The following is a 57671-nucleotide window of genomic DNA, read 5'->3' as shown; positions in this document are numbered from 1 at the left end:
AGATCAAGACGAACGAGCGCGGCTTACTTAGCTTGTCCTTGCTCAATTACGCGTTCACCGGAGGCGCGCACGGCAACACGTTGCAACGGTCGCTGACGTTCGACGCCGACACCGGACGCCAATATACGCTTGGCGAGCTGTTCAAGCCGGCCAGCAAGTACGAAGCCACGCTGAACAAGCTGATCCAAGCGCAGATCAAAGCGCGGAAGCTGCCGCTGCTCGGCGACTACCCCGGTATTACGCCCGATCAAGACTTCTATATCGCCGACAAGTCGCTCGTTATTTATTTTCCGCTATATGCGATCGTGCCTTACGCATGGGGGTTCCCTTACTTTCCGATCTCGGTATTTACGATTCAAGACATTATCGACGAGAACGGCCCGCTTGGGGAGCTTATGTATTGACCGGCAAACGTACCGGAAGTCGCAACGAAACCAAAGGAGCTCACCGCATCGCGCGGTAGAGCTCCCTTGCGTTATTGTCGTATATTATTCGCCCGCGCACCAGACGACGGACCGCTCTAATAACTTGAGCACGTCCGCATGGAGCAACCCTTCCGGCCGATGAGCCGGCGTAAGGCAGAGAACCCGCCCGGCGCCGTGCGCATGCCGCCAACCCGCGATCGATGCTCCGTCTATAGAGGACGACCGCAAGAACACTTCCGTCTCTTCTGTACGGCATTCGACGAAATAATGTTCGTCCATAATCTCGAACGCGATGTTATCGCCGGAGTACTTAACCGGCTGGTGCTCGCTCGGATGGGATAGGAAGTACCCTTTCAGCATCGAGACATAGTCGCCTTGCGGGTCGTAAGAGGCGAGGCCGGAATGCCACGCTAACCACCCGCCGCCAGCCTCGACGTAGCGAACGATGCTCGCCGCGATTTCATCCGTCATCCACTTCGCGTCTTCGTCCTCCTGCGGAGTCAGCCGATCCTCGGCGAACAGCACGACGGCGTCCGGTTGCTCGGACAATACTCCGACCAGCTGATCTTTGCCGATAAACCGCACGTTTATGCTCCCCTCGCCGAGCTGCGACTGCAAGGCGGCGAGCAGGGATGCCCTGCTGTCCGCTTCGCGATGGTAATAGTCTCCGAGCATCGCCACGATCTGCTTCATTCTGCCTACCTGCCTTTACCTATGAATTAGAGGGGCATCGAGCGTCCCGTATGATCGACGAAGACGAGCTCGTCCGCGATCGTCGTCTTTCCTTCGGCAATATCCATAATGCCGCCGGCGCTTTCCGCGGCTTCCATCGGCGCGCTTTGACCGCCCATATCGGTTTTGATCCATCCCGGATGAATAGCGAGAACGCGAACGCCGCGTTTCCACAGCGTGTTCTTCAATTGCTTGGAGAACATGTTAAGCGTCGTCTTCGACATTGCATAAGGATAATCTCCGCCATAGGCATTCGCCATGCTTCCCGCTTCGGACGATATGTTAAGCACGACCGCGCCGGCATCGTCCGCCAATAGCGGCGAAAAATGCTTCGCGACGATAACCGGACCGAACACGTTGACGTCGAAGGTCAGCCGCATTAGATGAATCGGCAGCGTCTCGATCGTATGCTCTCTTCCTAACAGAATTCCCGCGTTATTAATAATGCCGTGCAGTTTCACGTTATCCTTCGCGAGCCTAGCCGCCAATTGCGCGGCTTCATCCTCGTGAGTAACGTTCAACCGTTCGATCCGAAGCTGGTCATCGTATTGGGCGGCGAGGTTGAGCAAGCCTTCCGTCGCATCGGCTATCTCTCGCATGCACGCGATGACCGTATGACCGCGCTCTAGCGCCAGCTTCGTTAATTGTAAGCCCAATCCTCTTCCCGCGCCGGTAATGAGCAAATTCATCGTTGTCGCCTCCACCCGTTAATCGTTTTCCAACAATTCTATTAGCACCTTGAGATCTTTGAACGAATCGAGATATGCGTAGCGACCGCCCGTATACTCGCCTTTCTGGAGCAACGGCATTCCGCCGGCTTCCATGACCGCGATCTTCTCTTTCATCCCTTTGATGCCAAAAGCGATATGATGGAAGCCTTCGCCATTCTGATCCAACGACTCGCGCCACGTGCTCGGTTCATGATCGGGCTCTATCAACTCCAACTGCAGGGAACCCATGTCGAAGAAGGCGAGCTTCGCTCGCGCTTCGGAGCGGCTACCGCGATACTCCGTCTGCGCGACGTCGACCGTATCGGTCCAAAACCAGTTCGGTTTCTCGACGCCGAAGAAATCCGCGTACGCTTGCGAGGTTTTCTCGATGTCGTGCACGAGCACGCCGATCTGGGTAATAACGTTGTTGCCTAGTACGTTCTTCTCCATGTTCTGTTCCCTCACCTTTTATATAGATTGGCATGAATCCCTTGTTATGAATTGCGTGGAAGCCGTAAACTTCTCTGCGCCGAACGCTTTCTGCTCGATATGCTGGATAAGCGACGTCGTCAATTGCTCCAGCACGCCCGCAAAATCGACTCTTAACGTCGTCAACGGAGGTTGAAATCTTGCACTTAGCGCATGGTCGTCAAACCCGATGATCGAGATATCCCGAGGAACCTCGATGCCATGCTCCTTCAGCGCCCGAATCGCCCCGAAGGCGACGCTGTCGTTCGCCATGACTATAGCCGTCGGCAAACGCTTGCCGCTCGCCAAGAACGTTCGAATGGCGTCGTAGCCGTTCGTCTCGTGGAAGCCGCCAGGCATAATCCAATCCTCGCGGACGGTTAATCCGCAATGCGCCATCGCTTTGCGAAAGCCTTCTAACTTGGCCGGTCCGGAGTAACGATTCAAGTCGCCGCTCACATGTCCGATCTCCCGATGGTTAAGCTCGGCCAAGTGGGACACGGCCAGCCTCATCCCCGTCTCGTTATTGAGATCCGCTACCATGCGGTTCGGTTCCTCGCGTCCTTCGAAAGACTGATCGACGGTCGCGACCCAGAAGCCCTCGGCGACGAGCTCTTCTATGAACGGCTCGTCGTTCGTCGCGCCGATGAACAATCCCCCATCGATGCGTCGCTGATAAAAAATATCTTTGACTCCACTAATGCTATCCGAGTCGCAATTCCCTCGGATAATGTGAGTCAGCACGTAGTACCCATGCATAGAAGCGCTTTCAATAACGCTCGCGAGCAACATATTCGAGATGATATCGGCGGATACGTGGCCTTTCTCGATCATGAACAGACCGATCGTCTTCGTCTTCTTGCCCGCGAGCACCTGCGCCGACATGTTCGGCACGTACCGATGCCGGCGGATAATCTCCATCACTTTGCGGCGCGTTTCCGGAGGGACATTGGCATAATTGTTGATGACCCTGCTGACGGTACTCCGCGACACGCCTGCGAGCCGCGCGATTTCCGTTGCATTGATACCGTTATTATTCATCGTCTCGCCTCTCTGTGAACACGCGTTTATTCTATTGAATATGGTAACCGAAATTAAAGCTTCGGTCAAACGAACAACGGCCATCCTCTTGGAGGACGGCCGTTAATAGGATGCTACTGGAACTTTTTCGGAAATTGTTTAATGATCCCGGCCGTCAGCATGTTGGCCAACTTGATCAGATGATCCTCGCCCAGGTCGAAGGCGACGATATCTTTGTCCCAATCTTTCGCGAGCCTAGCTGTTACTTGATCCGCCACGAACTTCAGATGCTCTTCCAGCATGAGCTTCATGTCGGGATAGGACCAATTCGGATTGGCCGCGGCGAGGAATTTGGCGATATCGTCCGCGTTCCTGTACCATTCTTTATTAATTTTGGCGGCGTCCGCGGCGTTACCTTTCATCAATGCGTCAATCAGCTTTCCGGCTAGCACAATGTGCTCCGTCAGCAGCTTCGCTAGCTTGTTGCCGGCTTCCTCGCCGTAATAAGGCTTGAACGCGTTGCCGATATCCTGCTGGTTCCGCAGCAATCTGGCAAGCACTTTATCCTTGTCTTCCAATCCGGCGATCGCGCTTACGATGTACTTGTGCGTCCAGTTACCGTGGTCGATCCACAGCCTTTGCAATCCGCACTTGAGCTTAACCATAGGAATCGTCAAGCCCGGTCTTGTTTTGGCCGGATGCCAGTAATCACTCTTGGCTTGCGCGAGAGGCGCTACGCAAAGCGCGATGCATAAGCTCAGTAGCATCGCTCTAAACAGCTTGCTCTTCATGTAGATCTACTCCTTCCGAATGCTTGATCGTAATGCCCTGTACTAGAATGGACATTTCCACGACTTTCATTCATCGGAAGCAAATGGAGCTTAGCCGAGTATTTCCCGCGTTATTTGGCTACGGGAAGCGTCACGACGGCAAGCGTCCCTTCATTCGGCTTGCTGGACAGCGTTAGCATACCGCCATGAGCTTGTATTATCTTAAAGCAAACCGTCAACCCGAGTCCCGTACCGCTTTGCTTGGTCGTATAGAATGGCTCGCCAAGACGAGCGATTACTTCCTCCGGAATGCCCACGCCTTGATCCTGTACTTCGATCACGACATGCCCCGAGTTATCTTCCCGCGCGCGGACGTCAAGCATGCCGCCTCCCGGCATCGCTTCTATCGCGTTTTTCATCAGATTAATGAGCACTTGTTTGATCTGATTAACGTCGCACATGACGTTAGGCAACTGCCCATCGTCCTCCACTTGGATCGTCACGTTCGTAATAATCGCTTGCGATTGCATGATCGGGACAATATCCCCGAGCATCCGCGACATGTCGCACGGAACGAGCCGCTGCCATTGATTGGGCTTGGAGAGGAGCACGAACTCCCCGACGATATAATTGATCCGCTCCAGCTCCGTCAGCATCATCTCGTAGTAATTGCGATTGCGATCCGCGCTCTTGTGCAGCAGCTGGGTGAATCCCTTAAGCGCCGTAAGCGGGTTGCGTATTTCGTGGGCTACGCCTGCCGCCAACTGGCCGATTACCGATAGCTTCTCCGAACGAATGAGCCGTTGCTCGGATAATTTGCTGTCCGTGACGTCAAGCAGCGTTCCGGATATCGCCGGTTCTCCGCGATGATAGGCCGAAGAAGCCTGAAGCTCCAAATAGATGTCCTCTCCCGCTCGATTTTTCGCGGTTACGCCGAAGCGCACGGAATGGTCATAGCTGCCGCAAGCGAAAAATTCCTTCCCTAATCGCTCGCGATCCGCGGTTACGATATAGTCCGCCAAAGGCTTGCCTAACATTTCCCCGATCTCGCAGCCGAATATTCTCTCGGCGTGACGATTGACGTACACCAGCCGGCCTTCTTGTTCGATGAATACCCCGATCAACGAATTTTCGACTAGATTACGATAATTCATCCCCGTTTGTTGCAGCGCTACGTCAGCGGATTCTAATTCCTTGATGCCGATCGATAGGCGCACGGTCAGCAGCACGATCGTCACGATAGCGCCTACGGTAACCGGCGAGAACTTCCCTAGCATGCTAATGATCGCGATTAGCGCAATGCTGACCAGAATGGTCGTCGCATACCGTTGAATGAACCGCGATGTTCCCGAAGCAGGTATTTTCCGACGAGGACGCGGCTTTCTTCTCGTTTCGGCCAATGCCGCAAACCCGATTAACATCGAGCCTATGAACCAACTCATATCGGATATCCATGACCACGCGCTTCCGGCCTCCGTGCTCGGCAACAAATACAGATAGGTCGTATTGCCGATTTGCCTTACTAGAAAGCCTGCGATCAGCAGGAGATCGGCAGGCAAAGACAACGCCCTTCGGCCGTTCAATCCTAGAAAAATGAGCAACAGCAAAATAACGACATTAAACGAAGAATTAAGCAGGCTGAACCAGACGATCCCGCCGTAGAAATTATGCTCCGACAATAGCGGTTCGATCTGCAGCTCCCAATACAAAGTAGCCGCCGCCGTCGAGTACAGAACAATATCCAACGGAAAGCCCAGGGAAAAGCGCTGCGTCCGTATCCGATGATTATACTGAACGTAAAGCGCCATGACGAAGAAAATATACTGCGTATCCCATAGCGTTTCGGGTATGCCGATGAAATCCGGCTCCGAGTTTCTAGCGATGATCCCGTACGTCCATCCGAGCTGAGCAGCTGTATGGACGAGCATTCCGTAGCCGTAATACTTCAAGAACAACTTTTCTTTATTGGATGTACGGTAAGCAAGCAGCAACGTAACGGTCGCGTACATCGCTCCCGCGGTTTGAAGGATATTGCTCGATACAAGTCCGCTGAATAACGTTTTGTGCCATGTACCCGGCCAGAGGAAATAAGCCGCAAGCAATACGAGTCCGATGAATAACAAAATAAGGGGGGCTCTGCTTTTTCTAGGCACGATCTCATTCTCTCCCGCCGTGACGAACATTCGCGAATAACTTCTTAAGTTATACACATTCCATTACAACTCTATAAATCCTTCATGTTATTAAATAAATTTCGGTATAATAGGTATAATAGGTATATACATGTAATATGAAATCCATAGCCACGCAGGAGGAGCAATCATGAACGATCAGAAGCCTTATGCAATCAACACTTTAGTCGACGGATACACCCTATACGAGTTGTCGGACGAGGCGACGCAATCCCGGGTGCTCGTATGCCCCGAGCGGGGAGCGATCGTCATTAGCTGTCAGTTGCACGGGCAAGAGCTGTTCTACCTAGACCGGGATACGTTCTTGAATCCACAAGCGAATATTCGGGGAGGCAATCCCGTGCTATTCCCGATCTGCGGGCAGCTGATCGACGGTCAATACGAATGGAACGGCAGCACCTATAAGATGAAAAATCACGGGGTCGCGCGCGTGAATGCCTGGGAAGTCGTCGAGACGGGTACGGATGACGGTGCCTATGTGACGCTGTCTTTGCGCAACAACGAGGTGACGCTTGCTTCGTATCCCTTCGCGTTCGAATTGCGATTTACCTATCGGCTCAAGGACGGCCAACTTAGCATCAAGCAGCATTACGCGAACTTGTCGAACGAGCCAATGCCGATGGTCGCCGGGTTCCACCCTTACTTCGCCACGCATAGCAAAAATCTCGCCTACGAGACGGACGCGACTCGGTTGCTCGACTACAACGATCATGCGGAAAAACCGTTCAACGGCACGTTCGATTTGAACGGGTTGGTAGAATCGGTGGCGCTCCTCGACGCAAAGCAACCGGAAATCGCTTTTCCGCTTAACGACGAAGGCGGACGCGTACGTCTGCGTTACAGCGAGGCGTTCCGCTATGCCGTGCTATGGTCCGTCGAGGGCAAGCCGTTCGTCTGCGTCGAACCGTGGACCGCGCTTAACGAAGCGCTCAACGATAAAGAAGGCTTGATACTGATCGAGCCGGGACAGACGCTCCCCCTGCAGATGACGATTGGTTATGAGCGGAATTAACCGATAAAGATGACAAACCCCACGAGACTCGCGTTATTAGCGCAATCCCGTGGGGTTTGTCATGTCATGCCGGTATTAGAAGCCCATGTCCTCGTCGATGTACCATTTGCCTTCGACTTTGACAAGATCGAAAGAATCTTCCTCGGTTTGCTTCTCGCCGTCTTCCGAGTATGTAACCTCGTAATCGACGGTCGCGGTATCGTCGTCGATGTCCGTGTCCAATATTTTATAGCTTTTCAAAGAACCGCTACCGAAGTTATCTTCCATCTCGTCGATAATATCGTTAAGTTCGTCTTTGTCGGGATTACCCAGCGAATCATCGGATATGAGCTTCACCAACGCTTTGCCGTCTTTCGCTTTCACGGCTTCCATGAAGCTCTCGACGGTGCTCTTCGGCGAGGATTGGCTTCCGCCGCTACCGCTAAAATAGAAAATCAGCCCGCCCACGATGATGACCAGACCGGCCGCGATCAGGCCCATCGTCTGCTTGGACATTTGGCGCGGTTGATTCGGCTGATAGAAAGGTTGACCTTGTTGCTGCCCGTACGGTTGTTGCTGCACGAGAGGTTGTTGTCCATAAGGTTGTGCCGGTTGCTGATATTGCGCAGGTGTCGCCGCTTGCGGTTGTTGCGCTATGCTCGCTCCACATTTCGTGCAAAATTTAGCGTTAGCTTCATGCTGATTGCCGCAATGGTTACAGAACATCGTCGAATTCCCTCCGAAATTAGGGTATTATTTCCTATAACTATACACATTTTTCGGAGTTTCAGATAGCTTTTATAATAATTTAATGTCGTATCCATCTCAGTAAACCCCCGTTCTTTTCTCGTTGCTGCTGTAGGATGACGCCGAATAACGAAGTAAAGCTAATCCGGCTACGATATAGATAAACGCTCTAACATAGGCCTCAAGACCGAGCGATTTGAACGGAAATAACGTCATGAAAGCATAAGCCCACATCGCGAACGGCAGCAGTCTGACGTCCCTTGACACCAAAGTAAGCCAGAAGCCTACGAAAAAGGAGTAATACGCGATCAAGTAGAGCGGAAAATCATAAAAGAAATCATGCAACGTATCGTAACTGGAAAGGGATACGCTCTCGTATAACAGCTTTTTCAAGAGCAGGACGCCTACCCCCATGTATAACAGGTGCAAATGAATAGGCATCAAAGCCCGAGCGAACGGCACCTGATATAACCACGCTCTCAATTCTCGGATCACGGCCGCAAATTGTCGCATGCAAACGCCTCCCTTTGTTTGTACATTTGGCTTGCTACATATATACAACGAATCTGCGTTCGACATGCACGATAATAATAAGCCCGCATGAGACAAATCTCGCAGGCTTGTACGCGAATAACGGCAATGGGTGATGGACTAGTCTGTCGGTAGGTTCCAATGCTTTCAAGGATTTAACATTCCATTGACAATCTGGGCTCGATGTTGTAATATAACTATTTGTAGAAGATGTAACCCCAGAATTTTTCCTCTTTGGGCAATATTCCTCCGTTTACCCAACACACACAATCCTTAAGATTACGGCTGCTGGAAGGAAACACGAATTCTCACTGGCGCGGCCTAGGAGCCGCAATGACGATGGAGAGGTAGGGCTATCGTTGTGTTCGTGAAGGTGAATTCAGGAAGAATCGCGCGGTTGCGCTTCAATATTAGACCCCCGACAGACTTAGTCTGCGGGGGTCGTCCAATTTATACGGATAAATGAAAAGATCCCCTTCGGTAACCCGAAGGGGATTGTTGTTGCGGATTCGTTTAGCCCACCATCATATGAAGATCGGCTTGGCCTTTTTCGGTACCCTCGGCTACTTTTGGTTTCTTGAGCATGAGACCAAGAACGCCTCCTAAGATAGCTACGAAAACCAAGATAAAGAACGTATATCCGAACGCATCCGTGTAGTTAGATAACGAAGGTTTCGTGCCTTGCGGCTGATCCGCCATGATGTTGCTGAACCTCGTGGAGTAAATGGTCATCAGCACCGCAACAGCGAACGCCATCATAACTTGTTGCGCGGCGTTAGTAAGCGAAGTAACGCGACCTACCAGGTTTTGCGGCGAGGATTGAATCAGATGATTATTAAGCGGCATCATGAACAGCCCCATACCTGCGCCGAGCATCGCCAGCGGAATCATAACCATAATGATCTCGTCTCCAGCTGAAAGGCGGGAGAGCATCAACGCGGACATCATGGTAATCGCCATACCTGCAACCACGAGAGGACGAGCCCCGAAGCGGTCGGACAATTTACCGCCGATCGGCATGAACACGCCGGATGCGATCGCCTGAGGCAGCATGATAAGACCTGTCTCCAGCGGCGAATATTGCAATGCGCGTTGCAAGTAAAGAGGGACTAGGAACATCGTGCCGAACATCGCGATCTGCGATACCCATTGCACAATAATGCCTTTGGTGAAGTTGCCGGAACCGAAGACGCGAAGCTCGAGTAGCGGATTCTTCGCCCTGAATTCCGTAATGACGAAGAGAATCAATGCGACAACGCCTAAGCCGATTCCAACGAGCGTATTCGTATTCATCCATTTGGATTCGCCGGTCACAATATCAACGCCACCAACGGATACGCCGTATACGAGAGCCGCGAAGGCAAGCGGTGCAAGAATCATGCCAAGCAGATCAAGCGCGGCAACCGATTGACGCTTAATGTTCGGCAACGTACGAATGCCAAGGACTACGCCGATGATCCCGATCGGAATATTCACGAGGAAAATCCATTGCCAGCTCGCATGCTCGACGAAAGCGCCGGCGATAACCGGACCCAATGCAGGTGCCAACAGGATCGGAATCCCCATCATACCCATGACGACGCCTACTTTACTAGGCGGCGATAACCGATAGATGAACGCCATTGCGATCGGTAATACGACGCCTCCTCCGAGGCCTTGGATAATGCGGAACGTAATTAACAACTCGATACTGTTCGATAGCGCGCACAAAAAGGAACCGACCGTGAACATCGCAACGGAGATCAGGAAAATTTGTTTCGCTCCGAACTTGTCGGAGAGCCATCCGGCCAACGGGATAACCGCTGCTTGCGCTAGCGCGTATCCTGTAACGGTCCATTGGACGACCGAGTAGTCGGTCAGCTTGAACTCGACCATAAGCTTTTCAAGAGCGACGTTAACAGCCGTACCATCCAGGATAACCATGAAAATACCGACAATGATTGCCACAAGAGGCGCTATGATGCTCTTAAACGAGAATTCAGCCTCTGTTGATGCGGGTGTTGATACAGACGACATATTAAACCTCCTATCCATAATGAGAACTTTCCGAAATGCTGCCTCTCTGGTCTACAGATTGACCGCTATAACCCTACGCGGTACAATAACGACATGCGGGCGCTATTTTCGGTAGTCCTTTAACTATACCGGACAATTGTCCGTTTAACCACGATGTTACCGTACAGTCGTTCGAGTGTCAATACGAACAGACCGATATATTTAAGCGAAAGAGGTGACGACATGTCCGTACGACGCGAACGCAAAGACGCGATCGAGCACCGCAGGCTCATCCTGCAAACCGCTCAATCTCTGTTCGACGAGCATGGCGTTCATAGCGTGAGCATGCACCAGATCGCCAAGACCGCTGGCATCGGCCAAGCGACCTTATACCGTCGCTATGCCCATAAAGGCGACTTGTGCGCGGAGCTTATGGAAGACTATTGCCAGCAGCTAATCGAGAACATTACGGCTTACTTGCAAATTAACGTTAAGCTTTCCCCTGCCGAAAGACTCGGCGGAATTATTAGTGCTTGGATCGACGCGCTCGAAGAGAAATCCGAGATGATCGTCACGATGGAAGCAAGAATGGATTGCGACGACCCCCGAGGAAATTTCTTTCATTCCGACATGTACTTGACCATCCGAAGTCAGATTGCGGAATTGTTGTCCGAGATGATCGGACCGAACCCTCCGACTCCGATCGATACGACGTTAACGGCCCACGCCCTCATCTGCTCGATGGCGCCTCCGGGCTACTTCCACCTCAAGCATGAGATGGCCTATACGCGGGAGCAGATCAAGCAAAGCTACCTTCATATGTGCCAACTAACCGCTCAGCGAAGCTGAGCATACAAACAACAGCCCGTCATACCGGAGTCTCGACTCCGGTATGACGGGCTGTTTGTTGTTGCGATCTTTATGCGCCGAAGGTGCTTCTTTGACGTTGACGCTCTCTCGTTGGCTTGAGCGAACGCTCGAGCAAAACGATAAGCGGAACGACAAGCTCGACGAGCAAAAATCCTGCGAGCGCGTCCATGATGACGTGTTGCTTAACGAACAAAGTGGACATAATAATCGTAGAGGACATCGCCGTAATTAGCGTCAAATTCCATTTGTTGCGGAACGAACTCGTCCATACCATCCGCATCACCATGTAGCTGGAGAAGCAGTGAATGCTAGGGAAGCAGTTGTACGGCTGATCCCGGTTATAAATAAACCGCACGAGCTCCGAGAAAGGATCTGTCCCGGTCACGACCGGACGCGGAACCGTCGTCTGGAATACCGAGTAGATCAGGTAGCAGATCAATGCGCATACGATATAAGTCAGCAGCGCACGGTAGTAGACGCTAGCTTCCTTAAAGAAGAAATAAATTAGGCAGACGTAAATATAGAAGATCCATACGGAATAAGGAAGCGCGAAAAATTTAACGAACGGAATCGCGACGTCGACGGAAGTTAACAGCTTAGACACTTGCTGGTTAGCGACAGGACCGTTAGTCCAAGCGTACATCATGCCCAAGAACGGGAACACGAGCATCGACAAGAGCGGTGCGTACTTTTTCCAATCGATCGATTGCAATTTCAAATTCAAATCCTTACCCCCTTGATTCTATCGCTCTATTAATCATGATTAGGCAGATGGCCGACGTAACTATCCGATAAATTCAATAACTCCAACGCACGATTATACTCATCTTCCGTCGAATCGGCGCCCGTCGGTTGCTTACCGTCGAACGGATAGACGGAACCGTCCTTGTAATCGTGTCCCGGCACGAAAATACCGTTATTGTTGACGAACGAGCCGGAAGGCAAGTAGTAACGCTCCGGAAGCAAGTTTGTCGTATTGTTCAGCAAATCTTGTCCGAAGTGAATGTGATCTTTAAGCGAGATGCCGAGCAAATTCGCGACCGTCGGGAAAATATCGACCTGTCCGCCCGTCTGTGGCATCACCTTCGGCTCCGTTACGCCTGGAGCGATGATGAACAGCGGAATATTGAGCATCTCGGAGAAATTATAAGGCCGGTTATAAATTTCTTCCATCAAATTTTTCTCGTGATGGTCTAGCGTATACAGCGGCAAACCGAGATGGTCGCCGTAAATCAAGAATACGGTGTTGTCCCACAAGCCGTTCTGCTTCAGCTTATCGATGAATTTGCCGAGCGCGTAGTCGGTGTAATTCTGCGCTTCGATATAATCGCCGACAAGCGTATTTTGGTAGCGCTCCGGAAGCTTAAACCGGATTTTGCGCTCGGGAATGTCGAACGGGTGATGGGACGACATCGTGATCAATTGCGCGTAGAATGGCTTGCCGTTCTGACTCATTTTAAGCAACTCATCGGCCGTCTTGTCGTACAGTACTTCGTCGGACGAGCCGAAGAAGACGAGATCGTCATCGCCGAAGAACGACTTATCGTAATATTTATCGAAGCCTAAAGCCTTGTATAACTCTTTGCGATTCCAAAATTGCACGTCGTTCGTATGGAATGTCGCCGTCTGATAACCGTTATCCTTGAGCACCTTCGGCATGCTCGGCAAAGCCACTCCGCCGTAATCTTGCGACGCCGCGCCGTGCTGCGGAATGTAGAACGACGTATTCACGACGAACTCCGCGTCAGACGTATTGCCTTGGCCGACTTGTTGGTAGAAATGAGGGAAATAGAAGTGATCCTTCATGAGCTGGTTCAAGTTCGGCGTAATTTCTTGCCCGTCGATCTTCGCGTTCAACAGGAAGTTCTGGAACGCTTCAAGTTGAATGATGACGACGTTCTTGCCTTTGGCCTGTCCCCAGTAAGCAGGAACAGCCGGGTCTTCGACCTTTTTAAGGTTAGCGATCGCTTCCGCCGTCACGTTGCTCGGATCTTCGAGCTCTTCGTTCGCGCTGGCGATAACCGCGTTGACTTCGTAATTCAAAAAGCCCATATTCTCGGCTTGGTTCAGCTCGTTAATGCTGTCGCGATGCGTCCACACGTTGGCGATGCTGACCGCGAGGGCCACTCCGAATATAGCGGAGAACACGACCTTCGATTCCCGAACCGCAAGCGATTTACCCCAACCGCGGAATTTCCGGTTGAACAGAAGCAATAAGGACACGACGATATCGGTAAAGATGAACAGGAAGTACGGATGTAGCAAGGACATGACGCTGCCTCTTACCTCTGTAACTTGGCCTGCTTGTTGAAGCGCATGGTACGTGACGATGACTCCGAAATATTTGAAATACATAATGACCGCGAAATAAATCGTCGTCACCAGCAGGTTAACCGTCAAATAGACGCCGAATTTCTTCTGCGGACCGTACCATTCGATCAACGCGAACAGCACCCAGACGGACGGAAGATCGGTGATAAGCGGCAACCATAACGGACTATGATCGAATATGACGAATTTGGCCAAATAGATTTTAAACAACATTAATATAGTGAAAAAAACGAACGGTTTGGATAACCAGTCTCCAACTCGCGTTTCCCGTAATCGTTGCATTCGATGCACCTCCGTAACCTCAATCATTATAGCTGAACGGCATGTCGTATTAAAGTAAATCTCGCAGGAAACTCCTCTAAAGGTTGGCTAAAGAAAACGCTGTCGCGTATAATGCAAGCAAGCATCCGTATATTTGGAAAGGAGTAACATCCATGGCTATCCGCTATTCTAGAGACTATGACCGAATACTGGACGATTTGTCCAACGCCCTGTCTACCGTTCCGCAATTTTACGAGGCGTTCGAAATGGAAGAAAGCGACTGGAACAGCCTGTCCAAAGACGAACGCGACGTGTGCATCCGCACGCTCGCCGATGATTTATTTTACGTCCTCGGCTCCGAGCCGTCCACAGACGTTGGTCTAGGCAAAGCCGAATACGACGCAAGCCACGGCGTTATCAAAGTAACCGCCGACGCTTCTCTCGTTCACGTCGTCCCCTTGCGCGAGTAGCCCGCGCGGATTTTCCCGACCTGCGTGCCCAGGTATAGCAAGAACAGCATCAGCACGCCGCCGATTCCGAGGATGGACCAATTAACCGACATGTCCATCTCGGTCAGGATCAGGTAAATACCTAGTCCGACGACGGAAATAGCGTTCTCCACGAAATTCTGAACCGCGATCGTCCTTCCGGAGCCGATGGCGGTTTTTCCTTCTTCTTGAAGCATTGTATTAAGCGGAATAAGGAATATGCCGCCCATAACGCCCGTAATAAGAAGCAACGACACGGTCAACACTACATGATGAGTAAAGCTGGCCGCCAAAACCGAGACGACCATGACGATCCCATAGAAATACGCGCGATACAGCTTGCCTTCCGGCACGAGCTTCTGGATCAAAAACGCGCTTACCACGACGCCGAAGGCTGTCGCTCCTATTATCATCGATTGCTGGTCCGTGTCCTCGATACCCAAGTTGATCGGAAGCCATGCGATAAGCGCAATGCGCAGCACGGCCGCGGTGACCCAGAACGCGCTCGTTCCGAGCAAAGAGAACCGTCCGCGCGGATTCCGGAACAATCGCGATAGATCCTCGAAGAACTGTCCCGCGGCATGCCGGTAGTTAATGTTCGGATTGCCGCGTTTCGCCGGGATGAGCATCGTCATCGCTAAGGAAAGCAAATAAATGAACAGACAGACGAGAATAGCCGGCAAGTCCGAATGCACCGCGAGCAATCCTCCGGCAACGGTTCCCGTCAGGATCGCGAAGATCGTCGACCCCTCCACCCACGCGTTCGCACGAAGCAATTCCCCTTCTTTGCGCGTCAATTCCGTCAGTATTCCATATTTCCCAGGGGAGTACACGACCGCGCCGATTCCGACGAAGAAGTAACAGAGCACCGGCGGCACGCCGAATAACAAGAGGAAGATCCCCGTCGCTTTGAGCACGTTGCCGAGCAACAGAACGAGCGATTTCGCTTTTTTGTCCGCGAATGCTCCGACCAACGGTGCAAGCAGCACGTACGCGCATAAGATCGCCATCTGAATGTAAGTGACTACGCCGTCCGGATTGTCCACGCCTTGCCTTTTGACCATTCCGACCACGAGAAAGAAATTCAAGTTATCCGAGAATGCGCTCAGGAACTGCGTAAGCACGACCATGTTCAATGGCGATAGTTTGTTTCTAAATCCTTGCAGCAAAACGATGCCCCCGCCTTCCATTGAGTCTACAAGTTTATCGTCCGATCATGTTCGTCCGCACATATTATACTCCTTACATGAGACTTCGTCCCTAGTTCTTTTACCATTTTACCGAACCTTTATGTGGCACTTATGTGACATCCGCGCATTGACAATCGTCCGGTATAGAGCTATTGTTATTGAATTGAATTTGATAATGATTCTCATTGTTGAAGCTGGGCGGGATTATAGTGGACTTAACCTTCATGGAGAAGTATTGTCATATATCGACTCACGGCGCGGAGAACCCAGTGTATTCCGTTTCCGTCGCCGATTTAATGGATCCTGCGATCATGCGGGACCTTCTGGAACGCGGCGGCGCGCTTGTCAAAGCGATCGGCATGGAGCTTGCCGTATCTTTCATAGGTTTGGCCGCATTCGGATTACCCTCGACGAAGCAACTGATGATGTCCCAATATAACCGCGTTCTCGATCTCTCCCCGTCTAACGTAACCGTGCAGTTGGTCATGCACAACGATTATGCGCAGGTCGTCTTCAAACTGCACGAGCTTAAATGGACGGAGCTCCCCGAAACGCCTTGCGAGCGGAACGCAGCCGTCATCGCGGAATGGGAGCGTTACTTCCGCCTCGAATTCAACCCGTTGATCGAGCGGATCGCTTCCGCGGGCGGAATGAAGCCGGATCTCATCTGGAATCAATTCGGCACGCGAATCGCGTTCATGATGGATTCCATCAGGGAAAACACGCCTCAGGGACCGAAGCTGCAACGGATCGAAGAAGATTTCGCGTTACTCGCCGGACTTCCTCCTAAAACCTTCAACCGTAGGCGCAAAAATCCTTTCGACCATACGCCCGTATACGTCGATAGTCCGTATAAGCCGGGCACGCAGACCATGATTCGCTCCGCTTGCTGCATGTATTATCGCCGAGAGAACGGCGTTAAATGCTACAACTGCCCGATTCTGAAGGAATCGGAACGCGCGGAGAGAAAAGCGGAGATCGAAGCGCTATTAGCCCGTCAAGCCTAGTAAATTCAGCCAATTAGACCTCGATTCCCCGTTTTTATGCAATCGTTAAGCTCGGAAAATCAGACGATCCTGAAGCAGGACTATCGCTACTTCGACTTCAAGCCGGTGACGGTCGGTTACTGGGCGAAGCCTTATATCGACGTCGCGAGCGATCTGCACTTCTTGAATAAGAGCCGTTATAGCGACTTCCAGAGCGATATGACGTGGGAAAACGTAGCGGAGATCGTCTATTACACGCTGGAGGAAACGGAGTTTCTGGAGGACTCGGCGTTCAGCGAGCAAACGGCGCAAGCTTACGGCGACTTGCAAAGCGCGACGGAGCGCGAGCAGAAATTCATCGCTGAGGCGCTCGTCAAAGGCATTATGCAAGGCTACCCGAACGGCTACATCGGCGTCGGCGATAAAGTAACGCGCGCCGAAGCGCTTGCCGTGCTTAATAGGCTCACGGATAAAACGAAGCGCATTAAGGTAGCCGCTCCCAAAGGAAGCTTGCAGTTGTCGCTCCCTACGGAGGGCGGAGGACAGAAGACGGTTATATTCCCGGATCAACGCATGCGCGACGTGTATGACGTCTTGAAGCAAGCGGGGCAGTTGCGCGGAACGAACCAAGACTTGCTTGCTTGAGACGAAGCTTCGCTTGTTCAAGGACAAGACGGAGATGGACGGAGTGCTGGGGTAGCAGACAGGAACGTCTAAGCCGACCGAGGAAACGACGTTATGGCTTGACCCGCAGTACGACACTTACGGGATCACGATCCATCTGCGCGACGGCACGCTCGCCTGCAACCAGGAAGCGATCGATCTGTTCTCTAACTTCCTGTTCGGCTACGATGCTTCGACTTTCCGCAAGCTGCTTGCCGACACGACTTCGAAGGTGTCCGCCGGCACGAAAGTCGGCTCCTCTCAAGTAGTGATCGGTGGCGATTCGGTAGAAGTTATCGTCGATTCGTCGACGAAGACGGTTATCTTCTCGATTGCCAAGAAGCAAACGTAACGCAAAAGCGGGACCCGGTAGAACGATCTTCTACCTGGGTCCCGCCTTTGCGTTCTATGGGAAAAGCGGCGTTATGCGAACCTTCGGCACGTGGCTACGGAGTGCGGATTTCCGGACGAGAAGCTGTTCCGACGGTGTTACGGGATGACTCCCGGCGAATATCGGCGCAGTCGGTAACGGATCGGACAAAACCGATTGACAGCATGCATTGAGAACGATTATCGTTATTAATAGAGAAAATGGAAAAAACAAGGAGCGTTCTCATGCTTTCATTCGATCCTACCCTATTAATAAGCCGTCACAAGTTTTTGTTCGAAGCACCTGATAACAGCGCGAATATCTATTCGTTCGACGGCGATGATCGCGCACTGCAAATTGCGGATCTCGTAACCCGGTTCGCCATGGCGCTAGGAACGACGGATTTAAGGACGGCGGGCGCTATCTTCTTCAAACGGTATTGTCCGATCTTCGCTGGTGCCGTCTATGCATGGCTCCATCATCGCTGGGCGCTGGACGTCTCGTACGTTAATATGAAGGTCACGTTGACCGGCAATAACGTCAAGTTCCATTTGCTCGGCACATCTCAGGTGGCAGGCATTGAATCTCTCTCTAGCGATGAAGAGAAAGACGAGGCCTACATGCGCCATCTGTTCCAAGACCACGCCAGTCCGCTCGTCGCCGCGGTCTCCGCTCATACGGGCATTTCCCAACCCGCCCTCTGGCACACGATCGCCTACTCCATCTCCTATTGGCGGCAAGAGTGGTTAGCGGAATCCGAGACCGAGCTATTGAACGAACGCATCGAACAATGGTTCCGATACGCGACGAGCCGTTCGACCCCATCTTGGCTTCCCGACAAAAGAATCAACCCGATTTCCTGCGAATTCCGTGCCCTGGACGACCCCCTGCAAGAGGGGCATAAAATATTGATCCGTAAAGCCTGCTGCATGAATTACAAGCTGCCTGGCGAGGAACCGCACTATTGCTATACTTGTCCTCTTATTTCCGATGAACAGCGAATGGAACAATACTTGGAAGCTCATTAATCGTGGACACAACAACAAAGCGGCTTGCCTCGGCAAGCCGCTTTGTTGTGTCTAGGCTAACGTTCTTCCGTTACCATAAGGTATGCACATCGGCGTTCCGAATAAAGGGTCGGGAATAATGCGGGACTTCATATGGAATACGGCTTCGATCATGCTTGCGGTAACTACGTCCTCTGGCGGACCTTCCGCGAACACCTTGTTATCTTGGATGGCAACGATACGATGCGCATAACGACAGGCTAAGTTAATATCGTGCAGCACCATGACGATCGTACGTTGCTCTCGCGCATTAAGCTCGAACAGCAAGTCCAGCACCTCGATCTGATGCGTCAGATCCAAATACGTCGTAGGTTCGTCCAACAGCACGATGTCCGTCCCCTGCGCCAATATCATCGCGATCCAAGCGCGTTGCCGCTGACCTCCCGACAGAGAGTCTACCGTACGTTCGGCAAGCTCCGTCAATCCGGTCGTCTCCAGCGCGAGCTTCACGAATCGCTCATCCTCTTTGGACCATTGCTGAAGCCAAGTCTGATAAGGATACCTTCCTTGTTTGACGAGCTGAAGCACGGTAAGTCCTTCCGGAGCCGTCGGTCCTTGCGGCAGCAAGGCCATTCGCTTGGCTACTTCCTTAGTCGGCAGCGTTGCGATGCTATCGCCTTCCAGCAGTACGTTACCCCGCTGCGGCTTAAGCAACCGGGCCATCGTTCGGAGCAGCGTCGACTTGCCGCAGCCGTTGCTGCCGATCAGCGCGGTGACCTTCCCTTTGTCGATCGATAGGTTTAAATCTTGAAAAATATATTGATCTCCGTAAGAGACCGATAATTCGCGAGTTTCCAAGGCGTGCAACCGGCTCAACTCCTTCATTTATCCTCGATTTTAATGCGGTTCCCACTTGCTGTCAATGAAATTGAGAATCATTATCAAAAAATCATTGAAGTTAGCAACTTATTCCACTAAAATAACTTAGGGTACGCTATACAACCACTTCTTTACGTAAAAGGGGATTTGAACAAATGAAACGTTATTCGGCACTTTTGATCGTCGCGGCCTTGGCGCTTGCGACCGGTTGCGGCTCTTCGCCGGCATCTGACAGATACATAGCGACGGAACAATCTCCCGAACCTTCCGATACGGAAAGCGCGCAATCGTCCGACGTGGCTAGCGAGCAGCCCGCCCAAATAGAAGAACAACAACCGCAGTCGGAATCGGCGCAACAAACCGCGAATCCCGAGGCGCCGCCGCAGGACGACAAGAAAGAGCCCGCCGACAAACCGAAGAAGCCCGAACAGAAGGCTCAGGAAGCCAAAAAAAGCAATGAAGCGATCGGAGAAGCCGTAACGGACTCGATCATGGACAACGTCGGAGATCCGGAAGCCGAGGAAAGTCCTAAAGCTCCCCAACTGAACGAACCGATCGAACGGATTCGTTCGCTTGTGAAAGATTTGAAACAACATGCCGAGAACAATGACGCGACGCAGATGAAAGACGTCTCCTCTCTCCTTATTAAAGATTGGGCGGACATGAAAGCGGACGTAAACGCGGCTTTCCCCGACATGGCCGACTTTTTGGAAGAAAAAATCGCCAAATTAATCGAACTGATAAAAGGCGAGTCCATTGATCAACAAGAGATGTTGCAAGTCGATTACGAACTCTACCAAGCCTTCCGCCAATTAGCCGATAAAGCGGGCGTCCAAGGGTAACGTCGCACTGAAATGGAAAATAAAGCTTGACATTAAGAAGAAAGTTGAACTATCGTTTGTGATAATGATAATCGTTATCACAAACAATTTTCGAAAGGTGGCACTTCATTCTTATGTTTAAACCCGTAGTTCGTTCGTTGCTATTCTCTCTCTCTATCCTATTGGTGATCGTCTCCGTTCCGTTCGCGGCAGCGGCAGCCGAAACGCCAATCAAAGTATTGCTAGACGGCAAGGCAGTGAGCTTCGCCGTACAACCGCAGACGATCGGCGGCACGACGATGATTCAAGTCGACGCGTTGGCGAAAAGCATCGGCGCGACTTCTAGCACCGATTCCAAGACGAAAAAAATCAAAGTAACTAAAGGCAAAACGACGATAGAACTGACGATCGGCAGCAATCAAGCGATGGTAGACGGCAAAAAAGTAACGCTCTCCACCAAAGTGGTCGAAAAAAGCAGCCGTGCACTTGCTCCCCTTCGCCTCCTCACCGATTCGTTCGGTATGTGGTTGAACTGGAACGCAGGCACGAAAACGGCGACTATCGAAACGAAACGTACGATCACTCACGCTATGGGTACGACGACGCTAACGTCCGTACCGAAACGCGTCGTCGTCCTATTCAACGGCCAAGTCGACGTATCCCTAACGCTAGGCGTTAAACCGGTCGGCGCGGTAGAATCTTGGGTGCAAACGCCTTGGTACCACTACCTTCGTACGGATATGAGCGGCGTCAAAAACCTCGGAAGCGAGCTTCAACCGAACATCGAGGCTATCGTGGCCTTGAAACCGGATTTGATTATCGGTTCAAAAACGCGTCACGAGAAAATTTACGGTCAGCTGGCCGCGATCGCCCCTACCCTCTTCGCTGCGGAAGTGTTCGGCTGGAAAGCGAACTTGGATATGGAAGCCAAAGCCCTGAACAAAGAAGACAAAGCGGCAGCGTTCATGAAGGACTGGAACAAACGCGTTGCGGACTTCAAGTCCAAGATCGGCGATAAAGCCAACGCCGAAATTTCGATCATCCGGTTCCAAGACGACAATACCGCTCGTTATTACATCACGGGATTCGCGGGCACGATCTTCCAAGAGCTTGGCTTGAAGCGTCCGAAAGCGCAACAAGAGGAAGGCAAAGTACTCGTAAACCTGACGACCCAGGAGCAAATACCGCTAATGGACGGAGACATTATCTTCGACATTACGTCCAGCTACGGCGAAGGCAAAGAATTCAAGTCCCAGCAAGAATGGCAGAAGAACCCACTGTGGGCTAACCTTAAAGGCGTTAAGAACGGTAAGTACTACAAGGTAAACGACATCACTTGGAACATGTCCGGCGGCGCGACCGCGGCGAAGATGATGCTTGACGACCTGTACTTCTACTTCGACCTGTAATCATCGAAACCCAATAGCGATTCGCGAAAGAATGGGCTTCCGGCTCATTCTTTCGTGCGTCGCGGGACTGGAGCGGCTATCATGGGAAGGTTGTTTGCCGGAAACTTATCCAAGAGTATCGGGCTTGTCATCGGATTCATTGTTTTGCTCGCGTGCGTCTTCGCCAGTATGGCTTACGGCGCCACGCCGATCACCTGGTCCGAAGTGTACCATTCGTTCATGCATTACGACGACACTTCGAACGCGCATATTATCGTGCAAACTTCTCGCGTTCCGAGGGCGTTCACGGCGGCGGCAATCGGAGCCAGCTTGGCCATAGCCGGATCGCTTATCCAAGGACTGACGAGAAATCCGCTAGCCGATCCTAACGTAATCGGAATCAACTTCGGAGCCTCGTTCATGGTCGTGTTCGCCGTAACCGTCATGTCGGTAAGCTCGTTACCCGTACTGACCGGCGTTTCCTTCCTGGGCGCGGCGATTGCTGCCATGGCTGTCTACCTTCTAGGTTCGCTCGGACGCGACGGCTTGACGCCGCTCAAAATTATTTTGGCGGGTGCCGCCTTAAGCGCCTTGTTCGCTTCGTTCACCCAAGGGATGCTCGTGCTCAACGAGAACAGCTTGAACGAGGTGATGTTCTGGTTGACCGGCTCCGTATCGGGACGATCGCTTGAAATGCTCCAAGCGGTATTGCCGTTCATGGCCGTCGGCTGGGTCGGCGCCTTATGGATCGCCAGGCATATGAACGTATTGACGATGGGCGAAGATACGGCGCAAGGACTTGGACAGCGGACGTTGTTCATTAAGCTCGCCGCGGGGACCCTCATTATCGCGCTCGCCGGCAGCTCCGTCGCGGTGGCCGGTCCGGTCGGCTTTATCGGATTAGTCGTCCCTACGATCGCCCGTCAATTTTCCGGTAACGACTATCGTTGGATCATTCCATACAGCGCGGTTCTAGGAGGAATTATCGTTCTCTTGGCCGACATCGCCGCCCGGTTCGTCATCCGGCCGGAAGAACTGCCCGTAGGCGTCATGACAGCTATAATCGGCATCCCTGCATTTATCGTCATCGCCAGGAGGGGGGTCGTCAAATGATGAAGAATTATTCGATCATCCGATTCAAGAAGGTTCCCGTATCTTTTTTCCTTCATAAGAGAACGGTGGCGGTTACGATTGCGCTCGCCGTCGCCAGCATCGCCGCTTTCTTGCTTAGCACGACGCTCGGGGACATGCGCATTCATCCGCTGGATGTCATCCAAGCGATGTTCGGCAACGGAACCGAAGAACACGTTATCGTCGTTCAGTCGCTCCGATTGCCGAGAATAGTAGCCGCCTTCCTCGTAGGCGCGGCGCTCGCGGTTGCCGGCGCTATTCTACAGGGGATTATTCGTAACCCTCTCGCATCGCCTGATATTATCGGCATTACGAGCGGCGCATCCGTAGCGGCGGTAGCCTTCATCAGCTATTTGTCCGGTAAGGTAAGCATCGTATGGTTGCCCGTCGCCGCAATGGCAGGCGCCGCGATCACTTCGATCGTCATCTATTTGCTCGCTTGGAAGAGGGGCGTAACGGCGATCCGACTGGTGCTCATCGGGATCGGGATCAATTTCTTGTTGGCGTCGTTGACCAAGGTCATGCTCGTTATGAATCCGAATTTCACGTCCGGACAAATATACGTATGGCTCACGGGAACGGTATACGGAACGGATTGGAGCATCGTGTGGATGCTCGTTCCCTGGGTAAGCGTCTTTATTCCACTCGCCTTCGTGTTCGCCAGAAACGTGAACGTGCTTCAACTCGGCGACGACATCGCGGCGGGCGCGGGAAGCGCCATCCAGCGGCAACGGTTCATTCTGCTCATGATCAGCGTAGCGCTCGCCGGCGCCGCCGTATCGGTAGGCGGAGCGATCTCGTTCGTCGGGCTGATCGCGCCCCATATGACCCGCAAGCTTGTCGGCCCGTCATTCGGCGGCGTACTACCGGTATCCGCCTTGATAGGCGGTCTGATGGTCGTCGTTGCGGACACGGTGGCCAGAACCGCTTTCTTGCCTTACGACATCCCGGTCGGCGTCTTTACGGCGGGCATCGGAGCCCCCTTCTTCATCTACTTGCTGTACCGCAATCGCAATCGATAAAATATTGTTCGAAATCGAGTAGGAGGGGGCGGCTAGCCCCCGACCTCTCACACCACCGTACGTACCGTTCGGTATACGGCGGTTCACGAAATATTCCGTAATGAGTTGTATCTGTCCATTATGCTCTTTAACCCATTGGACTCTCAATGCTGGTTGTTCAATGCTCGCTTTAGAATCGGACTTCCTGCAGATCGCCAATACCCTTTACGGGTATTGCCCCATTCAAAGGCTTTAACTTTAGGAATTCCTAGGGATAATAGCCTTTTTACTTTGGTTTTAGGCTTCTTCCATTGTTTCCAAAGGCACATGCGTAGCCTTCCTCGAATCCACTTGTCCATGTCCTTAAAGGTACTTGGCGGGCTTCGACAAGCTTTAAGGCTTCCAGAAGATTTTCCCGTGACAGCAACTGCTCCAACATTTTCTACAACTCCTTACGTGACTTGTACCTTCCTCTTGTGCCAGAGATAAGTTCCGCCCTGCCAAAGCCCCACGCGGATTCACCGCTTCCTTCTTCGGTCAGGTCCTTTCGGATTTTCTGCTTTCATCGCTCTCCCTGAACACCTTGACGTACAAATACCTACTTCATGTTCAGCCCTTCCGCAAGGTGTTGCAACACCTTGCGTACTATGGCTTCTGCTGACTTCTGTACGTTCAGTCTGCTTTCGCAAGCAGAGTTACGGAGTTACTCCGCGTTCCGTACAGATCTCCCCAGGTAAGAGCGCTATCTTCCTCTCCAACTACCCGCCTCATTTACTTCCATTCGCCTTCGGCAGTAAGGACTTTGACTTGTATTGCAGCCTCATCCAACGAACGTTAGCCTTGTATGAGTTTCGTGTTCCTCGGGCCGGAGATTTGCCGCTGACTTCCTTCAGATTCGACCTCGCGATCGACACCCTTGTCTTAAGCTAATGGCTACTACTGCCTTCACCATTCGGGACTTGAACCCTAGAGATAGCGCCCATGCTGGGCGCACAAAAAGAACGCTTACTCCATTACGGAGCAAGCGTTCTTCATGCTTTTCTTCTATTCCACTTCGTGCGCCGACGATTAACGCATCGACCTATGATTTCTGCTCGTATTGGTGAGCGCAGGCAACATCTTCATGCCGCTTACCATAGGCGTATTGCACAGGTGACAGGTCGGAATCGCGTCGAGCGAGAAATTGTCGCGCATCCACCCGTTGCAACCTTCGCTCTCGCAAGACCAAATCGCGGTCATTTCTTCAGGGATTTCCTCGAACGTTTTTTTCCGAGAGTACATGGACGAACCCCCTTTGGTTCCTATCGCTTTTAGCATATCCAAGTATACGCGACTTAGCCGGATTTAGATACCTTTCAAACAAAGTTTGGCCATCTATGTGAAAAAAAGGCGCCCTCTGCGCCTGCGCCCCCGGATGCACTTTAATGAGTTCAAACAGCGTACTCGCGCAAAATAAAAAGCCCTTGGCGAATGAATTCGCCAAGGACCATTTCATATGGCTTACAGCTTAACTACGTTCTCCGCTTGTGGTCCGCGGTTGCCTTGTACCACGTTGAATTGAACGCGTTGGCCTTCGTCCAACGTTTTGAAGCCGTCACCTTGGATCGCGCTGAAGTGCACGAACACATCGTTACCGCCTTCAACTTCGATGAAACCGAAGCCTTTGTCTGCGTTAAACCATTTAACTGTACCTTGTTGCATTTATTTCACCTCCAACCTCAAATGCCTCATGAACTTTTTTATTCATACGAATAAAAAATCCACGCCATGACGGGTTATTCCAAAACATAACCCATCCATGTAGTGAATTCAGGTCACGATTTCGATAGGCTTAATCTTAACAGGTTCCGGCCCGAAAAGCAAATCATTTCAAAAATTTCCTGACGAGGATGAACCCTCCCCCCTTCTGCCGCAACGAACAGTCACACTCGTTGCTCTCGCACGTACGGCAACCCGAGCGATTCCGGTTGGCCGGCAGGCTGATTGCGATTGCGCCACCCTACGTACATGAGGACGAGAATGGTCGTCACGTAAGGCATCATTTTCAGGAAATAGGAGGGTATCGACACATCAAGCAACTGAACGCGGAAACCTAGCGCTTCGAACATGCCGAACAAATACGCGCACACGAGCGCTCTGAACGGATTCCACCTGGCAAAAATAATGAGCGCCACCGCGATCCACCCTCTGCCCGCCGTCATTCCGTCATTCCAGCTCGGCGTGTAGACGAGGATGAGCGACGCCCCAGCCAATCCGCAAAGCATCGACCCGGCGATGACGTGGGCATATTGATAGCGGTAAACACTAATGCCCGCCGCGTCGGAGGTAGAAGGACTGTCGCCGACCGAACGAAGCTTGAGCCCCCACGGGGTTCGGAAAATATAAACGTGCAGCGCCGCAACCATGATGAAGCTCATCCACACGAGCACGTTCTGATGGGCGAGGACGCGCCCGAGGAACGGGACCGGCTCAAGCCAGTCGAGGTCGATCGTCGGGATACAATTCGCCGTCTGTTGCCCGCCGTACGGTTTGCCCAAATAACTGCTCAACCCGGTCGCGAACAACGTAATGCCGAGTCCCGCCACGATCTGGTTCGCTCTAAGCGCTATACTCAGAAAGGCAAGCAACCCGCCAAGCGCTCCCGCGGCAAGCATAGCCACGAGAACGGAAAGCCCTAAGCTGCCCGTCGTCAGACTGACGACGTAAGCCATGACCGCGCCGATCAGCATCATGCCTTCGATTCCCAGATTAATGACGCCGGATCGCTCCGACAAAATACCTCCGAGCGTCGCGAGCAGCAGCGGCGTACCCGCGCCGATCGCCGCGATGACGAGCGTAATCGTATATTCCATGATCACGCGCCTCCGTTCACGTTCGCATTAGCTTGGGCGCCCGCGCCGACCTCGGCACTCTCGGTTTTCGACCACGCCACCGAATATTTGCTCAACGCTTCTCCGCCGATCAAAAAGAACAGGATCGAGCCTTGAATCATTAGCGACATCGAAGAAGGCAGACCGATCAGCTGTACGCTATATCCGCCCACGATGACCGCCCCGCATAGGACCGAGGACAGGATCAGCCCCCACGGGTTCAACTTCGCAAGCCACGCGACGATGATCGCGGTATATCCATACCCGGGAGATATCCCTTGCATGAGACGATGAGTCACCCCCGACACCTCCACCATGCCCGCCAAACCGGACAGACCGCCGCTAATGAGCATAACGACGATGATCTGCTTATTGATGTTCATCCCCGCGTACCTAGCAGCGACCGGATTGGCGGACAGTAAACGCAGTTCATAGCCCCAACTCGAATATTTAGTGAATACGGCATACAGGACGACGGCGAACAAGGCGAACAACAGCCCGATATGCAACCGACCGCTACCAAGGGACGGCAGCGATTGCGCGATGTCGAAAATCGGCGTGCCCGGGAAGTTGAACCCTTTCGGATCTTTCCAAGGCTCGAATACGAGGTAATCAAGGAGCAATAATGCCACGTAATTGAGCATGAGCGACGTAATGAGCTCGTTTACTTGAAAATACGTGCGCGGAATCGCCGTGAACAACCCCCAGATCGCGCCGGCAGCGAAACCGAGCACGACCATGAGCGGCAACGCTACGAGCCGCGGGAGATCGGGCCAGTAAATCGTCACCGCCGTTGCTGCAATAGCCCCGACGATCAACTGCCCTTCCGCGCCGATATTCCATACCGAGATGCGGTAGGCGATCGAGACGCCGAGTCCGCAGAGAAGAAGCGGAACGGCTTTGACGAGCGTTTCTCCGAAGCCGTAAGTCGAACCGAAGGCGCCATCGAACATTTTGCCGTAGACGAGCATCGGACTTTTGCCGTTCAACGCGATGAAAATACCGCAAAATACGAGCGCGCACGCGACCGACAATATCGGAATCCACCACTTCATCCGCGTTGCCGTCGCTTCTTTGACGATCGAGACGCGCCAGCGCCCGCCGGGCAGCGCGATTGATTTGCCCATTTTACACCGCCGCCTCTCTGCTCTCGTTCATCCCCGTCATGCACAAGCCGATCTGCTCTTTGCGCGCATGCTGCGGAATGAATTCTCCGTTGATCGCACCGTTGTACAAGACGAGCACGCGGTCGGACAATTTAAGCACTTCATCTAGATCCTCGGAGATGAGCAACACGGCGCCGCCGCGATTGCGCAGACCCATCAGCAACTGATGGACGACCTCCGACGCCCCGACGTCGAGCCCCTGCGTCGGATGGACCGCCAACAGCAAATCAGGGCTGCTGTCGATTTCCCTGGCGAGCAGCAGCTTCTGCTGATTACCGCCGGACAACTGCCTCACCGAAGCATCGACGGAAGGCATATCTACGTTGAACGCTTCGACCAATCGCTCCGCCCAATCGCGATTCGCTTGCCTGCGCAGAAACCCGAACTTGCGGCGCTCCGGAGATCCATAAGATTTCATGAGTAAATTGTCCGTCACGTTTAGACTGCCGGCCATACCGATGCGCATCCGATTTTCCGGCACGTGGGCAATCCCCCGCCGAATCATATCCCGGATCGTCGGTCGACGAACGGTTTCTTCATTAAAAATAAGACTGCCGCGCAAGGCAGGACGCATACCGGTAATCACCTCGGCCAGTTCCTTCTGCCCATTGCCGGCCACCCCGGCTACGCCGACGATCTCGCCCCTGCACACTTCCAGATCGATACTGTTCAGCGCCAACTCGCCATGGTCGCCCTTCGCCTCGACCCGCTCCACCCGCAGCAGCCGTTTACCCGGAGCGCTTCGCTCCACCGGAACGGAAGCCAGCGGTTCCCTACCCATCAACAACCGCGCTAGCTCCTTCTCGTTCGTCGCTTCCCGCTTCATCGAAGCGATCATTTTTCCTTTGCGCATAATCGAAATCGTATCGCACGCCGCCATCACTTCCTTGAGCTTGTGCGTCGTCACGATGACCGTCTTGCCGCTCGCGCGCAGTTGCCGGAGCGTCTCGTAGAGGTCGTCCGCCTCATTCGGCGTAAGCACCGCCGTCGGTTCGTCGAGTACGATAATGTCCGAATGCCGATATAGCGTTTTAACGATTTCTACCCGCTGTTGCTCGCCTACGGACAACTGCCAGATCGGACGATCTACCGGAAAACGCAAACCGAATCGCTCCGCCAACGCCTCGATTTCCGCTTGCTTTCGCTTTCTCCATTTGGAGCCGCGCCATAGCCCCGCCGATTCGCCGAGGACGATATTTTCCATCGCGGTTAACGATTGGACAAGCCGGAAGCTCTGGTGTACCATGCCGATGCCGGCCACCCCCGCGTCATGCGGCGAACGCAGCTTCACCGGTTTGCCGTGGATAAGCACTTCGCCGGCGTCAGGCTTGTATAGGCCGAACAGCACGCTCATCAGCGTGCTTTTGCCTGCGCCATTCTCCCCGAGCAACGCGTGGATTTCGCCTTGGCGCACCGCAAAATCAACGCCGTCCGTCGCCATTACGCTGCCGAACCGCTTCGCGATCCCTTTCATTTCCACCGCGTAAACCTCGGCATCCTCTTCGCTCAGCATGACGCCTCACTCCCATTCCATCGGCAAACGCTTAATCACCATGTCGTTGCTCCTATTATATGACCCCCGCATGCACTCAACAATCCAATATGTAAGATATTGTAACGCAAGATAAAGCGGAATGGCGGATTTGTGCAACGTTAACAATAGTTTGTGTTAGTTTAATTAACAAATTCATTGCACCTATGGATGAGGTGGGATGGGATGGGATGGGGTGGGATGGTGCTACGACGGTCTGGGAGACCTTTCAGCTGTTGAAGTGACGCTGGTGCACACACTCAACGCTCTGGGAGATCGTTGAAGGTGTGCGATGGCGGAATTGTGGGGATGCAACCTCGTGTGGCAACGCTAGAGCGAGCGATGGCGGAGTTTCGTCGATGTAACCTCGTGTGGCAACGCTAGAGCGAGTGATGGCGGGATTGTGGGGATGTATCCTCGTGTGGCAACGCTAGAGCGAGCGATGGTGGAGTTTCGTCGATGTAACCTCGTGTGGCAACGCTAGAGCGAGCGATGGTGGAGTTTCGGCGCTGCAACCTCGTGTGGCAACGTTAGAGCGAGCGGTGGCGGAGTTTCGGCGCTGCAACCTCGTGTGGCAACGCTAGAGCGAGTGGTGGCGGGATTGTGGGGATGTAACCTCGTGTGGCAACGCTAGAGCGAGCGATGGTGGAGTTTCGGCGCTGCAACCTCGTGTGGCAACGCTAGAGCGAGTGATGGCGGGATTGTGGGGATGTAACCTCGTGTGGCAACGCTAGAGCGAGCGATGGCGGGATTGTGGGGATGTAACCTCGTGTGGCAACGCTAGAACGAGCGATGGCGGGATTGTGGGGATGTATCCTCGTGTGGCAACGCTAGAGCGAGTGATGGCGGGATTGTGGTGATTCAACGATCTAGGAGACCGTTCAGCCGCCGAATTACCACTAGCGAAATCACTCACCACCCCATCGCGCTGCCGTCGCCTCGCGGATCGGCGGCGCCGTGCAGGCAGCCGCGTGCTCTGTCGATCACGATGCCTTGCGCCTGCCCCATGGCTCCGTCCCAAGGCAGCAGCACATCGACTTTATGTCCTCGTTCCCGCAATGACGCCACTTCCGCCTCCGAGACACGGCCCTCTATTTTCAAACTGTCGCTATCCTGCCCCCACGTCCTCCCGTACACCCACCTCGGCAGGCTTATCGCTTCTTCGATCGTATAATCGTAATCCAGAATGCCCGTCATGAGCGACAATTGCGTCTGCGGCTGCCCTTCGCCGCCTTGCGTTCCGAGCAAGGCGTACGGCAATCCGTCCCGCATGATCATAGCAGGCATGAGCGTATGGAAGGTGCGTTTGCCCGGCTGCAGACAATTTACATGACTAGGATCGAGCGAGAAATAGGAGCCGCGATTTTGGAGGATGATTCCCGTATCCGCCGGCATATAGCACGAACCGAAGTCGTAGTACAGGCTTTGGATGAATGAAGCGCAATTGCCTTCTTCGTCTACGACCGCCGCATAAGCCGTATCCTGACCCATGGACGACAGATCGCTGGGGCCGGCCCGTTCCATGGAAATTCTTCCAGCCAGTTCATCTAAATACGACAGCGACAGCAGTCGTTCCAGCGGAATCGCGGAAAAATCCGGGTCGGTCAAATACCGGTCGCGATCCTGGAACGCAAGCTTCGTCGCCTCGACCATCAAATGGTAGAATTCCGCCGAGTGCCTCGGAATCGCCTTCACGCCGAACCGCTCTAACATCTTCATCATCATGAGCGCCGTAAATCCTTGAGAATTGGGCGGCATCTCGAAGATTTCATATCCGCGATATGAGGTCTTGATCGGATCCACCCACTGTCCAACGTGCATTACGAAATCTTCGAGCGCCAATACTCCCCCGTCCGCCCGAATGCCGTCCACGATGCGCTTGGTCAACGATCCGCAATAGAAAGCTTCTCGTCCTCCCGCTTGTAATTCCCGAAGCGTCCGCGCAAGCTCGCGCTGCACCAACGGCTCCCCTTCCGCCAGCACCAGCCCTCCGGGTAAATAAATGTCCGACAGCACTGAGCATGCCCGAATATAGCGTTCATCCCGGCATAGCCATTCCTGTAAACTCCGCGAGATCGGAAACCCATTCTCCGCGTACGCTATCGCCGGCTGCAACAGCTCAGCCCATGGAAGCTTGCCGCCAGCCGACCATACTTCCCACCAAGCATCCACCATGCCCGGTGCGGTAACGGCGCTTAGCGCTCCTCGCGCCGGAATGGACGACAGTCCCCGCTCCGCGTAAAATTCCGTGCTCGCTCGGGCGCCGGAACGACCGCTACCGTTATACCCTGTCAGCTCGCCTTTCCCGGCATTGTACAACATGAAGAACGCGTCTCCGCCTACGCCCGTCATGTGCGGATAGACGACGCCGAGCGCGGCGCTTACCGCTACGGCGGCATCGAAGGCGTTGCCGCCTCGCTTAAGAATGCTTGCCCCGACTTCGGTGGCTATCGTATGGGGCGAAGCGACCATCGCTTTGGTTGCAGGCGGTACCATGTGCTTCATCCCCCTCTCCCTAGATCGGACTACCGATCGTTATATCGATTTAGTCCCCATTTTAACTACGCGTCTTTGCACGGCATAGCGATGTTAGCCTCTTTTGTCACTTCGGCTAACAAACGGATTTCGCCTCGGTCATTCCGCACAAAAAATCCCGCAAGGCAAACCGCGATAAGCAGTTTCCTTACGGGATCACATAATCAAACCAGGAACATCGCGACGATCGTCGTTACCGCAAGACCGATCAATACAGGCTTCAGGTTACGCCGAGCGAGCTCGAACGGGCTGACGCCGCAAATCGCGGCTGCGGGTATGAGCGCCCACGGGATCAGCGTGCCGCCGCCCACCCAGATCGCGGCCACCTGTCCGAGCGCCGTCAGCGTCGCCGCGCCGCTATGGATCGCGACGGCGAACATGTGGGCGATCGGTCCGACCAGCGAAATACCGGAGAAGCCGGAACCGTCGAGACCTGTTATCGCACCGGTTACGGTAAGCGTCGCCGCGGCAACGCCGTTGTTCACCGGTACGCTGTTTGCGAACGCGACACCAAGGTCGTTAACGATACCGTGCGAGCCTTCCGCTAATCCTTTGGCGAAAATCTCGCCGAACGCAGCATCGCCTAAATAGAAGAAAGCGGCGATCGGAATGACCGGTCCGAACACCCGGAATCCGAATTGGAACCCTTCGATCAAATACGAAGTCGTCTCTTCCAAGCCTTTGTTCCGGTGCGCAATGAGCGTGACGATCATCAAAATAATAACCGCGGTACCGCCGATCAACGCTGTTGCGTCTCCGCCTTGCAGGTCAAGAGCGAACATGGCGATAACGTCCGCGATGAACGCCAGGCCTATCGCGATGGCGAGCGTTTTTTTCAAGCTTGCGGACAAAACGACCGCGATGCCAGACGATGAACCGCCGATATCCGACGTGCCGCGGTCGGCGGCGACCAGTCCGTCTCGCCAAGTGCCGCGCTTCATATCCCGCCGCATGAACCAGAACGCCAACACCGTAGTGACAAGCCCCATGACGATGACTAGCGGCACGCTCGCTTCCATGACTCGCGAGACGGGCAAGCCCGCCGCGTCAGCCGTCAGCTTGGGGGCGCCTTGAATAATATAGTCGCCGGAAAGCGCGATCCCGTGCCCGAACAGGTTCATCGCCATCGCCGCCCCGAGCGCCGGCAAACCGACCCTTGCGGCTACGGGGAGCAGCACCGCGCCGATGAGCGCGACTCCCGGCGAGGGCCAGAAGAACAGCGACGTGACGAGCATGATCAATCCAATGCCCCAGAACGCCATTGTAGGCGTTCTCATGAAACGCGTCAGCGGGGCGACCATCATTTCGTTAATGCCGGTAATAATGAGCACTCTGCTCATGGCGACGATGATCGAAATGATGAAGATCGTCCCGAGCAATTCCTTGGTCGCGTAGATAAAGCTGTTGAAAATACCCGACACGGAGCCACTAAGCGTCTCCGTAGCGATCACGCCGATCGTGAATATGCCGACGACGCAGATCAATGTCGTGTCGCGGCGCCGAACCAGCAGCGCCAAAATGAACACGATGAACGCCAGGTATACCCAATGAAGCGAAGTCAATTGGATATCCACCTGAACCACCCTCTCACTCGTGGAAGTCATACATTGTATGCCTTCGAGTGGATAGGCGTTCGTACGTATTAGACTTCGTTCGCGCCGGTTCAGCGTCGCCTCCCGGCGTTATCCCCCGGACACGAGCTGCATCACATGCAGCATGTCGCCCTCGCGTAACGGGATATCCAACTGGTCGAGCCATGCGACATTCCGGTCGTTATAACAGAGCATGACGTGCTTGCGCACGCCGCCGGTCTCCGTATAGACGTGGCGCTTCAATAGCGGATAGTCGGAGAACAACCGGTCTATCGCCCCTTGCAGCGTATCGGCTTCGATCGCGAATCGAGCCCGTCCATTCGTGCAATCCGTAAGCAAGCCGGGCACGGTTGCCTCTATAATCATGCTTCATCCTCGATAATCCATGTTTTCACGCACAAAATACGGGATAGCTGCCCAGGCAGCCGCTGCCACTTTACGCCCCGATCGGTCGAGCAATAGATTTCACCCGAGGTCGTGCCGAAATACACGCCGTATGGATCTAGCGAATCGACGTCCATCGCATCCCGCAGCACGTTGACGTGGCGTTGCTCTTCGGGAACGACGTCGCCGATCGGCTGCCATTCGGATTCGTCGCGGTGACGGCGGAACACGAGCAATCGGCCGTCTTTCATCGAACGCTTCTCGGAGCTTTCGAGCGGGATGATGAACAGATCTCCGGTAGGCGCGACGACGAACGGGAAGCCGAACGGCTCGTCGCCTTCTTTCATCGTGAGCCCTTCTTCGATCGGGAACCAGTTATCCCCGCCGTCCTTGGACATAAACACCCCGCAATGCTCTTGCATATACAGGATGTCCGGATTATCGGGGTCCGCCGCCATTTTGTGAATACAATAACCGATCTCTTCGTAAGGCTGCCCCGTCGGCACGCGAGCAAGGCCGGCATTGCTCGTCCGCCACGTTTCGCCACCGTCGTCCGAGCGGAACACGCCTACGGAAGACATAGCCACCCACATTCTTTCAGGACGGGTCGGATGAATCAATATCGTATGCAAGCACATGCCTCCGGCGCCCGGGAACCAGCCCGGACGGGTCGGATGGCTCGTCAATCCGCTCAATTCCCGCCAAGTGATGCCTCGGTCTCGGCTGACGAACAATCCCGCTTCTTCCGCTCCTGCGTACAATGTGTCCGGCTGCGAAGGCGCGCCTTGGACAAGCTGCCAGATCCGATTTAGCGAAAATCCGCTTTCCTCCGAATATCTCGGACCGTCCTCGATCTGCGTCCACGTCTCCCCGAAATCGTAGCTGACTCGGATCGATGCTCCGTAAGCCGCATGCGACGTGCCCGCGAACAGCGCATGGCCGTGGCGGCTGTCTCCTAGTACGCTATAAGCTTCCCACCCGTTCAAGAACGGACCGCTCAAGCTCCAATTGCGCCTTTCCTCGTTCGAGGAATAAATAAATATGCCCTTATTCGTTCCGACTAACACTTTGACTTGTTTGCCCAATCGAATACCCTCCTTATTGGAGATTCCATCCAAAAGATTCGTCATTTTGTAAGTGTTTTCCTGCCCACCCGCTTGCCCCGATTGTTGTATAATTAATTCATACGCATTAGAGAGACGACATCATGAGACGCACATAGAGGAGTGAGATCATTCTCATGCAACAAACAGAAACCCGCACCGCCCGGTCCGTATGTCCTTTCGATTGTCCGGACACGTGCAGCTTGCATGTGACGATAGAGGAAGGACGCGTCGTATCCGTCGGCGGCAACCCCGATCACCCTGCGACGCAAGGCGCGATTTGCAACAAAGTTCGCAATTTACCAGATCGGGTCAATCATCCGGACAGGGTATTGTATCCGATGCGCAGAACCGGTCCGAAAGGCACCCATTCGTTCGAGCGCATTAGCTGGGACGAAGCTTTCGAGGAAATCGTAAGTCGCATGCAACATACGATAAGCGAGCATGGGGCGGAAGCGATTCTTCCTTACAGCTTCTATGGGAACATGGGGATTTTGAGCGCCGAAGGGATTGACCGGAGGTTCTTCCATCGGCTCGGCGCAAGCCGGCTCGATCGGGCGATCTGCAGCGCGGCCGGAACGGTAGGCTACCGATACACGATGGGCGGAAGCTACGGCATCGATCCGGAGGATACGATCCATTCGAAATTCGTGCTGATCTGGGGCTGTAACCTCGTATCCACGAACATGCACCAAGTGATGTATTTAACCGAAGCGCGCAAACGCGGAGCGAAAATCATTCATATCGACGTTCACCGGAATCGGACGTCGACGTGGGCGGACGAGTTCATCCCGATTTTGCCGGGCACCGATACCGCGCTGGCTATGGGACTTATGCATGTACTCATAAAAGAAGGCTTAACCGACGAAAAGTATCTGGCTGAATACACTGTCGGGTACGAGGATCTCATGGCTAAAGCGGAGGAATACCCACCGGAAGTCGTCGCAGGCATAACAGGCATACCCGCGGAGCAGATCGTCGATTTGGCGCGCCGGTATGCGGCGGGCACCCCCTCCTTCATTCGGATCGGCAACGGCCTGCAGCACCACGATAACGGCGGCATGGCGATTCGCGCCATCGCTTGCTTGCCCGCGCTAACCGGCCAATGGGCCGTCCAAGGCGGCGGGGCGATCAAGGGCAACGGCGGTTACGCGGCGTTCAACGCCGATCGCGTCGAACGTCCGGACTTGCTGCCGGACCCTAACGTTCGCATGATCAACATGAACCGGCTCGGCGAAGCGCTCACCGAAGCAGACCCTGCCGTCCGCTTCATGTTCGTATACAACAGCAATCCGGCTATCGTCGCGCCGGATACGAACCGCGTGAGAGAGGGAATGATGCGCGACGACCTGTTTACGGTCGTGCACGACTTGTTCTTGACCGACACGTGCTTGTACGCGGATTTGGTGCTTCCCGCGACTAGCCATTTTGAGAATCTAGACTTATTCGCTTCTTACTGGCATCTGTACGTGCAGCTTCACGAGCCGATCCTCGAGCGGATGGGCGAATGCAAATCGAACTTCGAGTTGTTCAAGGAGCTCGGCTTGCGAATGGGCTTCGAATCGGAGCTGTTCGACATTACCGAGGAACAGATGATCCGCGAGGCGCTCGATAACCCGGACAATCCATCGTTGGATGGCGTTACGTACGAGAAACTTAAGGAACGCGGCTGGATGAAGCTTAAGCCGGTCGGTCCGGCGGCGGGACAAGGCGGCTTGCCTACACCGTCCGGGAAGATCGAGCTGTACTCGGAAGCGATGGCGCGCGCAGGCTTGCCGCCCGTACCGGAATATTCGCCGATTCTTGAGGACAACGGCTTGCCGTTCTTGTTCATTCCGGGTCCTAACCACAACTTCCTCAACTCGACGTTCGCCAACCAAGAGAAGCTGAAGCGTCTGGAGAAGCAACCGCTGCTCGACATGAACGCCAGCGACGCCGCGGCTTATGGGATTGCGGATGGCGACCGGGTGCGGGTATGGAACGAACGCGGCGAAATCCGCATCACGGCGAAAGTCGCCGGCAACGTCTTGCCGGGCGTCGTCGTCTGCCAAGGCCTATGGTGGGAAAGCGGCAACGACGGCGTGCAGGCAGCGAACACGCTGACATCGCAGCGCCTCGCCGACATGGGCGGCGGCGCGACGTTCTTCTCCACTCGGGTTGACGTGGAGAAGCTGTAGGGAGCGGGGTTTAACGTTATACAATCACCTTATTTCCGCCTAAGGTTGCTATCGCTTCGGAATAACGTTACGACATAACGTTACGACATAACGTATTCGCCCGACAACACGCGATTCCAAGGCCGTTTCGAGTAAATAACGTTGTACGATAACGCTAATAATGCCAACAAGACCCGCCCTCCTAGCGAGGGTGGGTCTTTCGCGTCAACTTTATGTTCGAGTATACATCCGCTTACCTCAATCCAACGGCACCAGCACGGCATGCTGAGTGACCGTGTGCAGATCGCGCCAAGTCCGGTTGAGCGGATGGTCTTCCATCAGCGCCGCCATGCCGAGCAACGGGAAAATGTCGCGAGCCGCGGCAAGCGCGGCTTTCGCCGCTTCCTGGCTGAGTCGCCCGATCTCCTGCTCGTCGGACGCGCTCAATTGACCAGCCTGGACGAACGCGGGCCACGTCGTATCCACGATGTCGTAGAATCGAGACGTCGCTTGAGCGAGTGCGCTCGTTTGCGCCTCAAGACGTCTACGCATAGCGGCAAGCCGCTCCGGCTTCGCTATCGACCATTCCGCCGCCTTTCGCTCCGTGAACTCCGCCGCCTCCTCCAAGAAGTGTCTCCCTACGCCGATACTTACGGCAGCGAACGAAGTTTGGGCGAACGGCAAGAACGGATAACGGAAGATCGGATCATCGAAGCGCGGCGTGGATAAAATATCGAACGTCCGGTCAGCGGGAACGAAAGCGTCCTTAACGACGATCGAGTGGCTATCGGTCGCGCGCATGCCGAAGGCGTTCCAATCGCGAATAATGTCCACTTGATCCGGCATGAACGCGAAGGACCGAATCGGATCCTCCGCGCTCGATTGGCCGTCAGCCCCCGCGATCCGGCAATTCGCGGTAAATACGCTAGCGAACGTCGAGCCGCTGCATGTCGACCAACGACCGCTAACGACGTAACCGCCATCGACCGGCTTGGCGATCCCGTTCGGATGTCCGCTGCCCGCAACGACGGCTTTATCGTGTCCGAACAATTCGCTTGCCCATCTCGGAGGCAGCGTCGCCGAGAAGAAGCCGCCGCCGGAACCGATCGTAACAAGCCACCCGAAGCTTCCGTCGATCCACGCTGCCGTCTCGAATACGCGGAGCGCTTCCGGCAGCGGAAGCATGAGACCGCCTAACGACTTCGGCACGAACTGCTTGAATAATTTGTTCTCGTAAATATAATCGAGCAACAGCGGATCTATCGTCCGCGCTTGCTCCATGCTAGCCGAACGCCTTCTTGCTTCCGACACGAATGAGTCGTCAAAACGCACCGTCATCCTAATTCCCCCTCGTTTTCCTAGTCTTGCGAACAAATGTTTATGATATGGACTTTTGTTTGTTCGAGGTTTACAATGAAGTCACGTAACAAGAGAAAGGAACATGCCGATGGATCGCGAAAATCAAATTCTTGCTCTCATCCGCCATAATCCGTTCATTACCCAGAACGAGATCGCGGAGAGCGTCGGCATTTCCCGTTCGGCGGTCGCCGGCCACATCGCATCGCTGACGCGCAAAGGCGTCATTCGCGGACGGGCCTACGTCACCGCGCAAGAGAACGCCGTTCTTTGCATAGGCGGCGCGAATCTCGACAGCAAGGCGACGAGCCTTAAGGCGATCCGTCCCGCCTCCTCGAATCCGGTTCAAGTCGAGTACGCTTGCGGAGGCGTTGCGCGTAACATTGCGGAGAACCTAGCGAATCTTGCCTGCGACGTGTCGTTATTGACCGTTATCGGCGACGATCAAGCCGGAGAATGGGTGCAGAGGGAAACCGCCGCCAGCGGCGTCAATACTGGACTAACTTATGTATTGCCCGGCGATAAAACCGGGTCGTACACGGCGTTGTTGGACCATACGGGCGAGATGTACGTCGCGTTCGCCGACATGAGCATCTACGATAAGTTTTCCATCCGAATGATTCAAGAGCGATGGTCGCATATCGCGGCTTCGAGGCTCGTGATCGCGGATACTAACATCCCCGCGGACTGTCTCGAGGAATTGATCAGACGTTGCAAGGATGCCGATCTGCCACTGTTCATCGATCCCGTATCGTCCAACAAAGCAGCGAAGCTTCCAGCGGATCTGACCGGCGTGACGGCCATCTTCCCGAATGCAGAGGAAGCGTTCGAGCTGTCCGGATTGACGCCGACGGATACTCCCGACTACCCTGCTCTTGCAGCTGCCATTCAGCGGCGGGGCGTCTCCCACGTGCTCATCACGCTCGGACAGCACGGCATTTTCTACGCTGGAGCCGGGCAGAGCTGGCTGCTGTCGCCTATCCCGACCGACATCGTCGATGTGACGGGCGCCGGAGACGCGTTCGTTGCCGGCGTCGCATACGGCATCCTGCATGATGTATCCTACTCGGACGCTTGCCGTTACGGCCTTGCCGCCGCGCACCTGACGCTGCGGACGAACCGCTCGGTATCGTCCGCTCTGAACGAAGACACCCTACACCATACGATCAAGGAGCGATTCGAATGAACCCCTACTTAACTTATACCGACGAAGTACGCGAGGCGCTAGCTTTGAGCAAGCCGATCGTAGCGCTGGAGACGACGATCATTTCGCACGGTATGCCATACCCGCAAAATATCGAAATGGCCCGCAAAGTCGAGGCCATCATCCGCGCCGAAGGAGCTGTTCCCGCCACTATCGGCATTATGGACGGCAAAGTGAAAATCGGACTCAACGAGCAAGAGCTCGAAGCGTTCGCCACGAACAAACACGTCGACAAAGTCAGCCGCCGCGACTTCCCGTACATGCTGTCCTCCGGCCGCATCGGAGCGACGACCGTGTCGGCGACGATGATCGGCGCGGCGCTCGCCGGCATTCATGTGTTCGCCACGGGCGGCATCGGCGGCGTTCACCGCGAAGGCGAGACGACGATGGACGTATCCGCGGACTTGACGGAACTGGCGCGCACGAACGTCGCCGTCGTCTGCGCCGGCGCCAAGTCGATTCTCGATATCGGCCGAACGCTGGAATTTCTCGAGACGCACGGCGTTCCGGTCGTCGGGTATAAGACCGACGAATTCCCGTCGTTTTACGCGCGGGAGAGCGGCTACGGCGTCGACTTCCGGCTAGACGAGCCGGCGCAAGTCGCCGATATGCTCCGCACGAAGTGGGAGCTCGGTCTGGAAGGCGGCGCGATCATCGCGAATCCGGTACCCGTGGAATCGGCGCTTAAGCAAGAGGAAATCGAAGGCGTCATTCAGCAGGCGCTTAACGAAGCGAAGGAGCAACGCATAACCGGCAAAAAGGTTACGCCGTTCCTGCTCGCTCGCATCAAGGAGCTGACCGCAGGTCGCAGCCTTGAGACTAACATCGCGCTCGTATATAACAACGCGAAAGTCGCCGCTCAACTCGCCGTCGCTCTGAAAGCCTCTAAATAATAGCTATCGACATGCGCAAGCGGTCGTCAAGCCTCCTCCTACAGAGGGAGTACCTTGACGGCCGCTTGTTTGCCGCTTAGCTGAATACCGGTTTCCTTCTTGCCGCTTGCGGCCAAATCCTTCAGCAGGCGCTCCAGCAGCTCTTTGGCTTGCGGCCCTTCCTTGCCTTGAATTTTCACGACGAATTGAACGGCGTTGCCCGTCGAGAGCAGCTTGTCCGCTTGCCTGCATTTCGTATCGTAATCGTGGTCTTCGATGCTCGCCGTCAACCGGATTTCCTTGACCTTAAGCGGCCCATCCTGCTTGCGGACGGCTTGTTTCTCTTGAGCCACTTCCTGCTTCGCCATGCCTCTGGCGACCAGCTTGCACGGAGGCGGGCTGCTGAAGAGCGACGTGCAAACGAGGTCCGCTTTAAGCTCGCGTGCCATGCGCAGCGCCTCGTCCCGCAATACGACGCCAAGATTCTCGCCGTTAAGTCCCGTCAGTGCTAGCTCGGACGCTTTAATCTTCTCGTTCATAAGGATCATGGTGATGGTTTCCTCCTCTTAGATGTTCAGGATTATTAAGTTATTAAACTACTTATGCATTTAAACATAATTTGGTATATTTGTAGGTTTTCGCGATGTTTTTGCTCGCGCTTCTCACTTATCTGAAACGAAAATAACCCGCCCAGGTCCGCACCGGTGACGGGTCATTCGTGGCTTAGCTCGGAGGTATCCCACCCAAGCGTTGTACAGGAGAACGGCTGGCGGGCCGTTCTCTTTTTTTGTAAATAATTCTATTTACATTTTATATCTTATCCATATGCCGCACAACTTAAAATTCTCCATTTCGAAGAATTATATGCCTACACCCGCTCCAACGCAAGCTCCCCCGTAACGGGGTTAGTCAGCGAGATTCGCGCCTCGAACGGCTCTTCGCCGTCTTGGCCGCCGAACTTGAGCTTGGCCGTCTTGCCCTTCTCGGCTAGACTCTTCACCATCGCATCGGTCAGCGAGCGGCCGAGGCTTTCCTTCCAGATAACGAAGCCGCAGCCGGTGCGGTAGTTGCTGCAGCCGTAGCCTTTGCGTCCCATGAACAGCTGCCCGCCGCAGCCCGGCCGAGGGCAAGCAGCGATCACGCCGGGCGAAGGCGGCGCGGCAGTTGCGGTAGCCGCCGAACCGGCAGCCTTAGCCGTTCGGGTTCCGGTGGAACGCGCGAAAGATGCGCCCGTGCCCGCCTTTGCAGACTTCGCGTCCCCTTTACCGCTCTCACCGGAAGTCTTCCCGCCTTTGCCGCCCTTGCTCCCCGCCTGCGGTTCAGCCGAGGCGAACGCGTTCTTCATCGCCGGACGTTGATCGCTGACTTTGGCGATGATTAACCGCGTAAACTTCTTCACGTTCTCCATGAACGTGTCGGCGGACGCTTGTCCGCGCGAAATTTCGTTCAATCTGCGCTCCCACTGTCCGGTCATCTCCGGAGAAGTGAGCAGCTCGACTCCCGCTCCGCGGATGAGCTCGACGGCTATGCGTCCTTTTTGCGTCAGCATGATCCGCTTGCCCTGCATGTCCACGTACCCGACCTGCTTCAGCCGCTCGATCGTCGCCGCGCGCGTCGCCGGCGTGCCGAGCCCCGAATCCTTCATCGCGTCGCGCAGCTCGTCGTCCTCGATCTGCTTGCCCGCGCTTTCCATCGCCTTCAGCAGCGTGCCCTCGGTGTAATGCTTCGGCGGCTGCGTCTCCTTAGCCTTCACCTCGGCGTCTTCGCATCGCACCGATTGCGTCGCATCAAGCTCGAACGGAGCATCTGTCTCCTCCGCCTCGTCCTCTTGCGCAGGGCCGGATCCGCTGTCTTCCTTGCCGCTGTCCTTGCTCTTGGGACCGTCTTTCTTGCTGTTCTCCTGATCGCCAGCATAAATGATCTTCCAACCGAGCGACAACAGCTGCTTCACCGTCGTCTTGAAGCTCTCTTGCTCCACCTCGGTAAGTACCGTATGTACCTTATATTCCGCCGCCGGATAGAAGTGCGACAGGAACCGCTTCACGATCAGATCGTACAGCTTCTTCTCGTCCGGGCTCAGCCCCTGTGGCTTCTTCATCGTCGGCATGATGGCATGGTGGTCCTCGACCTTCGACGGATTGCACACAGCCTTGTTCCCAGTATGGACGAACCGCTTGTTCGCCCCTGCGACGAATTCGCCGTAGTCCGAAGAGCTGCGCATCGAATCGAGAATCCGGTGCATCTCCGGAATGTTCTGCTCGTTCACGTAGTTGGAGTTCGTACGAGGATAGGAGATAACCTTGTGCTTCTCGTACAGCGCCTGCGCCGTGTCGAGCGTCTTCTTCGCGGAAAAGCCGAACTTCCCGTTCGCTTCCCGCTGCAGCAGGGTCAGGTCGTACAGCTTGAACGGATATTCCTTCGTATCTTTAACCTCATAGCTGGCGATCGTGCCGGTCTTGCCTTTGACCTTGGCCGCGATCGCGTCGGCTTTATCCTTATCCGTAATCCGCTCCCCTTGCCAAATGCCGCGATACGTCGTCGCCGCTTGGGTGAACGAGCCGGTAATATCGTAGAACTTGAGCGAGTCGAACGCTTCGATCTGCTTCTGCCGGTCGTAGATCAGAGCGAGCACCGGCGTCTGCACGCGGCCAACGGAAAGAAGCTCGTTATGCTTCGTCGTGAAAGCCCGCGAGCCGTTCATCCCGATCAGCCAATCCGCTTCGCTGCGCGCCCTTGCCGCTCGGGTCAAATTCAAGTATTCCTCGTTGTCCTTCAGCTCGTCGAACCCTTTGCGTATCGTCTCTGCCGTCAGGTCGGAAATCCATAACCGCTTAACCGGCTGTCGCAACCCAAGGTGGCGTACGATAAGCGAGAAAATATGCTGCCCCTCGCGCCCCGCGTCGCACGCGTTAACGAGCGCGTTACTACGCTCCGCAAGCTCCTTGATCACCTGCAGCTGATCCTTCGTACGAGGATTCGGCAGCAGCTTGAACGCGTCCGGTATGATCGGAAGGTCGCCGAAACGCCATTTTTTATACTTCTCATCGTACAAGTCCGGTTCCGCCAACCCGATGAGATGGCCGATCGCCCAGGTGATGATGAACTTGTCTCCTTCAAGGTACGAACGTCGATTCTGCGCCTTCGGCTCAATGACGGCGGCGATGTTGCGGCCCATGTCGGGCTTTTCCGCGATAATCAGCGTCTTCAGGTCTGCTCGTTCCTCTCCGCGCCAAGCATGAACGGTCGTCGCCTCGCTTAGAAAGGCGGATCACGTTCATGTCATAGGTTATTCAGAATAAAATGACCGCGAAGCTCATTCGTTATGAGTAACGAACAACGAACCCCCGGCAGACAGAAGGCCGTCGGCCGGGGGCGTTCTTCGCCACGTATTGTATACACAAAATCATACCACGGGTTCGTCGATCGCGCTATATGCCTATCGGCTGACCATAGGATTCAACGACGGAGCTCGAGAGATGGATAAAGCTTCCGCACTATGGGCAAGGCCGCGTGAATCATGCAAATAATGTTAATTGGTTACATTGAACAGGCGTTTTGTGGTTTAATAAGAGGTAACTTCTGACCCACTGGAGGGATCGTTATGAGGATTGAGCATTTTTTGCTACCCAAGGATCGAGTGGCGTACCTCTCTGCTGGCGCCACGATGCTCGATGCGATTACGCATCTGGAGCGCTGTAACTACTCGGCCATCCCGGTAATCGACGAGACAGGCAAATATATCGGAACGCTATCCGAGGGCGACCTGCTATGGAAGCTGAAGAACACGCCCGGTCTTACGTTCGATAACCTGGACACCATCCCCGTCACCCAAATCAAAAAACGCATCCATCACGAATGCGTTCAACTGGGCGCTGATTTGGACGACATGCTGCAGCTTGCGGCGGACCAGAACTTCGTTCCGGTCGTCGCCGACGACGGACTATTCATCGGCATCATAAGGCGCAGAGACATTATCGAGTATTATACAAGGAATATTACGGATTGACGGAAACCGGGTTTGCTTCGAGAAAGCTGCGGCGAACCCGGTTTCTACTATTATGGGTCAACACTTGTACCTCTCGTGATCTCGGGCGTTCGGATGCAAGGGTCGTCCGTGAAATGAGGCAGCGTAATCCGATTAAATCCGCTTTCGTCGTATAAGTCGAGCACCGGCAGCGCGTATAGGCGGCCAATGTCGCGAACGGCCTGCGCTGGAGCGGCGTCCAGAGATTGATCCTGCTCGCGGGATTTACGGAGAGCAGATGCTCGCGGCGATCGTCCGGAACGCGCCGTAATACGTCGTCTCTTCGCGACTATGCGGCATTCCGATCGACTTGCCCAGCCTGTAATCGTTTACGCTCCGGCAAACACCTGAATTCCGATACGAGAGTAAAGAAAGACCGAGAGCAAGTTTGAAATCCAGCACCGCCATAAAAACAAAATGAGGATGGAGCAGATATAGAGCCTGCTCCATCCTCATTTGTCTCTACCAGTGAATTATGAATTCACTTATGGGACAGCCCCCTTGGCGATCCATTAACGATACAAATAGCTTTATTCTCTTGAATACACCAACGGATTGATCGGACTTGCCGCAACATCACCGGGCTTCAGCCCAGGGAACCATGAAGCAAGGTCATTCTTCCTTGCATTACTGTCGGGTTCAGCTATGATCGAATCGTCGGCGATGTAGATGATCGTCATAACTTCTCGCATTTGATCCGTAGGATTATTCGGCGCGCTGTGCAGCGTCCAGCCTGCATGGAACGTGGCATCTCCGGCCTTCATCGCGCCATAATTCACGACATCCAACCCTTTCGACTCGATGTACGCCGCTAATGTCCTGTTCGACTCGTCCGAAATCACTTGCTTGCTGACGAATCCATTCTTATGAGATTCGGAAGCGAACGTCATGGACCCTACTTCTTCCGACACATGAACTAACGGCATCCACATCGTAATCGTCTTGTCCGTATCGAGAGGCCAATAAATCTGATCCTGATGCCAAGGCGTATGTCCCCCGCCAGGTTCCTTGAACAAAGCTTGATCGTGATAAATCCGCACTCCCTTGACACCCATCAATTCGGCGGCAATTTTAGCGAACCGCTTGGCCATTACAAAGCGCTTGACGGCTTCGCTATGCGTCCATAAGTTCCCGATTTGAATAAAAGCTTTGCCGTATGTATCTCTTTCATTCAGCGGAACATTCTGAGTATTCAATTCCTTAACCAATTCTGCTATGACTTCGCGGTATGCGGCGATTTCCTGTTCGTCGGCGGCGCCTCGAACAATCGCATGTCCGTTCTTCTGATAGGCTTCAATGAATTCTTTTGTCAATTCGACTTCTCTATCCAATACAGACAACTGCTGAAGATCCCGCTTATCGCTCAATGTAAGCCCTCTTTTCGTGTGATAATAATTGAATTATAATGTTTCGTAGAACGCCTGTCTTTGTGATCGTTGCTTATTTCATTTGTCAAAAATGATGGAGATACCAGGAGGCCATACATGCTGGACTTATCGGAATTGCAAAGAACGCAGCCGATCTTACCCTATATCCGCGAATGCGACTATGCGATTCGTCTCCCTTATTACTTCCCCTACCGTAAGCTGCTGGATTATCTGATTATATACGTTCAGGAAGGAACTCTAATCGTGCACGCGGATAACCAGGAGCATAGGTTCACTAGCGGCGATTTCTGCTTGCTGCAGCCCGGAACGATCCACGATTTGCACGGCTTGACGAATACGATAACACCCTATGCCCATCTTGATTTTTTTTACCAGTCCGATCGCGAGCTCAGCTTCCCGACGCGCGCCGGTCAAACCGATGTGACGGCATATCAGCAATATATGCAGCCCAAGCTGAACGACCTGTCCGGCGTCCGGATTCCGATCGCGCTGAAGCCCAAAGAACCGGTTCTCTTCCGAGACCGGTTGCTTGAGATGATGAAGAACTGGCGCGATCCGAGTCCGCTTCGGAAGCTGGAATCCCAGTGTCTGGCTATGGAGCTCGTCTGTTCGATCATTCGCGATCACAGTAAGGACGACAATCTATCGTCATCCTCGGTCCAGTCCTTCAACTGGATTACCTCATACTTCTCCTTCCGCTTATCCGAGCCATTATCCATTCAGGACATGGCCGGCAGAGCGAACTTGTCCCCTTCCCGATTTCGGGAATTGTTCAAGCAGGAATTCGGCATTCCGCCTCATCAATATTTATTAAATCTAAGAATTCAGCACGCTCAAGAGCTGCTGGCAACAACTGAGCTATCGCAAGATAAGATCGCCGTTTATTGCGGCTTTGCGGACGTCCATCATTTCTCCAAAATGTTCCGAAAGCGCGTGGGACGGTCGCCTGGCAGCTATCGCAGCGAAGTACGACCCTAGCAGGCAGGAGGCATTACAGCCTCTCCAGCTTCGTCACTCTGCCGTCGGCAATCCATTCCGCGGCATATACGTTCCCTCTGGAATCCACGCATACGCCGTGAGGCGAACTAAACCGATCGTCTCGGTAATACTCCTTCGGCAAATTCGGCCAACCCGGTTGCTTGTAGGCTCGCTGATCTTCGCCCAAATGGGTAATCAACGTATCGTTCTTGTCGAAGATCGTATATCGACTGTGCAAATCCGGGAAATACATCTCGTCTCCGGCGAAGAAGAAGCTGCAGGGCTGGTCCATGTCGTTATCGAACATCCGCTTGAACTGCCCATCCATCGTGAACACTTGAATACGCGAATTGCCCCTGTCGGCTACGTACAGCTCCGGCTCCCGGCTTCGCGGATTTACGGAGAGACCGTGGGGGCATTGGAACTGGCCCGGCTCCGAGCCGGTACCTCCCCAAGATTGAATGTAGACTCCCTCGGAGGAGTAGCGATGAATCCAATTCTGACCGTAACCGTCCGAGATATAGATATCGCCAGTCGGTCCAACCGCTACATCCGTGGGAACATATGGACGCTCCGCATCGTATAGGCCCGGAGCATCTGGGACGCAGATCTTCAGCAGCTCTTCGCCTTCAAGCGTCAGCTTAACCATCAGTCCGCGGTTCGTATCTGTCACGTACAGAAACTCGCCATTCTGATCCCGATGCAGGTAGAAGCCATGCGCTCCGCCTTCGAAGGAATGGCCGAATGCACGGATGAACTCTCCTTGCTCCGTGAAGACGACGATCGATGGCGTGCCGGTATGGAACACGTACACCCGATCCTCCGAATCCGTCACGATGCCATGCGTATAACCTGCCTGTACCGAAGCAGGCCACTTGGCCCAACCTTGAACGACCCGATAAGTATGCGAGTTCGATCCTACGATCACCCTAACTCCTCCTTCAATCTATGGCTTCATCTTTCTTCTGAACGACAGGCATCATCATTCCGTCGTCCATTCCCATCATGCGCACGCTGTCGGAGCTGTCATCGTCCTCATCGGATAGGAATACTTCTGTCCCGAATGCGGGCTCGGCATAAGGAAGATGCGTTCTTCCTCTCGCCAATATTTGCCGATAATTGCCCGAATTTCCTTCGTAGCCGTCATGATCCCATGGAATCCAGGAACGCGCATTGCAATAGTGACACACATACGAACGGCGGTAACGATCCGTCGTACGGTTCGGATACGAGCGGTGAAAGAGATGGGAATGGAAGAATAGCACGTCCCCCGCCTTCATGGTTACGGGAATCGGCGGAGGATAATGAGCGACGACCTTCGATAAGGTGTTGACATCATCGTCCAGATGACTGACATTCTCGACTGAATTCAAGTCGCTGAAGGCATCGACGGCATGAACATGCCCCCCCCCAGCATGAGCCGCAGGGTAGATCGGCTCATGGTTCGAGCCTGGCACCACCCATAAGCAGCCGTTCTCTTCATCGACATCTTCAAGCGCAATCCAAGCTCCGATCAAGGTATCCGGGAGCGTCTTGACATAGTAGGAGTCCTGATGCCAGCCTTGCCCGCCCCTTCCGGGAGGATTGAGAAACATCATCGACTGCAGCGCATACACATCCGGACCGACCAACGCCTCGATGACGTCCAGAATACGCGGATTAAGCATGCCCTGTTCTGCATCGGAATTGACTCTAGACAGCATATGGACGCGGGTCGCACTAACGAATTCATCTTTTAACGGATCTTTGCTCGACGGGTCGGCTTGGCTTATGTCGGTTTTGATGCCTAACCTGGATTGTTCAGCCAGATTGAACAGCATACGGACGTCATCCTCGGCCAGCAGTCCCTTCGCGATCAGATATCCGTCTCGATGATATTGCGTATAATCCTTCACGCCGACCAAGTATCGATCCTGCCGCTGCCTGGATTTCTGCGTATAGTTGTTCCCCATTATCGAATCCCTCCGTGAATTTTATCCCCGTTCGTTAGAGTCGGGTAATCGGTAAGCTCTGATGTCAGGCAGTTCTTCCTTCGTAACGGTAAAAGGATGCTGATATAATTTGTTCAACATGTGCGCTTCCGTATAGTGTTCCGTGTAAACCTCGCGATCCTGTTCCTTCTTCCAGATGAAGTCTCCGTACCACGTGCAGCACCACGCCCATGGGACACCATCGCGAATCAATTGATCAGGATCGGGCAAAGGCCCATTCTCCGACAATGCAACGATCTTGTTCACTGCCGTATAGGAGAGTGCGAGATTGAACCTCTCCGCTTGCGAGGAGTAATCCCTCGCGGGTCCATAGACATCTTCTCCGATGATATCGACATATTCATCTCCCGGATACCAATCGCGGTGCTGCCCGTTCCACACCCAGATAAGATTGTTCAGTCGATGATGATGGGTCATCCGATCGTACATCAGCTTCCATAGCTTCAGGTAAGGCGTCGGACCTTTCGCACCCCACCAGAACCACGCCCCCGACGCTTCGTGAAGCGGTCGCCACAACACCGGGATATCCGCTTCCTGCAATCGCTTCAATTGGCTGGCAATGGCATCGATGTCGCGAACGATCAGTCTGTATGCTTCGGACGATTGATCGTCCATCGCTTTCCCCAGATCGAAGGTGGTTGATTGGGTATAGAATCCGCTGTGCCAATAGCGATCGGGCCCCTCATCGATTAGGTCCATCGGAGCGTTCCAATGCCAACAGAAAGTAACGAGGCCGCCTTCCTTGCCCCATTGAATGGCCAATTCTGTATCGGTACCGACCGTCCCTCTTTCGACGCGAGACGGCGAGTCATTCATGAAGTCAAATCCGATGAGAGCCGGACGCAGTCCGGTCTGCTCATGGATGATCTCGATCTCCGGCATCGATACGACGCCAATCTGTTGCCCTGTCAACATCCGATGCCCATAGATGTCGCATAAATAGGTCATTAAGCGCTTCGTATGATCCGTCGCATTAGGGTTGATAAGCTGGGGCTGTACTTGCAGTCTGGAATCCGCGTTCATCGGCTGATGTTTTTGTTGCATATCGTCCGCTCCTTGACTCATACATACTCCAATAATCATTCTTGCTTGCTGTTGCATTAAAGCGTGAATCTGCTGAGCGTTTCTTTCAGCGCAGCAGACAATCCCTCCAGTTTCCCGGACAATTCGACAAGTCCGTCGCTCGCATGACGCTGTTGAACCGTAAGCGATGCGACTTCCTCCGACGTGGCCGAAGCTTGCTCGGAAACCGCGCTAACATTGGACATCGATCCGGACAGTTCTACCTGCACCTTGTCCAAATCTCGGATCGAACGGGTTGCTTCTTCCATATCGGAAATCAATTCGCCCATCTGTTCCCTTACTCGTCTGAACAGCGAGTCCGTGTCCTTCACGGAACTCATTTGCTCCTGGAATAGCGGATACGCTTCCGTAAGAACATTCACCGTTTCCTCAATCTCGCCCTGGATGAGCTCCGTAATCTCGCCGACAACCTGGATCGACTGGCGGGATTGATCCGCAAGCTTGCGGATTTCTTCGGCTACGACCATGAACCCTTTCCCTGCGGCGCCGGCGCGGACAGCTTCAATAGATGCGTTCAAAGACAGAATATTGGTCTGATTCGTTATGCTATTCAGCATAATAAGGATTTTACGAATGGAACCGGTGCTTTCTTTCAGCTTCTCGACTTTGTCTATCATCGATCTAGTCATCGATTCCGTCTTGCTCGTTTTACCGATTAATCGGTTCATTTGTTCGGTACCGTCTTCGCTAACTTCCACCATTTCCGCAGCCGATTGACTCATCTTCGAATTAAAGCGAACGACTTCGGCTACTCGAGAGCTTAAATCGACCGTAATACCGTTTCCCTTCTCCGCCTCAGATGCCAGATCGCCGGCTCCGGCTGCAATCTACTCCGTAGCGGCCGAAATTTCCTTGGCTGCGAGCGCGGTACTTTGGGATACGGAGGACAACTCGGCTGCAGTCGACAGAACTTCATCTGCGGAGCGATTCGTATGCTGCACAAGCTCCGTAATGGTATCCATCATCCGATTGAAGGAGTGTCCGACTTCGCCGATCTCATCCTTCCTGCGAATGTTTGCCCGGACGGTCAGGATGCCTTGTTCCCCTTCAACCATTAGATTCCGCAGCCTGATGAGCGGTCTGCCCACAGTCGCTACCATATAGACGCCAATCAATACCGTAACTACTGCCGCAACGACCAGAATCATCCAGACCATGTTCAAGATTTGTTTGGAGTCGCGGACTAATTCGCTGACCGGCACGGCGGTCACCATGTACCAATCGTTTCTTTCTATCGAACGGGCGTAGGATACGAGCTGTATCTGACCTTCCTCATTCGTGAAGGTCTCTTTGCCGATCGACGATCGTTGTTCGCCGTTCTCGGACAGCCGAATCGCGAACCCGCTTCCGATGAGCTCCGGCTGCTCCGAGTAGATGATCGTATCGCTGGCGTTGACGATCGCCTTGACACCTTGATCGCCCAAGTCCAGGCTTCTCAATTGATCCGCGAGCGCGTCCGCCTTAATTTCAAGCATGACAACATAGGCCGGATTACCCGTTGCCGCATCTTTCACCAGCCGGCTCATGCCGAAGGTCGGCTGCGAATCGCCGGATATTCCTTCCGGATTCGTATCCAACCAGACCAGATCGCCGCCTCGTTCAATCGCCTGAATGAACCATGGCTCCTTAGAGAAATAACCTGCCGCCTTCTCGAGCTTGACCTCTTTCGCCTCCAGGTTTTTTCCGCCGGCCGACGTAAGCAGCGCGCCGCTTGGCAGCACTAACTTCACGCCATACACATATTTGTCCGTAAAGATCGAGCCCCGGATCAATTTCGTGAAGTCCAGCAGCGCTTCTTCCTTTAGCTCCCTTGCGAGATCCGGCCCGTTACCCGGGGGCAGCTCATTATATTTCTTGAAGGCCGCGCTGAACGATTCCTCCGCGACGAAGCGCAGCATAATTTTCTCGTAGCTCTCGTATGTCATTTTCAGCTTGTCGCTTGTTTCTACGGTTGCCAGAGTCGCAAACTCGCCGACTTTGTCCTCAATGATCTTCTTGCTTTACTGATAGGAGAATAAGCCGACAGCAGCGACGAATATCACCAAGCTTACGAAGAAATGAAAAATAGCCGCATCCCTATCGAAAGACGTATTCTAGACCGACCGGAAGAAGCTTGGCCAATCCGATCCCACAGCCTGGTAATCCCATTTCCGTTCTTTTGCGCAGTCAGTTGCGATTCCCCCCGAAAGTCAAACGATGATCGTGCCGCTATTGCGCCGTATTGTACAAGCTCCGTAGCAGCAACTGGTCTTGAAGCTGGTCTTGAGTCAAAGGCGTGGATAAACTTGACTTCTTCACGACCACTTCCTTCAAGGAATCGGCAGAGAGGTCAAAGTAGTTGTCGCTGAAGCTGCAATCCGCATCGCTCAGCTTCAATTCCACGAATTTGGCGAACGCTTGTCCTCTCACGCGAATAACGAAGGCGTCTTGTTCCTCCAGAACGGTTGCCGTAAGATTCGGGTCGGCGAACAGGAAATGCTTCGGCTTCACGAACTGAACCGTACCTTCGCTGACCGTTACTCCATCCCTCTTCAAAGCAAATTCCAGATAGGCGGATCTCATGCGCGAAGTGTCCGACAGCTGCTCGGCGAAATCGAGCGACACGACCCTCATGCTGCTTAATCGAACGGATTCTACATCAATCGCCCCTTGCTCAAGCACATCCGTTCCTGCGTCACGAAGCTTCCATTCCAGTTGGGCGGACACCGTATCGAGCGATTCATTGGACACATGCAATTCAACCTTCGTTCCCGTCTCCATTGCCGATGCCAGAAGGGGATTGAAGAATCGCTTCGACGCATAATGCAGCGCCTTCCATCTTCCGAAAGAATCAATGCCCGACCATGAAGCTACCGGCCAGCTATCGTTAAGCTGCCAATAGATCGCTCCCATGCATCTGCCGCGATGCCGACGCCAATGCTCGACGCCGTATTTTATCGCTTCTGCCTGAAGAAGCTGGGACACATAGACTAGCGAATCCAAATCCTTGGGATACAGATAGTTTTCCGAAATCTGGGACAATATTTTCCCGTTTCCGCCCGGACACTTCTGATGCTGTTCCATAATGTACGAGAATACATTGCGATCTTCTTCGATCGTATACGATTCGATCGTCTTCATCTCGGGGAACGATTGGAACCCGAACTCGGAACAGAAGCGGAAGTAATGATCCCGATACGCCGTGAACGGCGTCGTCCCGTGCCACACGTCCCAGTAATGAACATCTCCGCGATTCGGATCGTTCGGTTTATCGAAGCTGCCGCCCGACGAAGGCGATGCAGGCCAATAGAAATGGTTCGGGTCATGCTCGGCCACGACTTCCGGAAGAAGAATCTCGAACTGCTTCAAATAATCGAAGCGATGCTTCGGCGTCTTCGGGAAGCCCCAATCTACCCAGCCCATCTCCATCTCGTTGTTGCCGCACCAGAGTCCGAAAGAGGCATGGTGGCGAATGCGACGAACATTATCGATCGCTTCCTTGCGTACCGTCTCGGTGAACGCCTCGTTCATGTCGAATACGGCGCAGGAGAACATGAAATCTTGCCAGACGATTAATCCGTACTCGTCGCACAGGTCGAAGAAGTAATCGTCCGGATAGACGCCGCCTCCCCAGACGCGAATCATGTTGTGATTCGCTGCCACGCAATCCCGAATGAGCCGTTCCGACCTGTCTCGATTGCAGCGGCTCAGTACGTTATCTTCAGGAATATAGTTGCCGCCCATTCCGAAGATCGCTACGCCATTAATGACAATCTCGAACGATTCGCCCCATTCGTCCGGTTCCCTCCTCACTTCTATCGTGCGCAGGCCGATTCGTTTCTGCTGACGATCCAAGAGGACTCCGTCATGCTTGAGCTCAATTTCCACTTCGTACAGAGGCTGCTTGCCATAGCCGTTCGGCCACCAGATCTGCGGATCATTGATTGATATTCGGATCGTCGTCTTCTGGTCTATTACGGACGCCGTTCCACGAATCGTGCTGCCGTTCGGCGCCGTTAATGCAACCTCGATATCAAACTGCGCGCCGGTCCAGTTGTCCGGCTGTACGACGACGTCCAGCACCACTTCATCTTCGCTATGGCGCTGAGTCATATAGACATCCTTCAGGCGCGATTCGGAATAAGTCTGAATGTAGATATTACGCCATATTCCCGCATCGGGAATGACGGGGCCCCAATCCCAGCCGAACATGTAATGCGCTTTGCGCAAATGCGCATAAGGCATGTTGTTCAAGTTCACCGACCATAGATCGACGGCCGCATTCTTCTCGTGAATATAGTTAACCGGTGAGCGGAACATAATATGAATGTCATTCTCGCCGAGTCGGATGTACGACTTCACATCGAATTCATAAGTGCGGTGCATGTTGTCTGTCGACGCAATCAAATGGCCATTGATCGTTACCTCGGCAAGTGTATCCAGACCCTCACAGACTAGCAGCACCTTATCCTGACCAAGCAAAGCCTCGTCCGCCTCGAATTTCCGGCGGTACTCATAATCGTGTTTGGCAAGCTCGATCGTATGCTTCTCGTTATCGCGGTAGAATGGATCTTCCAATAGCCCAAGATTCAGCAGATCGGCAACCACGGAGCCCGGAACCTGTCCGGATAGCCAACGATGCTCCGTTGCTTGCTTGAACTCCCACTCTCCATTTAAGTAGAATCTATTCAAAACGATGATTTCCCCTCTCTGACACTCACTATGAAGTTAAATTTCTCTGTTCTTGAATTGAGGGAGTACATCCTCATGTTGACTGATTAATTCACGGATCGCCAGAATGGCCTGCTTCTTGTCGCCAATTCCCGGATCAAGCATGACGGCTTCCTCTACCATCGTCCGATCTCCTAGCACGGCAGCATCGGCCACCAGGCTGTGCACGGCAGACACTTGGGAACACAACTCGCCTACAGGGCTTGGCAATCGATCAATGGCAACGCCTTGGATTTGGCCGTCCTTCACAATCGCCGGCACTTCCACGACAGCGCCCTCAGGCAGATTGGCAATGTAGCCCTTGTTGACGATGTTGACCATGTCCAGCTTCATTGGCGTGCCATGTACCAAAGCATCAATGACCAACCCCGGGCGCTCCCATGATCTTCCCTGCATAAGCGGCTGCCACGGTCCCGTGCCTGCCGCGGCAGCTTCCATCATTCTAATTCGTTCTACTCGTTCATTCGGATCGCCATGATAGCCCCCATGCGAATGAGCAGGCGTGGACAGATCGTAAGGCAGGAATTCTCCGGTATGCGAATCGCCGGCAAGCGGCAGCCAGCCATATTGCTCGAACCATTTGCCCGAAAGCTTATTCCATGACCATGCGCCTTGTTGAATGGCTTGTTTGACTTGCGGCATCAGATCTTCTCCGCTTTGCTTGTCGCGAACCGACAGCAGCCAGCTGAAATGGTTAAGACCCCCGCTTACGATATCCAGCTCACGTGGATTGCGGCCAAGCCATCCGCCGATTTGCTCGTACCCATTGATTCCTCCGTTGGCCACATTGCAGAAGCCCGCAGCGCGAATCGACGTATACCGAGTAATTGCAGTCATAACGCGCGGCAACGGGTTCGAAACGTTGAAGAGCCATGCGTTGGGACATAGGCGTTCCATATCTTTGGCAATTTCGAGCATTAACGGGATCGCACGCAGCGCATAAGAGATTCCCCCTACGCCGCCGCACTCGCTCGTGATTTCATTCAAACCGAACTTTTCAATGACGGCCCGATCCATCTCATAGCGTTTGATAATACCGACCGCTACCGAAGTGCTGACATAATCTGCTCCAAGCAGCGCTTCTTCCCTGCTCGTCGTTGATTCAATGTGCATCTCCACGCCTTGCTCGGATGCCATCCGACGAGCAATTCCCGCCATCGTCTCCGCCATTTGCCCGTTTACGTCCATCAATACCAGATGACTGTTGGGGAACTTTCTCTCCACGATCAGATCGTATAATAGCCCCATACTGAATACATAGCTTCCTGCGCCGATCATGGCGATTTTCGGTTTTTTCATTTTCATATACCTCCAAGTTATCTATTAAGTATTTATCAACCTACGACGCCCGAACGTTCAACGCTTTCAACGAAATACCGCTGAACGAATAAGTACAACAGGATGAGTGGCAAGATGGCGATGAGAATGCCGGTATCCACAACCATGGCCACATGGTTCGGATCGGGCTGCGCGCCTGGACTTGTACTCATTAGCGAATTGATGATATAGGCCGATGCATGAGAGGGCAGCGACGCGAGCTTATTTGAGATGAGCCCGGATTCACCCATGAAGATCGAAGTATAGAAGGTATCATTGTACTGCCAGACGAACGCAAACAGCATGACGGTAATGAGAGGCGGAATGGCGTTAGGCAGCATAATTCGGAAGAACGTCTTGATCCCTCCCGCGCCGTCGATGAGCGCCGCTTCTTCGATTTCTTTGGGCAGTCCTTTGAAGAACTGACGGAAAATATAAATGTACAAGCCGGATTTCAACCCGCTGGCCGTCATTGAAGTGATCAAGGATGGCGTTAGCGTATTGATCGTATTCACGCCGTCTTTGCCGGTAAACAGATGAATAAGTCCCAGAATATCGAAGTTTCTGAAATGCAAATACATCGGCACCATTAAAGTGCTCGTCGGGATGAGAATCGTTAAGACGACGAGTATGAACAACAGATTGCTGCCCGGAAACGAGAATCGGGCAAAGCCGTACCCGGCCAACGCGCATGAAGCGGCCTGCAGCAGCATCGTAATGATGACGAATAACAACGTACGGCCAAGCGACGGGAAGAAATTCATGATGTCGGCAGCCATCTTGATGTTCTCCCACGTGAAATGCTGCGGAACCAAGAAGATTGTCGGATTATAGATGTCTTGCTTATCCATGATCGCGACGGAAATTTTAAGAATGATCGGATAGAGGATAACGAATGAAATCCCAATAATAATGACATAACGGAACAACGACCATAGCGCTGCCGTCGATTTCGTCTTCGTTCGATTTAAGCGATATCGCAGCTCTTCCTTGCGCAGCAGCTTAGCAGGTATCATAGCCTTGAAGCCTCCCTTCGCGCTCATTAGTTTTGATAGAATACTTTCCTGGACACGACCGTGCCCACGACGATCAGAACGATTCCTATGACAAGCGTATACAGCCAGGACATGGCGGCGCTTAATCCGAAGTTAAGCGAATCGAATGCCGTCTTGTACACGGTTTGCGTAATCTTACTCTGCAAGAACGAATCGATGATCGTGTAAACAATATTCGTCAGAATGAGCGGACTAACCATCGGGAACGTAATCTTCCAGAACGATTCGTATGCCGTTGCGCCTTCGATCTTCGCCACTTCATACATCGCTCCCGGAATGGATTGCAGGGCAGCAAGGAAAATAAGAATTTGCACGCCCGAGCTGCTGATAATGTCATAAATACGCATGACCGCGCTAACGAGATAGTCTACGAATGCCGTAGGAACGCC

Annotated in this window: 54 protein-coding genes (2 of these 54 cut by a window edge); 16 read left to right on the top strand and 38 right to left on the bottom strand. The window is 53.7% G+C overall.

The annotated features are described in order from the left end of the window. A protein-coding gene (locus tag ACFPQ4_RS04885) for a DUF3298 and DUF4163 domain-containing protein (protein ID WP_378110652.1) crosses the window boundary here: on the top strand, positions 1–404 show its 3' portion. 205 nt of this gene lie to the left of the window's left edge; 404 of the gene's 609 nt are visible here — the last part of the coding sequence; its start codon lies off the left edge, out of view; its stop codon occupies positions 402–404. 84 nt (positions 405–488) lie between these two features. Here ACFPQ4_RS04885 and ACFPQ4_RS04880 read toward each other — a convergent pair whose 3' ends face one another. The 6 genes from ACFPQ4_RS04880 to ACFPQ4_RS04855 all read right to left on the bottom strand — a co-directional run bounded on the left by ACFPQ4_RS04880 (position 489) and on the right by ACFPQ4_RS04855 (position 6278). After that, positions 489–1118, bottom strand: a complete 630-nt coding sequence (locus tag ACFPQ4_RS04880; RefSeq protein ID WP_378110651.1) for a ThuA domain-containing protein — start codon at positions 1116–1118, stop codon at positions 489–491. 26 nt (positions 1119–1144) lie between these two features. Continuing rightward, positions 1145–1846, bottom strand: coding sequence for an SDR family NAD(P)-dependent oxidoreductase (locus tag ACFPQ4_RS04875; protein WP_378110650.1), 702 nt, complete (start codon positions 1844–1846; stop codon positions 1145–1147). An 18-nt stretch (positions 1847–1864) separates the two neighbouring features. Then, a complete protein-coding gene (locus tag ACFPQ4_RS04870; RefSeq protein WP_378110649.1) occupies positions 1865–2317 on the bottom strand; it encodes a VOC family protein in 453 nt (150 codons plus the stop codon). A gap of 18 nt (positions 2318–2335) precedes the next feature. After that, positions 2336–3376 carry a LacI family DNA-binding transcriptional regulator gene (locus ACFPQ4_RS04865; protein ID WP_378110648.1) on the bottom strand — a complete coding sequence of 347 codons (1041 nt, stop codon included), beginning with the start codon at positions 3374–3376 and terminating at the stop codon, positions 2336–2338. A 113-nt stretch (positions 3377–3489) separates the two neighbouring features. Further along, on the bottom strand, positions 3490–4146 hold the full coding sequence (locus ACFPQ4_RS04860; protein WP_378110647.1) for a glycosyltransferase: 657 nt from the start codon (positions 4144–4146) through the stop codon (positions 3490–3492). Between the two features lie 110 nt (positions 4147–4256). Then, positions 4257–6278 carry an ATP-binding protein gene (locus ACFPQ4_RS04855; RefSeq protein ID WP_378110646.1) on the bottom strand — a complete coding sequence of 674 codons (2022 nt, stop codon included), beginning with the start codon at positions 6276–6278 and terminating at the stop codon, positions 4257–4259. Positions 6279–6447: 169 nt separating this feature from the next. On the opposite strand from ACFPQ4_RS04855, the gene ACFPQ4_RS04850 reads away from it, so the two are divergent. Further along, positions 6448–7329 (top strand): aldose epimerase family protein, encoded by an 882-nt coding sequence (locus ACFPQ4_RS04850; protein ID WP_378110645.1) that lies wholly within the window; start codon positions 6448–6450, stop codon positions 7327–7329. A 75-nt stretch (positions 7330–7404) separates the two neighbouring features. Here the strand turns inward: ACFPQ4_RS04850 and ACFPQ4_RS04845 are convergent, their stop codons facing one another. The 3 genes from ACFPQ4_RS04845 to ACFPQ4_RS04835 all read right to left on the bottom strand — a co-directional run bounded on the left by ACFPQ4_RS04845 (position 7405) and on the right by ACFPQ4_RS04835 (position 10602). Continuing rightward, on the bottom strand, positions 7405–8034 hold the full coding sequence (locus ACFPQ4_RS04845; RefSeq protein WP_378110644.1) for an Rv0361 family membrane protein: 630 nt from the start codon (positions 8032–8034) through the stop codon (positions 7405–7407). 99 nt (positions 8035–8133) lie between these two features. Further along, on the bottom strand, positions 8134–8568 hold the full coding sequence (locus tag ACFPQ4_RS04840; RefSeq protein WP_378110643.1) for a hypothetical protein: 435 nt from the start codon (positions 8566–8568) through the stop codon (positions 8134–8136). A gap of 531 nt (positions 8569–9099) precedes the next feature. Then, positions 9100–10602, bottom strand: coding sequence for a DHA2 family efflux MFS transporter permease subunit (locus tag ACFPQ4_RS04835; protein WP_378110642.1), 1503 nt, complete (start codon positions 10600–10602; stop codon positions 9100–9102). A gap of 222 nt (positions 10603–10824) precedes the next feature. Between ACFPQ4_RS04835 and ACFPQ4_RS04830 the strand changes: the two genes are divergently transcribed. Next, the gene (locus ACFPQ4_RS04830) at positions 10825–11430 is read left to right on the top strand and encodes a TetR/AcrR family transcriptional regulator (RefSeq protein WP_378110641.1); all 606 of its coding nucleotides are present in this window, start codon (positions 10825–10827) and stop codon (positions 11428–11430) included. Between the two features lie 70 nt (positions 11431–11500). Here the strand turns inward: ACFPQ4_RS04830 and ACFPQ4_RS04825 are convergent, their stop codons facing one another. After that, on the bottom strand, positions 11501–12175 hold the full coding sequence (locus ACFPQ4_RS04825) for a phosphatase PAP2 family protein (RefSeq protein ID WP_378110640.1): 675 nt from the start codon (positions 12173–12175) through the stop codon (positions 11501–11503). A 29-nt stretch (positions 12176–12204) separates the two neighbouring features. After that, positions 12205–14064: an LTA synthase family protein gene (locus ACFPQ4_RS04820; protein ID WP_378110639.1), complete on the bottom strand. Its 1860-nt coding sequence runs from the start codon at positions 14062–14064 to the stop codon at positions 12205–12207. Between the two features lie 152 nt (positions 14065–14216). On the opposite strand from ACFPQ4_RS04820, the gene ACFPQ4_RS04815 reads away from it, so the two are divergent. Further along, positions 14217–14513 carry a hypothetical protein gene (locus ACFPQ4_RS04815; RefSeq protein ID WP_378110638.1) on the top strand — a complete coding sequence of 99 codons (297 nt, stop codon included), beginning with the start codon at positions 14217–14219 and terminating at the stop codon, positions 14511–14513. Here ACFPQ4_RS04815 and lplT read toward each other — a convergent pair. Continuing rightward, positions 14489–15700, bottom strand: coding sequence for a lysophospholipid transporter LplT (gene lplT / locus ACFPQ4_RS04810; RefSeq protein WP_378110637.1), 1212 nt, complete (start codon positions 15698–15700; stop codon positions 14489–14491). The genes ACFPQ4_RS04815 and lplT overlap by 25 nt on opposite strands. 230 nt (positions 15701–15930) lie before the next feature. Here lplT and ACFPQ4_RS04805 point away from each other — a divergent pair, with 230 nt between their 5' ends. From ACFPQ4_RS04805 to ACFPQ4_RS04795, 3 genes are all read left to right on the top strand, one after another. Continuing rightward, positions 15931–16728, top strand: coding sequence for a (2Fe-2S)-binding protein (locus ACFPQ4_RS04805; protein WP_378110636.1), 798 nt, complete (start codon positions 15931–15933; stop codon positions 16726–16728). Between the two features lie 36 nt (positions 16729–16764). Continuing rightward, on the top strand, positions 16765–17352 hold the full coding sequence (locus tag ACFPQ4_RS04800; RefSeq protein WP_378110634.1) for an S-layer homology domain-containing protein: 588 nt from the start codon (positions 16765–16767) through the stop codon (positions 17350–17352). 633 nt (positions 17353–17985) lie between these two features. After that, on the top strand, positions 17986–18768 hold the full coding sequence (locus tag ACFPQ4_RS04795; protein WP_378110633.1) for an IucA/IucC family C-terminal-domain containing protein: 783 nt from the start codon (positions 17986–17988) through the stop codon (positions 18766–18768). A 51-nt stretch (positions 18769–18819) separates the two neighbouring features. Here ACFPQ4_RS04795 and ACFPQ4_RS04790 read toward each other — a convergent pair whose 3' ends face one another. Continuing rightward, the gene (locus ACFPQ4_RS04790) at positions 18820–19614 is read right to left on the bottom strand and encodes an ABC transporter ATP-binding protein (RefSeq protein WP_378110632.1); all 795 of its coding nucleotides are present in this window, start codon (positions 19612–19614) and stop codon (positions 18820–18822) included. A gap of 167 nt (positions 19615–19781) precedes the next feature. Here ACFPQ4_RS04790 and ACFPQ4_RS04785 point away from each other — a divergent pair, with 167 nt between their 5' ends. The 4 genes from ACFPQ4_RS04785 (at position 19782) to ACFPQ4_RS04770 (ending at position 23988) form a co-directional block, all read left to right on the top strand. Next, a complete protein-coding gene (locus tag ACFPQ4_RS04785; RefSeq protein WP_378110631.1) occupies positions 19782–20468 on the top strand; it encodes a hypothetical protein in 687 nt (228 codons plus the stop codon). A gap of 113 nt (positions 20469–20581) precedes the next feature. Then, on the top strand, positions 20582–21856 hold the full coding sequence (locus ACFPQ4_RS04780; RefSeq protein WP_378110630.1) for an ABC transporter substrate-binding protein: 1275 nt from the start codon (positions 20582–20584) through the stop codon (positions 21854–21856). Positions 21857–21937: 81 nt separating this feature from the next. Continuing rightward, entirely contained in the window at positions 21938–22948 is a 1011-nt protein-coding gene (locus ACFPQ4_RS04775) for a FecCD family ABC transporter permease (protein WP_378110629.1), read from the top strand. After that, positions 22945–23988 carry a FecCD family ABC transporter permease gene (locus ACFPQ4_RS04770; RefSeq protein ID WP_378110628.1) on the top strand — a complete coding sequence of 348 codons (1044 nt, stop codon included), beginning with the start codon at positions 22945–22947 and terminating at the stop codon, positions 23986–23988. The genes ACFPQ4_RS04775 and ACFPQ4_RS04770 overlap by 4 nt, the downstream gene beginning before the upstream one ends. A gap of 143 nt (positions 23989–24131) precedes the next feature. On the opposite strand, the gene ACFPQ4_RS04765 is transcribed toward ACFPQ4_RS04770, so the two are convergent. From ACFPQ4_RS04765 to ACFPQ4_RS04715, 11 genes are all read right to left on the bottom strand, one after another. After that, the gene (locus tag ACFPQ4_RS04765) at positions 24132–24326 is read right to left on the bottom strand and encodes a group II intron maturase-specific domain-containing protein (RefSeq protein WP_378110627.1); all 195 of its coding nucleotides are present in this window, start codon (positions 24324–24326) and stop codon (positions 24132–24134) included. Continuing rightward, positions 24254–24406 carry a hypothetical protein gene (locus ACFPQ4_RS04760; RefSeq protein ID WP_378110669.1) on the bottom strand — a complete coding sequence of 51 codons (153 nt, stop codon included), beginning with the start codon at positions 24404–24406 and terminating at the stop codon, positions 24254–24256. Before ACFPQ4_RS04760 ends, ACFPQ4_RS04765 begins: the two co-directional genes overlap by 73 nt. A 629-nt stretch (positions 24407–25035) precedes the next feature. After that, complete coding sequence (locus ACFPQ4_RS04755; RefSeq protein WP_378110626.1) at positions 25036–25248, bottom strand: cold-shock protein; 213 nt, start codon at positions 25246–25248, stop codon at positions 25036–25038. Between the two features lie 219 nt (positions 25249–25467). Beyond that, positions 25468–25668: a cold-shock protein gene (locus ACFPQ4_RS04750; RefSeq protein WP_378110625.1), complete on the bottom strand. Its 201-nt coding sequence runs from the start codon at positions 25666–25668 to the stop codon at positions 25468–25470. A 221-nt stretch (positions 25669–25889) separates the two neighbouring features. Beyond that, positions 25890–26819: an ABC transporter permease gene (locus ACFPQ4_RS04745; RefSeq protein ID WP_378110624.1), complete on the bottom strand. Its 930-nt coding sequence runs from the start codon at positions 26817–26819 to the stop codon at positions 25890–25892. A gap of 2 nt (positions 26820–26821) precedes the next feature. Beyond that, a complete protein-coding gene (locus tag ACFPQ4_RS04740) occupies positions 26822–27964 on the bottom strand; it encodes an ABC transporter permease (protein ID WP_378110623.1) in 1143 nt (380 codons plus the stop codon). A gap of 1 nt (position 27965) precedes the next feature. Beyond that, positions 27966–29516, bottom strand: coding sequence for an ABC transporter ATP-binding protein (locus ACFPQ4_RS04735; RefSeq protein WP_378110622.1), 1551 nt, complete (start codon positions 29514–29516; stop codon positions 27966–27968). A 930-nt stretch (positions 29517–30446) separates the two neighbouring features. Then, a complete protein-coding gene (ggt, locus tag ACFPQ4_RS04730; protein ID WP_378110621.1) occupies positions 30447–32039 on the bottom strand; it encodes a gamma-glutamyltransferase in 1593 nt (530 codons plus the stop codon). A 194-nt stretch (positions 32040–32233) separates the two neighbouring features. Beyond that, positions 32234–33643, bottom strand: a complete 1410-nt coding sequence (locus ACFPQ4_RS04725) for a hypothetical protein (RefSeq protein WP_378110620.1) — start codon at positions 33641–33643, stop codon at positions 32234–32236. 108 nt (positions 33644–33751) lie between these two features. Further along, entirely contained in the window at positions 33752–34027 is a 276-nt protein-coding gene (locus ACFPQ4_RS04720; RefSeq protein ID WP_378110619.1) for a MoaD/ThiS family protein, read from the bottom strand. Then, positions 34024–35130, bottom strand: coding sequence for a WD40/YVTN/BNR-like repeat-containing protein (locus ACFPQ4_RS04715; RefSeq protein ID WP_378110618.1), 1107 nt, complete (start codon positions 35128–35130; stop codon positions 34024–34026). The genes ACFPQ4_RS04720 and ACFPQ4_RS04715 overlap by 4 nt, the downstream gene beginning before the upstream one ends. A gap of 155 nt (positions 35131–35285) precedes the next feature. Here ACFPQ4_RS04715 and ACFPQ4_RS04710 point away from each other — a divergent pair, with 155 nt between their 5' ends. Continuing rightward, positions 35286–37325 carry a molybdopterin-containing oxidoreductase family protein gene (locus tag ACFPQ4_RS04710; RefSeq protein WP_378110617.1) on the top strand — a complete coding sequence of 680 codons (2040 nt, stop codon included), beginning with the start codon at positions 35286–35288 and terminating at the stop codon, positions 37323–37325. A gap of 237 nt (positions 37326–37562) precedes the next feature. Here ACFPQ4_RS04710 and ACFPQ4_RS04705 read toward each other — a convergent pair whose 3' ends face one another. Next, positions 37563–38642 carry an acyl-CoA dehydrogenase family protein gene (locus ACFPQ4_RS04705; RefSeq protein ID WP_378110616.1) on the bottom strand — a complete coding sequence of 360 codons (1080 nt, stop codon included), beginning with the start codon at positions 38640–38642 and terminating at the stop codon, positions 37563–37565. A gap of 103 nt (positions 38643–38745) precedes the next feature. On the opposite strand from ACFPQ4_RS04705, the gene ACFPQ4_RS04700 reads away from it, so the two are divergent. Together ACFPQ4_RS04700 and ACFPQ4_RS04695 are read left to right on the top strand one after the other, a co-directional pair. Further along, a complete protein-coding gene (locus ACFPQ4_RS04700; protein ID WP_378110615.1) occupies positions 38746–39846 on the top strand; it encodes a carbohydrate kinase in 1101 nt (366 codons plus the stop codon). Further along, positions 39843–40757 carry a pseudouridine-5'-phosphate glycosidase gene (locus ACFPQ4_RS04695; RefSeq protein ID WP_378110614.1) on the top strand — a complete coding sequence of 305 codons (915 nt, stop codon included), beginning with the start codon at positions 39843–39845 and terminating at the stop codon, positions 40755–40757. Before ACFPQ4_RS04700 ends, ACFPQ4_RS04695 begins: the two co-directional genes overlap by 4 nt. 38 nt (positions 40758–40795) lie before the next feature. On the opposite strand, the gene infC is transcribed toward ACFPQ4_RS04695, so the two are convergent. Both infC and ACFPQ4_RS04685 read right to left on the bottom strand, forming a co-directional pair. Next, the gene (infC, locus tag ACFPQ4_RS04690; RefSeq protein ID WP_378110613.1) at positions 40796–41284 is read right to left on the bottom strand and encodes a translation initiation factor IF-3; all 489 of its coding nucleotides are present in this window, start codon (positions 41282–41284) and stop codon (positions 40796–40798) included. 320 nt (positions 41285–41604) lie between these two features. Continuing rightward, complete coding sequence (locus ACFPQ4_RS04685) at positions 41605–43944, bottom strand: type IA DNA topoisomerase (RefSeq protein WP_378110668.1); 2340 nt, start codon at positions 43942–43944, stop codon at positions 41605–41607. Between the two features lie 393 nt (positions 43945–44337). On the opposite strand from ACFPQ4_RS04685, the gene ACFPQ4_RS04680 reads away from it, so the two are divergent. After that, positions 44338–44742 (top strand): CBS domain-containing protein, encoded by a 405-nt coding sequence (locus tag ACFPQ4_RS04680; protein ID WP_378110611.1) that lies wholly within the window; start codon positions 44338–44340, stop codon positions 44740–44742. Between the two features lie 243 nt (positions 44743–44985). On the opposite strand, the gene ACFPQ4_RS04675 is transcribed toward ACFPQ4_RS04680, so the two are convergent. Next, on the bottom strand, positions 44986–45210 hold the full coding sequence (locus tag ACFPQ4_RS04675; protein ID WP_378110610.1) for a hypothetical protein: 225 nt from the start codon (positions 45208–45210) through the stop codon (positions 44986–44988). Between the two features lie 80 nt (positions 45211–45290). Next, a complete protein-coding gene (locus ACFPQ4_RS04670) occupies positions 45291–46127 on the bottom strand; it encodes a phytanoyl-CoA dioxygenase family protein (protein WP_378110609.1) in 837 nt (278 codons plus the stop codon). Positions 46128–46244: 117 nt separating this feature from the next. On the opposite strand from ACFPQ4_RS04670, the gene ACFPQ4_RS04665 reads away from it, so the two are divergent. Next, positions 46245–47126: a helix-turn-helix domain-containing protein gene (locus ACFPQ4_RS04665; protein ID WP_378110608.1), complete on the top strand. Its 882-nt coding sequence runs from the start codon at positions 46245–46247 to the stop codon at positions 47124–47126. Between the two features lie 13 nt (positions 47127–47139). Here ACFPQ4_RS04665 and ACFPQ4_RS04660 read toward each other — a convergent pair whose 3' ends face one another. From ACFPQ4_RS04660 to ACFPQ4_RS04620, 9 genes are all read right to left on the bottom strand, one after another. Beyond that, positions 47140–48054 carry an NHL repeat-containing protein gene (locus tag ACFPQ4_RS04660; RefSeq protein ID WP_378110607.1) on the bottom strand — a complete coding sequence of 305 codons (915 nt, stop codon included), beginning with the start codon at positions 48052–48054 and terminating at the stop codon, positions 47140–47142. A 13-nt stretch (positions 48055–48067) separates the two neighbouring features. Next, positions 48068–49078, bottom strand: coding sequence for a phytanoyl-CoA dioxygenase family protein (locus tag ACFPQ4_RS04655; protein ID WP_378110606.1), 1011 nt, complete (start codon positions 49076–49078; stop codon positions 48068–48070). Positions 49079–49099: 21 nt separating this feature from the next. After that, positions 49100–50161 (bottom strand): glycosyl hydrolase, encoded by a 1062-nt coding sequence (locus ACFPQ4_RS04650; protein WP_378110605.1) that lies wholly within the window; start codon positions 50159–50161, stop codon positions 49100–49102. A gap of 56 nt (positions 50162–50217) precedes the next feature. Then, positions 50218–50922 (bottom strand): methyl-accepting chemotaxis protein, encoded by a 705-nt coding sequence (locus tag ACFPQ4_RS04645; protein WP_378110604.1) that lies wholly within the window; start codon positions 50920–50922, stop codon positions 50218–50220. Between the two features lie 105 nt (positions 50923–51027). Further along, a complete protein-coding gene (locus ACFPQ4_RS04640; RefSeq protein WP_378110603.1) occupies positions 51028–52125 on the bottom strand; it encodes a HAMP domain-containing protein in 1098 nt (365 codons plus the stop codon). A gap of 283 nt (positions 52126–52408) precedes the next feature. Further along, on the bottom strand, positions 52409–54871 hold the full coding sequence (locus ACFPQ4_RS04635) for a beta-mannosidase (RefSeq protein WP_378110602.1): 2463 nt from the start codon (positions 54869–54871) through the stop codon (positions 52409–52411). 36 nt (positions 54872–54907) lie between these two features. Continuing rightward, positions 54908–56209, bottom strand: coding sequence for a family 4 glycosyl hydrolase (locus ACFPQ4_RS04630; protein ID WP_378110601.1), 1302 nt, complete (start codon positions 56207–56209; stop codon positions 54908–54910). A 35-nt stretch (positions 56210–56244) separates the two neighbouring features. Next, the gene (locus ACFPQ4_RS04625; RefSeq protein ID WP_378110600.1) at positions 56245–57243 is read right to left on the bottom strand and encodes a carbohydrate ABC transporter permease; all 999 of its coding nucleotides are present in this window, start codon (positions 57241–57243) and stop codon (positions 56245–56247) included. 26 nt (positions 57244–57269) lie between these two features. After that, positions 57270–57671 carry the final stretch of a carbohydrate ABC transporter permease gene (locus tag ACFPQ4_RS04620; RefSeq protein ID WP_378110599.1) on the bottom strand. The gene runs 495 nt beyond the window's last position, so 402 of the gene's 897 nt are visible here — the last part of the coding sequence; its start codon lies beyond the right edge, outside the window; its stop codon occupies positions 57270–57272.

This window comes from Cohnella yongneupensis (assembly GCF_042655785.1).
Classification (GTDB): Bacteria; Bacillota; Bacilli; order Paenibacillales; family Paenibacillaceae; genus Cohnella; species Cohnella yongneupensis.
The sequence above is the reverse complement of the archived record's forward strand: the minus strand, read 5'-3'. Positions and strand labels throughout refer to the sequence as shown.

Excerpts from the sequence above, each read along its gene's own strand:
- ACFPQ4_RS04655 (WP_378110606.1), bottom strand. The coding sequence starts at position 49,078 with ATGGGGAACAACTATACGCAGAAATCCAGGCAGCGGCAGGATCGATAC.
- ACFPQ4_RS04775 (WP_378110629.1), top strand. The coding sequence starts at position 21,938 with ATGGGAAGGTTGTTTGCCGGAAACTTATCCAAGAGTATCGGGCTTGTC.
- ACFPQ4_RS04765 (WP_378110627.1), bottom strand. The coding sequence starts at position 24,326 with ATGGACAAGTGGATTCGAGGAAGGCTACGCATGTGCCTTTGGAAACAA.
- ACFPQ4_RS04815 (WP_378110638.1), top strand. The coding sequence starts at position 14,217 with ATGGCTATCCGCTATTCTAGAGACTATGACCGAATACTGGACGATTTG.
- ACFPQ4_RS04695 (WP_378110614.1), top strand. The coding sequence starts at position 39,843 with ATGAACCCCTACTTAACTTATACCGACGAAGTACGCGAGGCGCTAGCT.
- ACFPQ4_RS04665 (WP_378110608.1), top strand. The coding sequence starts at position 46,245 with ATGCTGGACTTATCGGAATTGCAAAGAACGCAGCCGATCTTACCCTAT.
- ACFPQ4_RS04700 (WP_378110615.1), top strand. The coding sequence starts at position 38,746 with ATGCCGATGGATCGCGAAAATCAAATTCTTGCTCTCATCCGCCATAAT.
- ACFPQ4_RS04680 (WP_378110611.1), top strand. The coding sequence starts at position 44,338 with ATGAGGATTGAGCATTTTTTGCTACCCAAGGATCGAGTGGCGTACCTC.
- ACFPQ4_RS04770 (WP_378110628.1), top strand. The coding sequence starts at position 22,945 with ATGATGAAGAATTATTCGATCATCCGATTCAAGAAGGTTCCCGTATCT.
- ACFPQ4_RS04675 (WP_378110610.1), bottom strand. The coding sequence starts at position 45,210 with ATGGAGCAGGCTCTATATCTGCTCCATCCTCATTTTGTTTTTATGGCG.
- ACFPQ4_RS04705 (WP_378110616.1), bottom strand. The coding sequence starts at position 38,642 with ATGACGGTGCGTTTTGACGACTCATTCGTGTCGGAAGCAAGAAGGCGT.
- ACFPQ4_RS04820 (WP_378110639.1), bottom strand. The coding sequence starts at position 14,064 with ATGCAACGATTACGGGAAACGCGAGTTGGAGACTGGTTATCCAAACCG.
- ACFPQ4_RS04760 (WP_378110669.1), bottom strand. The coding sequence starts at position 24,406 with ATGTTGGAGCAGTTGCTGTCACGGGAAAATCTTCTGGAAGCCTTAAAG.
- ACFPQ4_RS04850 (WP_378110645.1), top strand. The coding sequence starts at position 6,448 with ATGAACGATCAGAAGCCTTATGCAATCAACACTTTAGTCGACGGATAC.
- ACFPQ4_RS04785 (WP_378110631.1), top strand. The coding sequence starts at position 19,782 with ATGAAACGTTATTCGGCACTTTTGATCGTCGCGGCCTTGGCGCTTGCG.
- ACFPQ4_RS04800 (WP_378110634.1), top strand. The coding sequence starts at position 16,765 with ATGCAATCGTTAAGCTCGGAAAATCAGACGATCCTGAAGCAGGACTAT.
- ACFPQ4_RS04880 (WP_378110651.1), bottom strand. The coding sequence starts at position 1,118 with ATGAAGCAGATCGTGGCGATGCTCGGAGACTATTACCATCGCGAAGCG.
- ACFPQ4_RS04745 (WP_378110624.1), bottom strand. The coding sequence starts at position 26,819 with ATGGAATATACGATTACGCTCGTCATCGCGGCGATCGGCGCGGGTACG.
- ACFPQ4_RS04650 (WP_378110605.1), bottom strand. The coding sequence starts at position 50,161 with ATGCAACAAAAACATCAGCCGATGAACGCGGATTCCAGACTGCAAGTA.
- ACFPQ4_RS04780 (WP_378110630.1), top strand. The coding sequence starts at position 20,582 with ATGTTTAAACCCGTAGTTCGTTCGTTGCTATTCTCTCTCTCTATCCTA.
- ACFPQ4_RS04625 (WP_378110600.1), bottom strand. The coding sequence starts at position 57,243 with ATGATACCTGCTAAGCTGCTGCGCAAGGAAGAGCTGCGATATCGCTTA.
- ACFPQ4_RS04845 (WP_378110644.1), bottom strand. The coding sequence starts at position 8,034 with ATGTTCTGTAACCATTGCGGCAATCAGCATGAAGCTAACGCTAAATTT.
- ACFPQ4_RS04840 (WP_378110643.1), bottom strand. The coding sequence starts at position 8,568 with ATGCGACAATTTGCGGCCGTGATCCGAGAATTGAGAGCGTGGTTATAT.
- ACFPQ4_RS04755 (WP_378110626.1), bottom strand. The coding sequence starts at position 25,248 with ATGTACTCTCGGAAAAAAACGTTCGAGGAAATCCCTGAAGAAATGACC.
- ACFPQ4_RS04865 (WP_378110648.1), bottom strand. The coding sequence starts at position 3,376 with ATGAATAATAACGGTATCAATGCAACGGAAATCGCGCGGCTCGCAGGC.
- ACFPQ4_RS04720 (WP_378110619.1), bottom strand. The coding sequence starts at position 34,027 with ATGATTATAGAGGCAACCGTGCCCGGCTTGCTTACGGATTGCACGAAT.
- ACFPQ4_RS04875 (WP_378110650.1), bottom strand. The coding sequence starts at position 1,846 with ATGAATTTGCTCATTACCGGCGCGGGAAGAGGATTGGGCTTACAATTA.
- ACFPQ4_RS04630 (WP_378110601.1), bottom strand. The coding sequence starts at position 56,209 with ATGAAAAAACCGAAAATCGCCATGATCGGCGCAGGAAGCTATGTATTC.
- ACFPQ4_RS04640 (WP_378110603.1), bottom strand. The coding sequence starts at position 52,125 with ATGACATACGAGAGCTACGAGAAAATTATGCTGCGCTTCGTCGCGGAG.
- ACFPQ4_RS04740 (WP_378110623.1), bottom strand. The coding sequence starts at position 27,964 with ATGGGCAAATCAATCGCGCTGCCCGGCGGGCGCTGGCGCGTCTCGATC.
- infC (WP_378110613.1), bottom strand. The coding sequence starts at position 41,284 with ATGATCCTTATGAACGAGAAGATTAAAGCGTCCGAGCTAGCACTGACG.
- ACFPQ4_RS04860 (WP_378110647.1), bottom strand. The coding sequence starts at position 4,146 with ATGAAGAGCAAGCTGTTTAGAGCGATGCTACTGAGCTTATGCATCGCG.
- ACFPQ4_RS04870 (WP_378110649.1), bottom strand. The coding sequence starts at position 2,317 with ATGGAGAAGAACGTACTAGGCAACAACGTTATTACCCAGATCGGCGTG.
- ACFPQ4_RS04830 (WP_378110641.1), top strand. The coding sequence starts at position 10,825 with ATGTCCGTACGACGCGAACGCAAAGACGCGATCGAGCACCGCAGGCTC.
- ggt (WP_378110621.1), bottom strand. The coding sequence starts at position 32,039 with ATGAAGCACATGGTACCGCCTGCAACCAAAGCGATGGTCGCTTCGCCC.
- ACFPQ4_RS04710 (WP_378110617.1), top strand. The coding sequence starts at position 35,286 with ATGCAACAAACAGAAACCCGCACCGCCCGGTCCGTATGTCCTTTCGAT.
- ACFPQ4_RS04750 (WP_378110625.1), bottom strand. The coding sequence starts at position 25,668 with ATGCAACAAGGTACAGTTAAATGGTTTAACGCAGACAAAGGCTTCGGT.
- ACFPQ4_RS04835 (WP_378110642.1), bottom strand. The coding sequence starts at position 10,602 with ATGTCGTCTGTATCAACACCCGCATCAACAGAGGCTGAATTCTCGTTT.
- ACFPQ4_RS04645 (WP_378110604.1), bottom strand. The coding sequence starts at position 50,922 with ATGAGTCAATCGGCTGCGGAAATGGTGGAAGTTAGCGAAGACGGTACC.
- ACFPQ4_RS04735 (WP_378110622.1), bottom strand. The coding sequence starts at position 29,516 with ATGCTGAGCGAAGAGGATGCCGAGGTTTACGCGGTGGAAATGAAAGGG.
- ACFPQ4_RS04795 (WP_378110633.1), top strand. The coding sequence starts at position 17,986 with ATGCTTTCATTCGATCCTACCCTATTAATAAGCCGTCACAAGTTTTTG.